This is a genomic window from Ruegeria sp. CDSB117 (assembly GCF_059611005.1).
In genome coordinates this window covers 56,875-112,307 of record NZ_JBXWOS010000001.1, presented here as the reverse complement: position 1 = coordinate 112,307, position 55,433 = coordinate 56,875, and the positions used below count along the sequence as shown (strand labels likewise).

Below are 55,433 nucleotides of genomic sequence, written 5' to 3'. Positions count from 1 at the left end.
CTGAAGGGTCGTTCGCTGATGCTGATCCGCAACGTCGGGCATTTGATGACAAACCCTGCTGTGTTGGATGAACAGGGCAATGAGATCGGCGAAGGGTTGATGGATGCACTCTGCACGACGCTGATTGCCATGCACGATCTTAAGCGAGACGGCGGAAATTCGGTCCAAAGCTCGGTCTATGTGGTGAAACCCAAAATGCACGGCCCGAAAGAAGTCGCGTTCTCTGTCGAGATTTTTGACATGGTCGAAGACATCCTTGGCCTGCCGCGCAATACCGTGAAGCTGGGCATCATGGATGAAGAACGCCGCACGTCGGTCAACCTCAAGGAATGCATCCGCGCTGCGAAATCGCGGGTGGCCTTCATCAACACCGGTTTTCTTGACCGGACTGGGGATGAAATTCACACCTCGATCGAAGCTGGACCAATGCTGCCCAAGGGCGACATCAAGAACACGCCCTGGATCGCGTCTTATGAAGATCGCAACGTAGATATCGGTCTGTCTTGTGGCCTGAAGGGCAAGGCACAGATTGGTAAGGGCATGTGGGCTATGCCCGACCGGATGGGTGATATGCTGGAGCAGAAGATTGGCCACCCGAAATCCGGCGCGACATGCGCCTGGGTGCCTTCGCCGACAGCCGCGACACTGCACGCGACGCACTATCACAAGATCGACGTACTGGCGCGCCAGGATGAACTGGCTGCTGGTGGCGCGCGGGGGACGCTGGGGGACTTGCTGACCATTCCGCTGCTGGGCGGTCGAAGCCTTAGCGAGGACGAGATCGCCCGCGAGATCGAGAACAACGCGCAGGGCATTCTTGGATACGTGGTGCGCTGGGTTGATCAGGGTGTTGGCTGTTCGAAGGTGCCGGATATCAACGATGTCGGTCTGATGGAGGATCGTGCGACCTGCCGGATTTCATCTCAGGCGCTGGCCAACTGGTTGCACCATGAAGTTGTCTCGGAAGGGCAGGTCATGGCTGCGATGCAAAAAATGGCTGCTGTGGTGGATCGCCAGAACGAAAATGACGCAGACTATCGCCCGTTGGCACCCGGTTTCGACGGAATTGCTTTCCAAGCGGCTTGTGATCTGGTCTTCAAGGGGCGTGTGCAACCCTCGGGCTATACCGAGCCGGTCCTGCATGCCCGCCGGTTGGAACTGAAAGCCAGCCTTTAAACCAACAGGAACGATAGGACACGATATGGGAGTTTCCCTCCGCAAAGCCCGCACCATCATCCGAAAGACCCTTGAAAAGGGGCACGAAATGGAGCTGAAACCCCTTTCCGTCGTCGTTCTTGATGCAGGCGGCCACGTAATCGCATTTGAACGCGAAGACGACGCGGCCCCCGGTCGGTTCGCGATTGCGCATGGCAAGGCCTATGGCTCGGTGATGCTTGGCCTGGCTGGCACCGCGCAGATGCAGCGGGCCGAAGCGCAGGCCTATTTTATGGCAGCTGTGAATGGCGTCTATGGCGGGCAGGTCGTGCCAGTTCCGGGTGGTGTGTTGCTGCGCGACAAAAAGGGCGCAGTGATCGGTGCGGTCGGCGTGACCGGCGATACGTCCGACAATGATGCCGCAGCGGCATTGGCCGGGATCGAAACTGCCGGCCTGATTGGCGAGATCTGAACCTGATGACTGGCGGAGAGCCTTTTGGGCTCTCCGACCCAATGCGATGTTCGTGCAAAGCCACAAAAACGGGCAATGTCCAAAGTACCAGACAAAGCGCGATCATTTTCCAACATGTGCACAGTTGAACAAGAGCTTGCGCTGACACGCAGGGCCTGTGCTATTGCGCGCTGTTCTTGCGGTCGATAGTTTTTAGAAAGCAAACAGAAAACGCAGGAACGCAGCATGTCTCGACCCGTCGTCGGTATCATCGGCAACTCGTACTTGATGAATGATCAATATCCGACCCATGCCGGTGGCACGATGAACTCGGACGCGGTTGCCAATGTTTCGGACTGTCTGCCGCTGCTGATCCCAGCCGATCCGCGCTATGTCTCGGTCGATGAGCTGCTTGAGGTCTGCGACGGATTTCTGCTGACCGGCGGGCGCCCGAATGTACATCCCGAGGAATACGGCGAGTCCGCGACCGAGGCCCATGGCGAGTTCGACCGGGCGCGCGATGCCATTACCCTGCCGCTGGTGCGATCCTGTGTGGAGCGTGGGCAGCCCTTCTTTGGCATCTGTCGAGGGTTCCAAGAGGTCAACGTGGCGATGGGCGGGACACTGTACCCGGAAATTCGCGATCTGCCGGGTCGGATGAACCACCGCATGCCGCCCGATGGGACTCTGGAAGAGAAATTTGCCCTGCGACATGTCGTTGCGCTTAACGAAGGCGGTCGATTCCACCGCTTGATGGGCGCGACCGAAGTGATGACGAACACGTTGCACGGACAGGGGATCAAATCGGTTGGGCGTCGGGTTGTGATTGATGGTCAAGCCCCCGATGGAACGCCCGAGGCGATATACATTCAGGACGCGCCCGGATTCACGTTGTCAGTGCAATGGCACCCGGAATGGGATGCTGAAAATGATCCCGTGTCCCGCCCTTTATTCAAGGCATTCGGTGCTGCTGTACATGCATGGGCAACCGGGTCGGATAGGGCGTTGGTCCAACAATCCGCGTAAGTCCTGCGCCGATCCGAGAGAGAGGGTCCGGACCGGCGCAGCGCGATCAAACCAGCAGATTGAACTGATTGATCAAAGGCAGGGTGCGTGCGCGCTCACCCGTCAGGTCAAAAAGGGCATTGCCAAGGGCCGGCATGGACGGGGGTGTCCCCGGTTCGCCAACGCCACCCATGTGGTGGTTGGTTTCCAGAATTTTCACCTGGGTCACCGGAGCATTGTGCATCCGCAGAGCGTCGTAGTCGGGGAAGTTGTATTGTTCGACCTCACCGTCCGAGAATGTGATCTCACCCATCACGGCCGCCGACAGGCCATAGATCATGCCGCCGAACATCTGCGCCTCGACTGTGCCGGGGTCCAGGGCCAGACCGACGTCACAGGCGATCCATGCCTTGGAGATACGGATAGTGCCGTCCTCATCGACGACCTCGATCACCTGAGCGACCGGCGTGCCAAAGCTATAGGTCATCGCCACACCGCGCCCGACACCGTCCGGGGTTTCTCCGGTCCAGCCGGACATCTCTTTCACAGCCTGTAGGCAGCCTGCCGATGGCGCGTGCTCGTCCCTAGCCAATTCCAATCGGAACTCCAGCGGGTCACGACCTGCGGCATGGGCCATCTCGTCCAAGAATGTCTCATGGAAGAATCCATTGTGGCTGTTCCCGACCGAACGCCAGAAGCCGACGGGAATATCCAGATCGGCGATGTGCCCGCTCATGCGATAGTTGGGCACCGCGTAGGGTTGGTTAAAAAACCCTTCGACCAGCACTTTGTCAGGGCCGCCAGCCGGCAAGCCAGTATAGCGCTGAACCGCTTGTTGCGTGCAGGATTGCGCTGCGACCTTGCCGTCAATCAGAACGGCTTGGCCGTCTTTGACTGCGCCCCGCATCCGAGCCATCGCGCCGGGGCGATAGTAGTCGTGGCGCATGTCTTCTTCGCGGCTCCAGGTGGTCTGAACAGGAACGCCGGGCATGGCCATCGCGACCTTTGTGGCGATCTCGCCAAAGTCCAGCTCACCCCGGCGGCCAAACCCTCCACCCAGATAGGTAGTGTGGATTTGAACGGCGTCTTTATCCAGGTTGGCCGTGTTGGCCACGCGTATCTGGACAAGAGTCGGGGCCTGATTGCCGCACCACAATTCCAGCGCCGATCCCGTGAACAGCGCTGTGGCGTTCATCGGCTCCATCGTGGAATGGGCCAGATAGGGCACCGTATATTCGGCCGTGATTTCGGTGGCGCCGTCGGGCAGAGTGTCAACATCCCCGTCATCGCGCATGGTCGAATTGGGGGACGCGTCGAATGCATTGGCAATTTCGGTGAAAATGGCGTCGGTTTCCGGCGGGTAGGGGGCGTCGCCCCAATCTACGTCAATCGCCTCGACGGCCTGAATGGCCAGCCATGTGTTGGTGGCAATAACAGCCACGCCGTTGCCCAGATCAACCACTTTTTCAACGCCCGGCATCTGTTCGGCCGCGCTGGCATCAAAGCCTTTCATCTCGCCGCCCAGCTTGGGATTGATCCGGACCGAGGCGAATTTCAGACCCTCGGGGCGCACATCGATCCCGAACTCAGCCGTTCCGGTGGATTTGCCGACCACATCCACACGCGGCAAGTTCCGCCCCAACAAGCGCCAGTTGGACGGATCGCGCAGCTCGACCTGCGGAGGTTCGATCTGACCCGCGGCTTCCGCTAGTTCGGTGTACGGAATGCGAGTTCCATCAGGCGCAATCACCGCGCCGTTTTCGGTTTTCAGTTCGGAACGATCCACGCCCAGCCGATCGGCTGCCGCCTGCTTCAACGTTTCGCGTGCGGTCGCTCCGGCCTCGCGCATACGCTCGAACCCGTCCTTCATCGAAGTCGACCCGCCAGTGACCTGCAAGCTCAGCGTTCGGCCAAGAACGCCCAGAGCCTCACCGAGATTGTGCTGGAAGTCAGAGATGTCATAGCCCTTGTTCGGCAACCCTTCACCAACAAGTGCCGAGTTATAGTAGGCCGCAGCCGCTGGCCCATGTAGAACGCGGATCTGGTCCAGTTCCACGTCCAACTCTTCGGCGATCAATGCCGCCCACGTGGTCATCACGCCCTGTCCCATCTCGGCGCGTGGTGCGAATAGAGTGACGCCTTGCTGGTCGATTAGAACAAAGGGGCTGAGTGCGGTTTCTCCCTCTGCTGGTTTCAGCGGATTGGCGGCTGGACGGCTGACGTAGTAAGCGCCAAAGGCCACGCCCCCGACAATCGCTGCTGAGCCGATCAAGAAAGTACGACGGAGGATTTTTCCAACGGATGCCATCGTTTATGCCTCCTTCAGCTTGGATGCAGCGTCGTGGATAGCTGCGCGGATGCGGGGGTAGGTGCCACAGCGACACAGGTTGCCTTGCATGGCATCATCGATTTCTGTGTCTGAAGGTGCAGGGTTTTCTGCCAACAGAGCGGCAGCCTGCATGATCTGGCCTGACTGGCAGTAACCACATTGCGCTACCTGATGATCCACCCAGGCCTGTTGAATTGCAGCCATCGCGTCCGGCGTGCCAATCCCTTCAATCGTGGTAACATCCCCCCAGACATCTGACAGCGCAACCTGGCATGACCGAACTGCTTTGCCATCAATGTGCACTGTGCACGCCCCGCAGGCAGCAACGCCGCAGCCGAATTTGGTGCCCGTCAGTCCGACTTCATCACGCAGAACCCAAAGAAGGGGTACGTCATCGGGAAGGTCGATTTGGTGTTGGTTTCCGTTGATCTTCAAGTCGGTCGCCATGGCGCACCTCTCGTAGCTGTGGCTGGTTTCTGACATAATTGGTGAAAAATGTCAGTATGTCAATTGACAAAATGAACAGAAAATGTCACGAGTTTAAGAATGGCAGATGCAGCAGAAGATTCACGGCAGCAGGCGATCCTGAACTCAGCTTTTCAGGCCTTCGCCACCTATGGATTCCGAAAAACCTCAATGGATGACATAGCGCGGGGCGCGAGGATGTCCCGGCCGGCCGTTTATCTGCATTTCAAGAACAAAGAGGCGATCGTCACCAGGCTGACCGAGCATTACTATGCCGAGAAGATCGCCGCCGTCGCTGCGGCGCTGACTGTGTCGGGTTCGGTTTCGGACGTGTTGAAGGATGCCGTTCAAGCCCAAACCGAGGGGATGGCAATGATCCTTGCATCGCCCCACGGGCTTGAAATGCTGGATGCGACCAAATCCATGTCGTCAGATATCATTTCGCAAGGCGAGGCTGAATTGGCCCGCCTGTATTCCGAGTGGTTGACACGCGAACATAAAGCCGGGCGCGTAAGATTACTGGCGGATGCCGGCGAGACGGGCAAAACGATAACCGCTACTCTCAAGGGGCTGAAGGCAAGCGCTATTGGCGCGGAAGAATATGAAACCCGTGTTGCCCAGTTTGCCGCTCTGATAGGAGCTGGGCTAGAAGTCAGGTAACGCGCTGACGCACCTTGAATTCTGGTGCGTCCCACAGGCGGTTCTGCATGATGTCCGCCAAGATTTCGACTGCATTTTCAACATCCTGCTCATCAATGTACAGCGGCGTGAAGCCAAACCGCATGATGTCAGGCGCGCGGAAGTCTCCGATCACACCGTGGGCAATCAGGGCCTGCATGGCGGCATAGCCGTCGGCAAATCGGAAAGACACCTGACTACCGCGCTGGGCAGGATCACGCGGGCTTGCCAGTTGCAAATCGGGGCAGGCGGATTCGACACGTTTGATGAACAACTCGGTCAATTCAATGGATTTGGTCCGTACGTCCTGCATGTCAGCCATATCCCATATGTCCATCGCCGCGGATAGGGCGACCATCTGAAGGATCGGAGGCGTACCGACACGCATTCTTTCGATCCCGTTGCCGGCACGATAGTCCAGATCAAAGGCAAAAGGCGACTCGTGGCCCAACCACCCGGACAAAGCGGGGCGCACCTGTTCCGTCAGGCGCGGGGCGACATAGATGAATGCGGGCGCACCCGGCCCGCCGTTCAGGTATTTGTAGGTACAACCAACCGCGAAATCTGCATTGCATGCCGCCAAATTGACGGGAATCGCGCCAGCTGAATGGGCTAGGTCCCAGACTGTCACTGTACCGTTTGCATGGGCAAGTTCTGTCAAGGCTTTCATGTCGTGGATCCGGCCCGAGCGGTAATCCACCTCGGTCAGCATCAAAACGGCTACATCCTCGGTCACATTTTCAGCTACGTCTTCCGGTGCGACGACGCGCAGTTCATATTCCGGCCCGAGTGAGCGAAGCAGGCCATCCACCATGTAGAGGTCGGAAGGAAAGTTACCGTTGTCCGAAAGCACGACCTTGCGGTCCGGGCACAATTCCAGCGCTGAAGCAACGGCCTGGTAAACCTTGATCGACAGGGTGTCACCGGTGACGATACTACCGGGTTCTGCGCCAATCAGCCGTCCGATGCGATCACCCAAACCGGTCGGCATCGACATCCAGCCTGCCTTGTTCCAGCCGGTGATCAGCATCTGCCCCCATTCCTGAACCATCATGTCATTAACCCGAACTCCGGCCGCTCGGGGAAGCGGTCCAAGCGAGTTGCCGTCCAAATAAACGACGCCTTGGGAAAGGTTGAACATGGCTTTGGTCGCGGCAAAGTCGGTCATCGTTTTCTCATCATTGTGTGGGCAATTGTTGATGCAAAATGGCTATCTGATCCAAAAGCGGCTGTCCATCATCGAAGACCCTCTCTGCAACCATGTCCGGACGCGAGCCGATTGCACGGCTGCGACCAACTGTGATTTTGCTTTTCCCAGCGAAAAGCGGTAGGTCATCGGACAAAAGCGACATTTTGTCCCGCCCGGATATGAAAGACTGCCTGACATGCGAAAAATCGACGTCCCTCCGGTGTGGTTGCTGGGCTTTGCGGTGCTGGCATGGCTGCAGGCGCGGCATATGCCGATGGGGCTGTCGCTCGACAATGGGTTTGTCGATTTGCTCAGCGGTGTTCTGATCGGGGGCGGCATCATCCTGATCGTCTTGGCTGCGGCCGAGTTTCGCCGCCACCGCACCACGATCATCCCGCATGAAATGCCAACATCGCTGGTGCAATCGGGGATATTTAAGCGTAGCCGAAACCCCATATACGTTGGCGATGTGCTGATCTTGTCCGGCCTGATACTAAGGTTTGATGCGGTTGCATCACTGGTTCTGATTCCGATTTTCGTGTGGCTTTTGGAACGTCGATTCATCATGCCCGAAGAGGACCGTTTACGCAGAACTTTTCGCGCCGACTTTGCCCGATATGAGCGCCAAACCCGCCGATGGATATGAAGTGATGTGGTAATGACACAACGTAAACATGCTGCGCTTGCGAAATAATGTTGCGCAGGATACACCTTTGCTTAACAAACAATACCGACCACCCGCTCGGTCAGAGTGAAAATTAGGGGGACTGCCAGTGAAGATAGGCACACCGAGAGAGATTTATGACGGTGAGAACCGTGTTGCGATGACGCCAGAGTCAGCGTTGCAGCTTCAGAAGTTGGGCTATGAATGTCTGATTGAGAAGGGTGCTGGTGCTGCGGCTGGATTTTCGGATGCGTCGTATGAGGCAGCGGGGGTTGAGGTCGTCAAGACGGCTGCGTCGCTGTGGAAGCAGGCCGACATTGTTGCCAAGGTGCGTCAACCGAACGAGGCTGAGCTGAAGCGTCTGACCAAGGGTAAGACGTTGATTTCCTTCTTCAACCCTGCGGGCAACGAAGAGGGGATGGAAGCGGCCAAGGCCAAGGGTGCCAATGTCATCGCCATGGAAATGGTGCCGCGGATCAGCCGCGCGCAGAAGATGGACGCGCTGTCGTCGATGGCCAATATCGCCGGTTACCGCGCGGTGATCGAGGCGGGCAACAACTTTGGCCGTTTTTTCACCGGTCAGGTGACGGCTGCCGGTAAGGTTCCGCCTGCGAAGGTGCTGATCGTTGGGGCCGGTGTGGCTGGCCTGGCGGCCATCGGCACCTCGACCTCGCTGGGCGCGATCACTTACGCGTTCGATGTGCGCCCCGAAGTGGCTGAACAGGTCGAATCGATGGGGGCCGAGTTCGTCTATCTGGATTTCAGTGAGGATCAGCAGGACGGTGCCGCCACCGGCGGTTATGCCAGCGTTCAATCCGAGGAATTCCGCGAGGCGCAGCTTGCCAAGTTCCGCGAGCTGGCACCCGAGATGGACATCGTGATCACCACCGCGCTGATCCCGAACCGCGAAGCGCCCGAGCTTTGGACCAAGGATATGGTCGAGGCGATGAAGCCGGGCTCGGTCATTGTTGACCTTGCGGCGGAAAAGGGCGGCAACTGCAAGCTGACCGTGGCGGATGAGAAGATCGTGACCGACAATGGCGTGACCATCATCGGCTATACCGACTTCCCCAGCCGGATGGCGGCGCAGTCCTCGTCGCTCTATGCGACCAACATCCGTCACATGATGACTGACCTGACGCCTGAAAAGGACGGTCAGATCAACCACGACATGGAAGATGACGTGATCCGCGGTGCGACTGTGACCTTTGAAGGCGACATCACCTTCCCGCCGCCGCCGCCTAAAGTGCAGGCGATCGCGGCCCAGAAGAAACCGGAAGTCAAGGAGCTGACCCCGGAAGAGAAAAAGGCGCAGGAAATTGCGGCCTTCAAGGCGCAGACCAAGCAGCAGTTCACCCTGCTGGGTGTCGGTGGCGCGCTGATGCTGCTGGTGGGGCTGATCGCTCCGGCCAGCTTCATGCAGCACTTCATCGTCTTTGTGCTGGCCATCTTCGTGGGCTTCCAGGTGATCTGGGGCGTCGCGCACAGCCTGCACACACCGCTGATGGCGATCACCAACGCGATCTCGTCGATCATTATCGTTGGGGCTGTGATGCAGATCGGATCGGGGTCGATCCTGGTCATTCTGCTGGCGGCGCTGTCCATCTTCATGGCCGGGATCAACATCTTCGGCGGCTTCCTCGTAACCCGGCGCATGCTCGCCATGTTCCAGAAATCTTAAGGAGGCCGGGCACATGGAATTTGGCTTCACTACTGCCGCCTACGTTGTTGCGGCTGTTCTGTTCATCCTTTCGCTCGGCGGCCTGTCGAACCAGGAAAGCGCCAAGCGCGCGGTCTGGTATGGCATCGTCGGTATGGCGCTGGCGGTCTTCGCCACGCTGGTTGGTCCCGGTTCGGGTCTGTGGCTGCTGTCGCTGCTGCTGATCGCGGGCGGTGGTCTGATCGGTCAGTACGTCGCACAGCGCGTGCAGATGACCGAGATGCCGCAGCTGGTGGCTGCGATGCACTCGCTGGTTGGTCTGGCGGCTGTGTTCGTCGGATACAACGCGCATTTTGAAGTTCTGAACGTCGCCGAGGTGATGGCAGTCTCGGATGCATCGAAAGAAGTTCTGTACACGGGTCTCGGAGGGTTTGCCAAACTGATCGCCAAGAAAACCCCGGCGGAATTGTCGATTCTGCATGTCGAACTGTTTCTGGGCGTCTTCATCGGTGCGATCACCTTTACCGGGTCGGTCGTGGCTTATGGCAAGCTGGCGGGCAAAGTGACGTCTGCGGCAACCAAGCTGCCGGGCGGTCATGCGCTGAACGCGGCGGCGGCAGGTCTCTCGCTGATCTGTCTGATCTGGTACACCGCATCGGGCGGCTTCTTCCCGCTGTTCCTGATGACGCTGGCGGCGCTGTTCATCGGCTATCACCTGATCATGGGTATCGGCGGTGCCGACATGCCGGTGGTTGTGTCGATGCTGAACAGCTACTCGGGCTGGGCGGCTGCGGCGATCGGCTTCAGCCTCGGCAACGACCTACTGATCGTGGTTGGTGCGCTGGTGGGCTCGTCGGGTGCGATCCTGTCCTACATCATGTGTAAGGCGATGAACCGTCATTTTGTCAGCGTTATCCTGGGCGGCTTTGGTGGCCCACAGGGTGAACAGATGGCGGTTGAGGGCGAGCAGATCGCCATCGAAGCCGACGGTGTGGCCGCAGCGCTGAACGATGCTGACAGCGTGGTGATCATCCCCGGCTACGGCATGGCGGTGGCGCAGGCACAGCAATCGGTCAGCGAACTGGTCCGCAAGTTGCGGGCGCAGGGCAAGAATGTGCGCTTTGCGATCCACCCGGTCGCGGGCCGTCTGCCTGGCCACATGAACGTGCTGCTGGCCGAGGCAAAGGTGCCATACGACATCGTGCTGGAAATGGACGAGATCAACGACGACTTCCCCGAAACGGATGTGGCCATCGTCATCGGCTCGAACGACATCGTGAACCCAGCGGCGCAGGAAGACCCCAACAGCCCCATCGCCGGCATGCCGGTTCTGGAATGCTGGAAGGCCAAGCAGGTCTTCGTGTCCAAACGCGGCCAGGGCACCGGGTACTCGGGCATCGAAAACCCGCTTTTCTTCAAAGAAAACACCCGCATGTTCTACGGCGACGCAAAGGCAAGCCTCGACAAACTACTGCCCATGATCGAATAAGCCGGGTCAGTAAAACTATCGTAAAGGCGCCCCAGTGGGCGCCTTTTCTGTTTTTGGTGTATCCTGAATTGAAAAGGAGGTGCCCGATGGAAAAAGTGAACGGCATAGGCGGCGTGTTCTTTCGCGCTCGTGATCCCGAGGCCTTGAGCGCGTGGTATGAAAAGCATCTGGGCGTAAATCACTATATCCCGGAGCCATGGAAACAGCGCGAGGGTTACACAGTCTTCGCCCCCTTTGCGCAGGACACCGCGTACTTCGGAAGATCCGAGCAGCAGTGGATGATCAATTTTCGTGTCGATGATCTGGCCACCATGATTGCGCAGTTTGAAGCCGCAGGGATCAAGGTTGAAACCAACGCAGAGTGGGACAGTGAGGTTGGCCAGTTCGCGCGCATCCATGACCCAGAGGGCAACCCGATCGAGCTGTGGCAGCCAAATCAATGAGATAGCGGGTTTGTATACCGTAGTATCCTTGTAAGTATATGAAATAAAAAGAGAATTGATGAATTTTATAGGTGTCGTATAGTGCCTCGGACGAAACGGAGCCCAAGATGACGCCGATAGATGACCATCCGCTGCGCTATGCGCTGGCCAATGAATTGCACGCCCGTCCGTTTCCGGTGGCGGCAATGCCCTGTACTGTGGTCTTTCTTGCGATCAAGAAATCTGTCGCCGCCGTCGCACGGGACCGCCGCGAGGATCTGGATCACCTCATCGACCTTCTCGACCGCCACGGTGCTCAGCATCCGCAGCCGGACGCCACGCACTATGCCGGGCAAATCGGCCGCCATTGGTTGAAGTGGGAACAACATACCGAGTTCGTGACCTATACGGCCATCGCCCAGAACGTCAGCGAGCGTGCGTTCAACCCGGCTGATTTTGAGGTTTTCCCCCCAGACTGGTTGATGGCTAGCCCCGGTCAGCGGGTCACGTCGGCCATGGTGCGTGTTGTCGAACGCGAAGGCGACGAGGTGATCAAATCCAAGCTGCTGGATTGGTTTGAACCAGAAAGCCTGGCTGTTGCTCGGGTGCTGGATGACGCAGCTGTTTGTGCAAGTGATTTTCGTATAGATCCGGCAGGGCACATGCGGTTTGCACTGTTTGTCGCGAATGGTACCGGGCGGCGCAGGACGGGACGGATCGTCCAGCGTTTGTGTGAGATCGAGACCTACAAGGCAATGTCTATGCTGGGTTTTGCGCGGGTCAAACAGCTGATGCCTCGCATCGGAAAGCTGGATGAAAAGCTGACGCGCCTGATGGGGCAGATGACCGACAATTCTGCCCAACCCGACGAGTTGCTACAGGACTTGCTGTCGACCTCGATCGAACTGGAAACTTTGGCGGCGCAGTGTTCGTTCCGGTTCGGAGCCACGGGTGCCTATGAGGCCATCGTAAATCAGCGGATTGAGGTCCTGCGCGAAGAGCGTTTTGAAGGCGGTCAGAACTTTGCGGACTTTATGATGCGCCGATACGACCCGGCGATCCGTACGGTGAAATCCACGGAACGTCGCCTGCAAGCCCTGTCTGATCGAGCCATCCGTGCGGGGGAGTTGCTGCGAACCCGTGTCGATGTTGAGCGCAGCGCGCAGAACCAGGCCCTGTTGGAAAGCATGGATCGCCGCGCCGATCTGGCCTTGCGCCTGCAGCACACGGTCGAGGGGCTTTCCGTGGTCGCGATTAGCTATTATGCCGTATCGCTGGTCAGCTATTTGCTCTTCCCCCTGACGGGTGCCGGGATCAGTAAAGGGATGTTAAGCGCAGCGGTGACGATTCCGGTTGTCTTGGCGGTATGGTTTGCCGTTCGCAGGATTCGAAAGCGGTTGGAGTAGATCCGTATTTGCCTTTGGACCTGCGAGTTGTACAACAAACGCGTTTGACACTTGGGTCGAGGAATTCTCTGTGATTGGAATCGTGTCGGCGTGGCGGGCCGTGGCCGCCATGTTCATATTGAATGGCGCATTGTTCGGCATCTGGGCATCGCGCATTCCAGCGGTTCGGGACAAACTGGACCTGACGCATGAGACACTGGGATATGGCCTGTTGTTCATGGCGGCGGGCGCAGTGTGTTCATTTCCGATTACAGGCCGGTTGACCGACAGGTTCGGCGCGGTGGTTCTGACGCGGTACATTGCCGTTCTCTATACGGTTTCTTTGGTGCTTCTGGCCCTCGCGGGTAGCTTCTGGTCGCTTGCGGCTTTTTTGTTTGTATTCGGGGCTTTCCACGGCTCGATGGATGTGGCGATGAACGCCTGGGCGGCGGAGGTTGAGCAGGTGTACAAGAAACCCGTGATGTCATCATTCCACGCGATGTGGAGCCTTGGGGCAGGATTGGGTGCCCTCAGCGGATTTGCCGCGGTGCAAGTGGGGCTGACGGTGATCCAACATTTTTTATTGGCGGGCGGGATCGTCGTAGGGCTGGCATTGGCATCGTCATGGGTACGCTGGACATCGCGCCGCGCGGCCGTGTCCAGAGGCAAGGTTTTTGCATTGCCTTCAGGCGCATTGATCCTTGTGGGCTTCACCGCTCTGTGCGGAGCTTTGGGGGAAGGTGCAGTGGCGGACTGGAGTGCGATTTTCCTACGGGACGTGACCGACGCCGCCGAAAGCACTGCGGCCTTGGGCTATGCGGTATTCTCGGTAGCCATGGTTGCCTTTCGCTTGGCAGGCGGGTTTGTCATTGCGCGGTTTGGACCGGTGGCGACAGCGCGATATGGCGGGGCTTGCGCCGCTTTGGGTGTTTTCTGTGTTGTGTCCGCTGCCGAGGCAGGGCTGGCATTGGCAGGTTTTGCGATGATGGGGGTCGGATACGCGGTGATCATGCCGTTGGCGTTCAGCCGGGCGGCAAGTGATCCCAATGTGCCACCGGGGCAGGCGATCGCCAGCGTCGCCACGCTGGGGTACGGAGGCCTGTTGATTGGCCCACCGCTTATTGGGTTTCTCGCAGAGATGCTTACATTGCGCATAGCATTCACGGCGCTGTTGCCGCTGGCCGTATTCATTGTCCTGTTGGCGGGTTCGTTGCGACCTGCCGAAACAGATTGATGTCATCGCGGAGCAGCAGGCCGGAAAACCAACAGTTAGGAGACCAACATGCCGATCAAAAACCGGTTCGCCGAGTTGCAGGGTGAAATCACCGAGTGGCGACGCGATATTCATGAAAACCCGGAAATCCTGTTCGACACCCACCGCACCAGTGCTTTGGTCGCCGACAGGTTGCGGGACTTTGGCTGTGATGAAGTGGTGACAGGTATCGGCCGTACCGGCGTTGTCGGCGTGATCAAGGGCAAGACGGACACAAGCGGCAAGGTGATCGGGTTGCGTGCAGACATGGATGCGCTGCCGATCCACGAAGCGACGGGGTTGGACTATGCCTCAAAAACCGATGGCGCGATGCACGCCTGTGGCCATGACGGGCATACGGCGATGTTGTTGGGGGCCGCGAAATACCTGTCCGAGACGCGCAATTTTGACGGCACTGTGATTGTGATCTTCCAACCCGCCGAAGAAGGCGGCGGCGGTGGGCGCGAGATGTGCGAAGACGGCATGATGGACCGCTGGGGCATTCAAGAGGTCTATGGCATGCATAACTGGCCAGGTCGTCCGGTGGGCAGCTTCGCCATTCGGCCTGGGGCCTTTTTTGCGGCAACAGATCAGTTCGACATCACTTTCGAAGGGAAAGGCGGGCACGCCGCCAAGCCGCATGAAACGGTCGACACCACCGTGATGGCTGCCCAGGCCGTATTGGCGCTGCAAACCATTGCATCGCGCAATGCTGACCCGATTGATCGCCTTGTGGTCTCGGTCACGTCGTTTGAGACGTCGTCAAACGCGTTCAATGTGATCCCCCAATCAGTGAAGATCAAAGGGACCGTGCGTACGATGAGCAAGGAAATGCGCGACTTGGCTGAGAAGCGCGTTCAGGAAATCTGCGCAGGTATCGCCACCACTTTTGGTGGTCAGGCCGATGTGACCTATTACCGAGGTTATCCGGTGATGGTGAACAGCGATGAGCAGACCGATTTTGCCGCAGATGTTGCGCGCTCGGTGTCTGGAAACTGTGACGAAGCGCCGCTGATCATGGGCGGTGAGGATTTTGCATTTATGCTGGAGGAACGGCCTGGGGCGTACATCCTGGTTGGCAATGGCGACACAGCGGCTGTGCATCATCCTGAATACAATTTTAACGACGAAGCTATTCCGGCTGGATGCAGCTGGTGGGCCGGGATCGTAGAACAACGGATGCCTGCGGCCTGATGACGGCGTAAGGAAGCGAGGGGCCAGCCCCTCGCGCTCCCCGGGATGTCTATGGCCAGATGAAGTTGGACCCTTGCTGCGTCAGGTGAGGTTGAGTGTATCGCACAAGGTGTTGATCACATCGTCCAACGCGGATTTCTGGTTGTTTACGCAGGATTTCGCGCCAGCCCGCGCTTTGTCCAGCGCAGTGTTGTCTGACACCCAATTCGCAACGGCATCCGCGAGTTGCGGGGCGGAATTGACCTCGGTCGCGCCGCCGCTTTCGATCAGTGGCGCGAAGGTTTCCGCAAAATTGAAGTACCCAGGACCAGTGATCACAGCGGCACCGGCCTGTGCGGGCTCAAACGGGTTGTGACCGCCGATTTCCTTGAGCGAGCCGCCCAGGAACACGATTGGGCACAATGCGTACCATGTGCCGGTTTCGCCCAGTGTGTCAGCAACGTAAACTTGAGTCTGCGGCGCGATCTTGTCGCCCTTGGTGCGGAAGGCGGCAGACTGCCCGGCGGACTCCAGCAGACTTGCAACCTCTGACCGTCGTTCGGGGTGCCGGGGGATCAGCAGAAGCAGCAGATCGGGCCAGCGTTGCAACAGCTTGGCATGCGCGGCCAGAACCGTTTCCTCCTCACCTGCATGGGTCGAACTGGCGATCCAGACCGGGCGGTCGGCGATCTGAGCACGGATATCGCTCAGCGTGGTCCGATCGACCGGCAGGGGGTCCGACATGGCTTTGAGGTTGGTGCCGGGCTGTACCCGATCGGGGAGTGCACCCATGTCGATAAGATTTCCCGCCGTCTTGTCATTCTGGGTTAGGAACAGTGTGAAATGGTCCAGAATAAATCGCGCGGTTTTGGGTCGCTTCTTCCATCCCTCGACCGAGCGATCCGATAGACGCGCGTTGAGCAGCGCCAGCGGAACCTCGCGCCGAGATGCTTCGACAATCAGGCGTGGCCAGATTTCACTTTCGACGAAGACGCCGGCGTCAGGGCGCCAGTGATCCAAAAACCGCTTCACCGGTCCGGCTGTGTCTAGTGGTGGGTATTGATGGCGTGCGCGCGGTGGCATTCGTTTTTCGATCAGCGCGGCCGAAGTTGGGGTTCCGGAGGTAATCAGAAACTCAGCCTGGGGCAGGCGTTCGCCCAGACGTTTGATGAGGCTGATGACCGACAGAGTTTCGCCAACGCTGGCGGCGTGGAACCAGATCAGCTGCCCATCCGGGCGGGTTTGCGTGGCGTGGCCAAGGCGTTCCTGCTGGCGCGTTTCGGGAACGCCCGCCGCCCGCAGCTTGTTGCGAACCGTGCGCCATGCCAGCGGGGCGGCAACGGAAGTCAGGCCGCAATACAGCTTGTACAGCAGCGTTGGCTGGTCGGGGTTGTTTGGCACTTTAGCCGCCCGTGTGGCTCATGTGGCGGCTCATCTGGCCGTCGACCGCCTGACGGGAATAGTCGAAATCATGCCCTTTGGGCTTGAGGGTGATCGCGGACCTGATTGCCTCTTCCAATGATTTATCACTGTCGGGATGATCGCGCAGCGGCGCGCGCAGGTCGGCCATATCCTCTTGCCCAAGGCACATGTACAGCTCACCGGTGCAGGTCAGGCGCACGCGGTTGCAGCTTTCGCAGAAGTTATGCGACAGCGGTGTGATAAAGCCGATTTTCTGGCCCGTATCCTCAAGCCGTACATAACGCGCAGGTCCACCGGTACGTTCGGCCAGATCCGTCACGGAATAGTGGTTTTCATATTCCTTGCGCACATCTTCGAGAGACCAGTATTGGTCCAGGCGGTCTTCGTTTCCTATATCACCCATGGGCATGACCTCAATCCAGGTCAGATCCATGTCACGCTCGGCACACCATTCGGTGATCTTTGGCAATTCGGGTTCATTGAACCCTTTCAAGGCGACCGCATTGATCTTTACCCGCAGACCCGCTTTCTGCGCGGCGTCGATCCCGTTCAGCACCTGCTTGAGGCGTCCCCAACGGGTGACCTTGGCAAATTTGTCTTCGTCCAGCGTATCCAGCGATACGTTCACGCGACGAACACCGGCAGCGTAGAGATCATCGGCAAATCTGTGCAGTTGCGAGCCATTGGTGGTCAGCGTCAGCTCTTTCAGGGCGCCGCTGTCTAGATGACGGGTCATCGAATTGAAAAACGTCATGATATTGCGGCGCACCAGTGGCTCGCCGCCAGTAATGCGCAGCTTTTCCACGCCCATGTTCACAAAGGTCGAGCACATGCGGTCAAGTTCTTCCAGTGTCAGCAGGTCTTTCTTTGGCAGAAAGGTCATGTCCTCGGACATGCAATAGACACAGCGGAAATCGCAGCGATCCGTAACGGAAACGCGGAGATAGGTGATGGCACGTGCGAACGGGTCGATAAGCGGAGCTGTCATGCGACATAGGTAAAGCTGCAACCGCCCTCCGACAAGGGCGAACTGCGCTTTGCGCTGGAACAGATGCACGCAGGGGGTTAGGTTTGCGTCATGAGATATGCGCTTTTGGCTTTTTGTGTTCTGGTAGCGGGATGTGACACCGTGCGGTCGACCACCGATCGTGTCTTTGGTGGTGACAAGCCCCCTGAAGAGGCAGAACCCGCCGTTGTAGAAGAGGTGGTCGAGCCGCAGCCTGTCGCGGTAGCCGCCACTGGTTGGGTTGGTCCAAAAACCACGATTGCCGGTCTGGGAGACCCCACAACACCCGGCCGTTGGCTGGAAACGTCTTTAGTGGAGACTGAATTCACCGGGCGCGTGGTTGTACCGCGGACGGGCGCGCAGGCCTATATCACGCTGATTCCGGCATCCGGGCCAACCGGGGGCGGCAGCCGCCTTTCGCTGGATGCGATGCGGGCCCTGCTGCTGCCATTTGATGAACTGGTTGAGCTGGAAGTTTATTCCAACTGACCTTTCAAATACTTGCCGGCCTCTTTTCGCGCAAATGGCTTCATCGCGTCGCCGTGTGTTTTCAAAAAGGCGATGACCCGGTCCGGGTCGTGCTTGGACAATTCGCGCAGCCACCAAGCGACGGCTTTTTGGATGAACCAGTCGCGGTCGGGCACATAGCCTGCAGCCCAACCCAGAATGCGGTCTCGGCGTTGCAGGTCTTCCGGTTTGGGGTGGTTCTGTTTGGTCCAGGGCAGGGTCGCCACCAGCGCCGCGCGCCTGGTCCACATGTGGTCCGATTTTGTCCAGCTTTCCACCTGATCCAGCCGCGAAGGGTCGGCTGACAGGCGCTTTTGCATCGCCATGCAGGCGTGATCCGCCACGGCCCAGGCATCAAAATCCGGCAACCAGCTTTGCAGCAGGTCCCAAACGGTATCATCCGGTCGGATGCGCGCCTGTGTCAGCAGTTTTGCGGCGGCAAGACGTCCTTCGTGAATATTGGTTTGCCACAGCGCATCTGCGAGTTCGACGCGCGCTGCCAAATCCAACTCCTGTCGCCAGGTTTTGGTCAGATCATTCAGGATCGGGTTTGCCACGCCCAGATGGGGGCGGTCGGCCTTGTGGTAGGCCGCCATTTGTTCGGCGCGCTCGGGATCGGAATGGGCTTTGATCTGGTCCAGATAGGCTTCAATCATCAATAAACTCAGGGTCGGGTGCGCGTGGGTTTGCCATCAATGGTCTGATGGTTCTTTTCAACCCAGTAGGATTGGATCTGCTCGTCGGACTTGCCATCGACCCATTTCTGCATCGTGTCGCGTTCGGACTGATATTCCATGAACGGCACGGCATAGCCGCACGAAGTCTGGACCACATCGATATCCAGATCATAGATCTGACGCGCACTACGGTGATCGGGGAACAGGCCAGCCAATTCATCCCAGCCCTCATCCCCCACATGCAGCGTGCGCGCGGTGCCATAGGTTCTCAGGATCATGGGGCGGGTCGTGAACGAACACCACATCAGCGTCATGCGGTTCGCTTCAAGCAGATGACCGGCGGTTTCGTTGCCGCTGCCGGTGAGGTTCATCCAGGCAATCCGGTTCGGGCCAAGAACGCGCAGCGAATCCATGCCCTTGGGCGAGATGTTGACCCGTCCGTTGGGTGCCGCAGTGCCGACGAAGAACATGTGCTGTTCTTCGATGAATTTACGCTGCCCGTCGTCCAGTTCCGGAAATTGCTTGGCCATGTCTCACTCCACTGTAACCGATTTTGCCAGGTTGCGCGGCTGGTCTACATCCGTGCCTTTGGCCACCGCCGTGTGATAGGCCAGCAGTTGCGCCGGGACCGAGTAGAGGATCGGCGCCAGGCTGGGGTGGACATGCGGCATCCGGATGATGCTCCAGACGCCATCTTCAGCCTCGGCAATCCCGTCATCGTCCGAGACCAGAATGACCTTGCCCTTGCGCGCCATCACCTCTTGCATGTTCGACACCGTTTTGTCGAACACGGCGTCGCGCGGGGCCATGACCACTACAGGCATATTCTTGTCGATCAGGGCGATGGGGCCGTGCTTCAGCTCACCGGAAGCATAACCTTCGGCGTGGATATAGCTGATTTCCTTTAGCTTCAGCGCCCCCTCCATCGCCAGCGGATACATCAGGCCGCGACCCAGGAACAGAACGTCGCGGGCTTCGGACAGGCGCTGTGCGGACGTCTTGATGGCCGGATTCTGATCCAGCGCTGCATTCATCACCGTTGGCAGGCCGCGTAGCGCAGCATAGTGGTCGGCCAGCTCGTCGTCGGTCAGCGTACCACGATCCGCAGCCGCCTTGAGCGCCATCATCAGCAGAACGCTCAGTTGACACGTGAACGCCTTGGTCGAAGCCACGCCGATCTCAACGCCTGCATGGATGGGCAGGGCGATATCGCTTTCGCGGGCGATCGAACTTTCGGGGACGTTGACGACCGAGACGATCTTGTCCGCCTTGCCTTCGCAATAGCGCAGTGCCGCCAGAGTGTCGGCAGTTTCACCCGACTGACTAACGAACAGCGCCATCGTGCGCCCCGTGATCGGAGGTTCGCGATAGCGGAACTCGCTGGCGATATCGACCTCGACCGGCATTTGCGCCAATTGCTCGAACCAGTACTTCGCCGTCAGACAGGCGTAGAATGCCGTGCCACAGGCCACCATGGTCAACCGATCCAGTTTGGCGAAATCCAGATCGGTGCCAGGCAGCACCACTTGATCGCCGTTACCGGGCAAGTAAGACCGGATCGCGTCGGCAATCACCACGGGCTGTTCGGCGATTTCCTTGGCCATGTAGTGCTTGTGGCCGTTTTTGCCGGTTCGCGTGTGATCCAGCTTGATCCGGCGCGTTTCACGGTTCGCCAATTCACCATCTTCGTTGCGAATCTCCAGAGAGGTCCGGGTCAGTATTGCTCGGTCGCCCTCTTCAAGATAGGTGATACGGTCGGTCAGTGGGGCCAGTGCGATGGCGTCTGAACCCACATACATCTCGCCATCTCCATGCCCGATGGCCAGTGGAGATCCTTTGCGCGCGGCGATAATCAGGTCGTCCTCTCCATCGAAAAGGAACGCCAATGCAAATGCGCCCTCGAGTCGATCGATCGTCTTAAACGCGGCTTGAATGGGTGAGAGGCCGGTCTTCAGATAATGTTCGGTCAATAAAGCGACGGTTTCGGTATCGGTTTCTGTAGTGAAATCGATCCCATGTTCCGCCAGTTCTGCCCGCAGCTCACGATAGTTCTCGACGATACCGTTATGCACCACCGCCACTGGGCCTGCCTTGTGCGGATGCGCATTGGTTACCGATGGTGCGCCATGAGTGGCCCAGCGGGTGTGACCGATACCGGATTTTCCGGGCAGGGGGTCGTGCACCAGCAGATCGCTCAGGTTGACCAGCTTGCCGACCGCACGACGACGTCCAAGCGTGCCACCATTGACCGTTGCAATCCCGGCACTGTCATAGCCACGGTATTCAAGACGTTTTAACGCCTCGACCAAAGTTGGCGCGGCCTCATGCTCACCGAGCACACCTACAATTCCACACATAAATCAGGCTCCTTTGTTTCGGCGCGCTTTCTTCGCCTTCAACATATCAAATAATTTTTTTGCATAACCGGGCTTATTTTCTTGCTCGGCGCGAGCCATAGCCAGCGCGTTAGACTCAACATCTCGCGTTACAACTGTACCGGCGGCAGTCATTGCGCCGTCACCCACCTTCACCGGCGCAACGAACATTGTGTTCGAGCCAACAAATACGTTCTCGCCAATGGTTGTTCGGTGCTTGTTAAAGCCGTCATAGTTGCAGGTGATCGTACCCGCGCCAATATTGGACTTTGTCCCAACTATTGAGTCGCCGATATAGCTTAGGTGGTTGACTTTGGAACCTTCGGCGATTTCTGTGTTCTTCAGCTCGACGAAATTGCCAATGCGCGTGTTCTCGGCCAGTTCCGTGCCCGGGCGCAGGCGCGCAAAGGGCCCCACGATAGCGCCACGGCTGACGTGGCAGCCTTCCAGATGCGAAAACGCGCGGATCGTTGCGCCACTTTCAACTGTAACGCCTGGGCCGAAGACGACGTTGGGTTCGATCACCGTGTTCCGGCCAATTATTGTATCAGCGGACAGGTACACCGTTTCTGGGGCCATCAATGTCACGCCCAATTCTAGCAACTCGTTGCGCGCACGGGTCTGGAATTCGGCATCGGCCGCCGCCAGATCAGCACGAGAGTCCACGCCCAGCGTTTCAGCCTCGTTGCATTTGATCGCCGTTGCCGACAGACCGCGTGCGTTCGCCAGTGCCGCGATTTCAGTCAGGTAGTATTCGCCCGACGCATTTTCATTGCTAACCTCGTCAATCAGTTCGAACAGCAGTTTTGCATTGCAGGCCAACAGTCCGCTGTTGGTAAAGCGAATGGCGCGCTGTTCTTCGGTTGCGTCTTTGTATTCAACGATTTCGACCAGTTTTTCGCCATCCATGATCAACCGGCCATAGCGGGGTTGAACTTCGGCAATATCAAAGCCCAGCATGACCAGATCAAAGTATGCGCGCGCCTCAATCATGCGCTCCAGTGTTCTGGGGTCGATAAAGGGTGTGTCGCCGTAAAGGACGATCACATCGCCATCGAAACCGGCCAGCGCATCCCGCGCCTGCGCGACAGCATGTGCCGTTCCCAGCTGTTCTTCCTGAACAACGATCTGCGCGGTTTCATCTTCGGCCTGGGCGACTTTCCCAACAGCCTCGGAACCGTGACCGATCACGATGACAGTGCGTTCCGGTGCCAGTACTGCACCAGCGCGCATCGCGTGTACCAGCATCGGAGTGTGGGCAATCGGGTGTACTACTTTTGGGGTATCCGAATTCATCCTGGTGCCTTTTCCGGCAGCAAGGATAACAAGGGCGATGGTCATAAAAACGATTTCTCTTTGTGTTTTGTTGCGACCCGTTTTATCCGCTGAGTTCAAAGGCGCAAGCGGTTCGGGCATCAAACAAGATTGCCGTTTGCAACACTTATGGCGAAGACTCGCCGAATTAGGGGGCAATATGCGTACGGTTATCTTCGATCTGGACGGGACCTTGGCCGATACATCGGGCGATTTGCTGGCCGCAGCCAACCACTGTTTTCGGCATATGGGGCATGGGGATGTGTTGGTTCACGGCGAAGATGCGGGCGTTGCCTTGCGCGGAGGCCGAATGATGCTGACCCATGGGTTGAAACGGGTGGGCGCCTATGACGATGTAACGGTTCAAGACTACTACCCGATGCTGCTTGAAGCGTATTCCGAAGATATCGACTCGCATACCCATTTCTACCCTGGCGCGCTGGACGCGGTGGAAGTGTTGAAGTCCGCAGGTTACGGGGTTGGCATCTGTACCAACAAACCCGAGGCATTGGCCCATCAGTTGCTCACGCAGATGGGGGTGCGCGATCTGTTTGCCTCTTTGGTTGGGGCCGACACGTTGCCGGTGCGCAAGCCTGACCCTGAGCCGCTGCGCGAAGCTGCGCGCCGGGCGGGAGGTCATCCTGATTTATGTGTTCTGATTGGGGATTCCGACACTGACCGAAACACGGCCCGTGCCGCAGGTGTGCCGTCGGTTTTGGTTACCTTCGGCCCGTCCGGCGATGATATGGCCGCGCTGGAACCCGAAGCCTTGCTGCACCATTTCCATGATTTGCCAGATTTGGTTGCAGAGTTGATTGGCGTGGCCGCGTAATCCCTTGACCCGAACGTTTTGCAGGACCAGAACACTTTTATGACCGAGATATTCACTGGCAGTTTCACCCAGCAGGAACCCATCCCCGAAGAGGCGGTCGAGGCCGCCCTGGCCGTACTGCGCCACGGGCGTCTGCATCGTTATAACGTCGTACCTGACGAATTGGGCGAAACCGCCCTGCTGGAACAGGAATTTGCCGCCCAGACAGGTGCCAAATACTGTCTGGCCGTGTCCTCGGGCGGCTATGCGATGGCAACGGCACTGCGGGCCGTGGGGGTCAACCCGGGGGACCCGGTGCTGACGAACACGTTCACTCTGGCACCTGTGCCCGGATCTATTGCTTCGGTCAGTGCGCGCCCCGTTTTTGTGGGTGTGACCGAAGACCTTACGATTGATCTGGGCGATCTCGAAACCAAGCTGGATCAGGCCCGCGTTTTGATGCTGAGCCATATGCGTGGTCATCTGTGTGACATGGATCGGCTGATGCAGATGTGCGATGCCGCAGGTGTCACGGTGATCGAGGATTGCGCCCACACAATGGGCGCTGCGTGGCATGGGCAGGTTTCGGGCCGACAAGGCGCGATTGGCTGCTATTCCTGCCAGACCTACAAACACGTCAATTCGGGCGAGGGCGGCTTGCTTATCACCGATGATGAGGAACTGGCGGCAAAGGCAACGATGCTGTCGGGGTCCTACATGCTGTACGAACGCCACCTTGCGGCACCGGGGCCAGAGGTGTTTGAGCGGATCAAGTATCATACCCCCAATGTCTCGGGGCGAATGGATAATCTGCGGGCCGCAATCCTGCGCCCGCAATTGCGCGATCTGGATCGGCAGATCGAACGCTGGAACGAACGCTATTTCGAAATCGAAAAAGGCCTGCGCGAGACGCCAGGTCTGAGCGTTGTCGACCGGCCAGAGGCCGAGACATTTGTCGGTTCCTCGATCCAGTTCCTGTTGCTCGATTGGTCGGCGGAGCGGGTAAACGAGGTTATCCAGCGCTGCGCGGCCCGGGGGGTCGAGCTTAAGTGGTTCGGCGGGGCCGAGCCGAACGGCTTTACATCGCGCTATGACAGCTGGCGATATGCCGACAGCGCGCCGATGCCAAAAAGTGATCGAATCCTCGCCGGGATCGTCGACATGCGCGTTCCCTTAACCTTTTCGCTTGATGATTGCGCGCTGATCGCACGGATCATTCGGGCAGAGGTGAGCGCAGTGTATCAGTCGTAATCCAATCGAGTGCGCGTGACGCGCACGCTTTATTTGTATGAAACTGCCGCCCCGATCAGGGCGGCGGTTTGTTTTTGGGATGCCGTCGTTGACCCAATTCAGATTCGCTGCTATTTATTGAACAACTGTTCATTAATGCGAAAGAGGAGATCGCTTATGTTCACGGCGGCCATGCAATTTGATCTGGGCGAGGACGTGAATGCCCTGCGTGAAATGGTACACCGGTGGGCGCAGGAGCGGGTCAAGCCGATGGCGGGTGAAATCGATGCCTCGAACGCATTTCCAAACGAGCTTTGGAAAGAGATGGGCGATCTGGGTTTGCTCGGCATCACTGTATCCGAGGAATACGGTGGGGCAGGGATGTCCTATTTGGCCCACACTGTAGCTGTGGAAGAGGTTGCGCGGGCATCGGCCTCGGTCTCTCTGTCTTATGGCGCGCATTCGAACCTGTGCGTCAATCAGATCAAGCTGAACGGTAATGACGAGCAAAAGGCGAAATACCTGCCGCGCCTGATCTCGGGCGAACATGTTGGTGCGTTGGCCATGTCCGAGGCTTCCGCCGGATCCGATGTTGTGTCGATGAAGTTGCGTGCGGAAAAACGCAATGATCACTACCGGCTGAACGGCAACAAATACTGGATCACCAACGGGCCGGACGCGGATACGCTGGTCGTATATGCCAAGACCAACCCGGAGGCCGGATCGAAGGGCATCACCGCGTTTCTGATTGAGAAAGAGATGAAGGGCTTCTCGACCTCGCCCCATTTCGACAAGCTGGGGATGCGCGGGTCGAACACGGCCGAGCTGATCTTTGAAGATGTCGAGGTGCCGTTCGAAAACGTTTTGGGCGAAGAGGGCAAAGGCGTTGCGGTTTTGATGTCCGGGCTGGACTACGAACGTGTGGTTCTGGCCGGGATCGGGACCGGCATCATGGCGGCCTGTCTGGATGAGATCATGCCCTACCTGGCCGAGCGTAAGCAGTTCGGCAAACCGATCGGCAGCTTTCAACTGATGCAGGGCAAGATCGCCGATATGTACACCGCGATGAACTCGGCGCGGGCCTATGTCTATGAGGTTGCCAAGGCTTGTGACCGGGGGGATGTAACCCGTCAGGATGCGGCGGCGTGCTGTCTTTATGCTTCAGAACAGGGCATGTCGCAGGCGCACCAGGCCGTTCAGGCGATGGGCGGGGCGGGCTTTCTGTACGACTCGGCGGTCAGCCGAATCTTCCGCGACGCAAAGCTGATGGAGATTGGCGCGGGCACCAGCGAAATCCGCCGTATGTTGATCGGGCGTGAACTGATGAACGAGATGCGCTGAGAGAAGAAAACGCTTCGCAGACGAGGGAACTGCGAAGCGCTTTCCTTGTAAGGATCAGAACTTATGAACGTAGGATACGCCGACAAGGAAGGGATCGATATCGGCTTTGCCGATCTTGGTTCCGTTCAGTTTGACGTCCGTGTCGATATCAAACCAACGTACGTTCAGACGGACAGCACCGTTGTCCGAGACCATGTAGTCCAGACCGGCCTGCAGCGAGACACCGAAAGAGTCATCAACCTTCAGATCGCCCAGTCCGGATTTCTCGTCGAAGAAGATGGTGTAGTTCAGACCGGCGCCGACATAGGGCTTCCATGCGCTGTTGGTCGGGAAGTGATAGTTCAGCGACAAGGTGGGCGGCAGGTGCTTGACGGTTCCGGCCTCGGTGCTTCCGCCCAAGGTTACGGTGTGCTTGAACGGTGTCGCGGCCAGCAGTTCGATGCCCAGATTGTCACGGATGAAATACTCGGCGGTGAAGATCGGGCGGGTGTCCGAGTCGATCTCGGCCTTTTGTCCGGCCAACGTGCCATTGTCGGATTTGGGGTTGAGGTAACCGACACCGACACCGACGGTCCAATCCCCCTGCGATTGGGCAAAGGCGGGGGCGGCAAGCGCCACCAGCGCGGTGGAAAGTGTCAAAGCGGCGAGTTTGTTGGTCATGGTCTTGCCTTTGGTTCAGTTGATGAGATCGAATTGACAGCCGCGCGGTCCGCGCACTCTGATCTGCATCAAGTTTGTGTGACGGGGTCATCGGAGGATTCCCCGGTAAGGCCCTTGAAAATAAGAGAATTGCAGCGTGCCAGAAGCTAATCGCATACCGGGTTTGCGTTCAGCGGGGGGCTGGGACGTGCCATCTCGTTTGAACATGGCGCGCCAGTGTCTTGATCACGCAACGGATCAGGTTGCAGTGATCGACTTGACCGGAATCGAAGAGCGGCGCGTCACCTACGGGCAGCTTGCTGAAATGACAGACGGCATCGCGCGCGCACTGTCGAAGAAAGTGCAGCCGGGGGATCGCGTGGGCGTGCTGCTCAGCCAGTCACCGTGGTGTGCGGCGGCGCATCTGGCGATCTGGAAGATCGGCGCCATCTCGGTTCCCTTGTTCAAACTGTTCAAGCAGGATGCTTTGCGATCCCGAGTGGGTGATGCCGGGGCGCAGGTTGTGCTGACCGACCCGGACGGCGCGACGCTGTTAAGCGACTTGGCAGAACCGCTCATGGCGGACCAGATTGGTGAAGACGGGGGCGTTGTGCCTTTTGCCGACACCGGGCCAGAGGATCCGGCGGTGTTGATCTACACGTCCGGGACCACGGGCAGCCCGAAAGGCGCGTTGCATGGCCACCGGGTGCTGACCGGCCACCTGCCGGGGGTTTCGATCAGCCATAACAACCTGCAAGAGGGCGACTGCCTCTGGACACCGGCCGATTGGGCCTGGATCGGTGGGTTGTTCGATGTGCTGATGCCTGGTCTTGCGCTGGGCGTTCCGGTTGTGGCGGCCCGGCTGGACAAGTTCACCCCCGAAGCCTGCACCAATGTGATCGCGCGCGGCAGTGTGCGGAACGTGTTCTTTCCCCCAACGGCCCTTCGGATGCTCAAGGCCTCAGATCAGGCGATTTCCGGGCTACGCTCTGTAGCGTCGGGAGGGGAGCCGCTGGGGGCCGAGATGTTAGCCTGGGGGCAACAGGCGTTTGGTCTAACGATCAACGAATTCTACGGCCAGACCGAATGCAACATGGTTGTCTCTTCCTGCTCAGATGACTTCCCAGTGCGGCCCGGCTGCATTGGCAAACCGGTCCCGGGGCACGAAATTGCGGTGATCGACGAGGACGGTAACCCGACCGCTGATGAGGGTGACGTGGCCATCCGGCGAGGCTCGGCCTCAATGCTATTGGAATATTGGAACCGACCCGATGCGACGGCTGAGAAGTTTCGTGGCGACTGGCTGATCACCGGCGACCGCGGTGTGTGGGAGGGTGAATATTTGCGTTTCGTTGGGCGCGACGATGATGTCATCACCTCGTCCGGTTATCGTATCGGCCCGGCAGAGATCGAGGATTGCCTGCTGACCCACCCGGCGGTGGCGACGGTCGGTGTGGTCGGAAAACCTGACAAGCTGCGGACCGAGATCGTCAAGGCATATGTGGTGTTGAAACCGAATGCTGAGGCTGAGGAACGAGAGTTGCAAGACTGGGTTAAATCCCGCCTTGCGCATTATTCTTACCCTCGTGAAGTGGCTTTTGTGCAAGAGTTGCCTTTGACCGTGACCGGAAAAGTAATCCGAAAGGAATTGAAACGTCGCGCGTCTGAGGAGGAATGTCATGCCGGATAAATCCAGCGTCAGAACGGGAATTGAATTTAGCGCCACCGCAATTGCGGTCATTGGCGCTGTATGGGCAGGCAAGGCGTATTTCGAAAACTGGATGCAGGACACGATCAATAAGGCGGTCGAAAACAAGGTTGTCATACTTGAGCAACTGCAACTGGCTGACCTTCTGGTTTATTATGGCTATCCGGACGAGGCCATCTCGGAACTCAAGCTGATCAGCGAAAGAATTTCCGGTCTTGAAGGCGGCAACAAACGCAAAATTGCATTTTACGACAACTATTTGGACGCGGTTGCGCAGTCAGATAACACCTTGAAATACGAACCGGAAATCCGGTTGCTTAAAGATGTATTCAGTACCGAAATGCAGACCGACGGTTGGCATGATGAATACCTCGCATACGTCTCGATGTTCCTGCCGGAGGCCCGCGGAGACGATGCATTCTTTGATGCCCAGGTCATCGGGCGGCTTAATCTCGCGGTGCATCAGTACGAAGTCGAGAGTGATTTTGAGGGGCTGGAAAGTGCGTTCCATACTCTTGCGCTTGCCTATTTGTGTCGCGGTGACCAGGCAAGTGCGCAACCCTCTATTGAACGTGCGGCCGAGATGCTGCCGTTCGACTATTACCTGATTTACCCGCTGATGGGCGTTGACACGATTTCAGAGGATCCAGAGATCGAAAAGCTGAACGCTGTCTGCCCTCAAAACGTATCCCGAGGCTATGGCGAGCTTTTGCAGGAACTTGGCTCGGGTGAGAATCCATTTCGCGACTTGATAAGAGAGTACTCTGAATGAAGCTGCAATCTGCTGCTCTGCCTTCGTCTCAAGGTTTTCAACAAAACCGTGCGGCTCATCTGGACGCGTTGGCGCAAATCGCCGACGCAGCCGACGTCGCACGCATGGGCGGAGGCGAGAAATCCCGTGCACGGCATGAATCGCGGGGCAAGATGCTACCGCGTCGTAGGGTGGCGAACTTGCTGGACCCGGGGTCGCCGTTCCTTGAGATCGGCGCGACGGCGGCGCACGGGATGTATGGCGACGCTGCGCCCTGTGCCGGGGTCATTGCAGGGATTGGCCGGGTGCAGGGGCAAGAGGTCATGGTGGTGTGCAACGATGCCACCGTGAAGGGCGGCACCTATTATCCGATGTCAGTCAAAAAGCATCTGCGCGCGCAAGAGATTGCTGAAGAAAACCAACTGCCGTGCATTTATCTGGTCGACAGTGGCGGCGCGAACCTGCCCAATCAGGATGAGGTGTTCCCCGATCGCGATCACTTTGGCCGCATCTTCTATAATCAGGCGCGGATGAGCGCGAAGGGCATCCCGCAAATCGCTGTGGTGATGGGGTCGTGTACGGCAGGTGGAGCTTATGTGCCCGCGATGTCGGATGTAACGATAATTGTCCGGGAACAGGGCACCATCTTTCTGGCCGGACCACCTTTGGTTAAGGCCGCGACCGGTGAGGTGGTCAGCGCCGAAGACTTGGGTGGCGGTGATGTGCATACCCGCCTGTCCGGGGTGGCGGATTATCTGGCCGAGGATGACGCCCACGCACTGGCTTTGGCGCGGCGGGCTGTCGGATCGCTGAACCGGCGCAAGCCACAGACGGTGGATTGGGCCAACCCCGAGGATCCGGCCTATGACCCCGAAGAAATTCTGGGCGTCGTCCCTGCCGATCTGCGCACGCCCTATGACATCCGAGAGGTGATCGCGCGGTTGGTCGATGGCTCGCGCTTTGACGAATTCAAGCCGCGCTTTGGTGAAACGCTGGTGACCGGTTTCGCTCATGTCAAAGGCTGCCCGGTCGGGATCATCGCCAATAACGGCGTGCTGTTTTCCGAGGCGGCACAGAAGGGCGCGCATTTCGTCGAACTGTGCTCGCAGCGCAAAATCCCGTTAGTATTCCTACAGAACATCACCGGCTTCATGGTTGGCCGCAAATACGAAAACGAAGGTATTGCGCGGCACGGGGCCAAGATGGTGACTGCGGTCGCGACGACCAATGTGCCCAAAATCACGATGCTGGTGGGTGGCTCGTTCGGAGCGGGGAATTACGGCATGTCAGGCCGGGCCTACCAACCGCGGTTCCTTTGGACATGGCCAAACTCGCGCATTTCCGTGATGGGTGGAGAGCAGGCGGCAGGTGTTCTGGCCACTGTAAAACGCGACGGGATTGAACGTCAGGGCGGAACTTGGTCGGCGGAAGAAGAGGCCGAATTCAAGCGCCCCACGCTGGAGATGTTCGAAGAACAATCCCACCCGCTCTATGCCTCGGCTCGACTGTGGGACGACGGAATTATCGACCCGCGCAAAAGCCGGGACGTGCTGGCCTTGTCGTTGAACGCGGCACTGAATGCGCCGATTGAGGAGACACGCTTTGGCGTGTTCAGGATGTAAGATGAGCACCGACCTGGAAATAATAAAAGCGCGTTATCCCGATGCACAGACGTTCAAATTCGGCGACAGTGCAATCCTGAGTGCCGAGCTTTTAGCGCTGGTTCGGGCAGGGCAAAAAACGGCAACCTGCGGCGCTCTGCGCGATTATCCCGAAGGCAGCCTTGATACCCCGGTTGTTGGGCGGCGCGATATTGCCCTTGAATGGGATGATCGCCCAGCATTGGTGATTGAGACGGTCGAGGTTTCGATCTGCCGCTATTGTGACATGACCGAAGACTTCGCTTTGGCCGAAGGTGAAAACGAAACGTTAGACGGATGGCGCGCGGATCACCGGCGTTACTTTGAGCGTAACGGCGGGTTTGATCCCGAGATGGAATTGCTTTGCGAACGGTTCCGCCTGATCGAAGACCTGGTGGATAAGGGCTAAACTATGTTCAATAAAATCCTGATTGCCAACAGGGGCGAGATTGCTTGCCGAGTGATGGAAACCGCTCAGAAAATGGGCGTAACTTGCGTGGCTGTGTATTCAGATGCCGATGCGTCGGCCAAGCATGTGCAGATGGCGGACGAGGCGGTTCATATCGGTGGTTCGGCGCCGGCTGAGAGCTACCTCAAGGGCGACGTGATTATTCAAGCCGCGCTCGATACGGGGGCGCAGGCGATCCATCCGGGTTATGGATTTCTCTCGGAAAACCCCGATTTCGTGGATGCGGTCGCGGCGGCTGGCCTGACCTTCATTGGCCCTTCGGCGGATGCGATCCGCAAGATGGGTCTCAAAGACGCGGCCAAGGTATTGATGGAGCAGGCGGGCGTGCCGGTTGTTCCGGGGTATCACGGCGACAATCAGGACCCCGAGCATCTGGCGGTTGCGGCCGACACGATTGGCTACCCGGTCCTGATCAAGGCCGTCGCGGGTGGCGGTGGCAAAGGCATGCGGCTGGTCGAGCGGCCCGCAGATTTTACCGAGGCATTGGACAGCGCCCGGGGTGAGGCCCGCACCGCCTTTGGCAATGATGCTGTTCTGGTCGAAAAATTTGTCTCCAAGCCCCGCCATATCGAGGTTCAGGTATTCGGCGATGGCACTCATGCCGTGCATCTGTTTGAACGCGACTGTTCCCTGCAACGGCGACATCAGAAGGTAATCGAAGAAGCTCCGGCTCCGGGCATGACCGTTGAGATGCGCGAAGCGATGGGGCAGGCGGGCGTACGTGCCGCCGAGGCCATCGGTTACAAAGGCGCGGGGACGGTTGAATTCATCGTGGATGCCTCGGACGGGCTGCGCCCGGACCGGTTCTGGTTCATGGAGATGAATACCCGGCTGCAGGTCGAGCACCCGGTGACCGAGGCGATCACAGGCGTCGACCTCGTTGAATGGCAGTTGCGTGTTGCAGCTGGCGAGAGCCTACCGAAGAAGCAGAGTGACCTGTCGATCCTGGGCCACGCGTTCGAGGCGCGGCTTTATGCCGAGGACGTGCCAAAAGGGTTTTTGCCTGCGACCGGCACACTGACCCATCTGCGCTTCCCCGCGGCGTGCCGCGCAGATAGCGGCGTGCGCGCGGGTGATACGATCAGCCCCTGGTACGATCCGATGATCGCGAAGGTGATCGTGCATGGGCCTACCCGTGATATAGCGCTGGCGCGGCTGGATCAGGCCCTAAAAAACACGCAGGTCGCGGGCACCGTGACCAATTTGGCGTTTCTGGGCGCACTGACCCGCCATGAGGGGTTTGCGACGGGTGACGTCGATACCGGGTTGATCGGGCGCGATTTGGACAGACTGATGCAGCCGCCCGCACCGGAAACCCGGCACAAGGTAGCGGCGGCGATGGTGGCGCTGGGATTGCACAAGGCTGACGACATGACGGGCTTTTCCCTTTGGGCACCACTGCATCGGGCTGTGCAATTGCGCTGGCAGGATGAGGTGATCGACATTGATGTGCAGGTCGAAAGCCCCACCCGGCAACTTTGGCAGATCGTGGACGACGTTGCCACGGTCGAGCTTAGCGAACAGCGCTCGACTGTGAACAGCCGTTCCTTAGCGGACGTGGCCATCGCCGGGCCGGTTGTCACTGTGTTTGACCATTACGGTCTGAGTTTTGAACTTGTCGATCCGCTGGATCGTAACGCCAGCGCAGGTGGCGACACCAATGTGATTGAGGCCCCGATGCCCGGTCTGGTCAAAGCTGTTTTTGCGCAGGTAGGTCAGGCCGTGCAGGAAGGCGACCGGTTGGCGATCCTTGAGGCCATGAAAATGGAACATTCCCTGCTGGCCGCGCGGGACGGGATCGTTGCCGAAGTGCTGGCGGATGCCGGGGCGCAGGTCGAGGCCGGGGCCGCGCTGGTCCGGCTGGAGGAGGAATGAACTGTCCCCTTCTCGAACAACGTGGCACAGTCGGATCGAATGCGGCAATCAGAGAAGGACACAGCAATGGGTGAACGGGTCGAAATCTTCGAGGTGGGTCCGCGCGACGGTCTGCAAAACGAAAAGCGCGAAATTGCCGTGGCGGAAAAGGTGGCGCTGGTCGATTGCCTGAGCAAGACCGGTTTCAACCGCATCGAAGTGGCCAGTTTTGTCTCGCCCAAATGGGTGCCGCAAATGGCAGGCAGCGCGGAGGTGTTGGCCGGGATCACACGGGCCGACGGCGTCCGGTATGGCGCGCTGACGCCGAATATGCAGGGATACGAAGACGCTTTAGCTGCAAAGGCGGATGAGATCGCGGTATTCGCTTCGGCTTCGGAAGGGTTCTCAAAAGCCAATATCAACGCGACTATCGAAGAATCCATCGACCGCTTTGCCCCGATCCTTGAAGCTGCGCGACACATCGACCTGCCTGTACGTGGATATGTGTCCTGCGTGACTGATTGCCCCTTTGACGGACCAACACCGCCCGAGAAAGTGGCTGAAGTTGCGGACCGGCTGTTCTCGTTGGGATGTTACGAAGTATCGCTGGGGGACACGATCGGGCAGGGCACGCCGGACACTATCGCCCATATGTTGCTGGCCGTGCGCGAACGCGTTCCGATGACGCGGCTGGCGGGGCATTTCCACGACACCAACGGACGGGCCATCGACAATATCGACGCTGCGCTGGCGCTGGGCGTTCGGGTGTTCGACAGCGCCGTTGGAGGTTTGGGTGGGTGTCCTTACGCGCCGGGCGCTGCCGGAAACGTCGCCACCGAAGCTGTTGTGGCTCATCTGGAGCGGCTTGGATATCAGACCGGCCTCGACCTTGCGGTCATCGAAGAGGCCGCTCAGATGGCAAGCGCCATGCGATCCAAGTAAGGAGCGGACATGTTTGAAACGATTGCGGTGACCACGGACGCGCGTGGTGTGGCCACTCTGACCCTGAACCGTGCCGACAAGCACAATGCCATGTCGGCGCAGATGATCACCGATCTTACGCAAGCCGCGCACCAGCTTGGAACCGACGACGCCGTGCGTGTTGTTGTACTGACCGGTGCGGGCAAAAGCTTTTGTGCTGGCGGTGATCTGGGTTGGATGCAATCCCAGATGGCGGCAGAATCCGAGACCCGGTTTGTCGAGGCGCGTAAGCTGGCCGAAATGTTGCAGGCGCTGAACACGTTGCCCAAACCGCTAATCGGCGCGATCCACGGTAATGCCTTTGGCGGCGGTGTGGGCTTGGCGTCGGTTTGTGACGTAGCGATCGGAGTGGACACGGTCAAAATGGGGCTGACAGAGACCAAGCTGGGGCTGATCCCGGCCACGATTGGCCCCTATGTCATCGCCCGCATGGGCGAAGCCCGCGCGCGGCGCGTGCTCATGTCGGCCCGGGTCTTCGAAGCCGCAGAAGCTGTGGAGCTGGGCCTGCTGGCCAGAATTGTACCCGCTGCCGACCTGAATGATGCGGTTGAGTCCGAAGTCCTGCCCTATCTTGCCTGTGCACCCGGCGCGGTGGCATCGGCCAAGCAATTGGTTCGCCAGCTGGGGCCGCGCATTGACGATGCCGTGATCGACCACACGATCCGCGAGCTAGTTGACAGGTGGGAAACCGAAGAGGCCAAGGAGGGAATCGGCGCATTCTTTGAAAAAAGAAAACCTGCATGGATTAGTAAGGTTTAGGCGCCACTTGTGATGTGGCCGCGATTGTGTGGGTGACCTTCTGGGACAGAGCTTCGATAAGTCGAATATTAACCCCCTGTGCGTTTGTGTTCGGTTGACCCTCTGACCCCGCAGGGATAGAGAATGTCCAGTCAACACGCCAATTGACGGCGCTCCCTTTCAGGGTATGCGCAGGAAAGGAGCTGTACGTGGAAGACCTATTGCGGGAGTATCTCCCGATTCTGGTGTTTCTGGCCGTAGCTGTGGGCCTTGGAATCGTTTTGATTCTGGCGGCAGTCATTCTGGCGGTCCGCAATCCCGACCCCGAGAAAGTCAGCGCATATGAATGTGGTTTCAACGCGTTCGATGATGCGCGGATGAAGTTTGATGTCCGGTTCTATCTGGTCGCGATTCTCTTCATCATATTCGACCTGGAAATCGCGTTTCTGTTCCCCTGGGCTGTCGGCTTCAAGGACATCAGCGATGTTGGCTTCTGGTCCATGATCGTGTTCCTGGGTGTTCTGACCATCGGCTTTGCCTATGAATGGAAGAAGGGGGCCCTGGAATGGGAGTGATGACGGGTGCAAACACCGCCGGCGTCGACAAAGAAGTCGCCACCCAGGCCCTGAATGCCGAGCTGCAGGACAAAGGGTTTCTGCTGACGTCGACCGAGGACATCATCAACTGGGCCCGCACCGGATCGTTGCACTGGATGACTTTTGGTCTGGCCTGTTGCGCGGTTGAGATGATGCACACCTCGATGCCCCGTTACGACGCGGAACGGTTTGGCATCGCGCCCCGTGCTTCCCCCCGTCAGTCAGATGTGATGATCGTGGCAGGCACCCTGACCAACAAAATGGCACCGGCACTGCGCAAGGTCTATGACCAGATGCCCGAGCCGCGCTACGTGATCTCAATGGGCTCCTGCGCCAATGGCGGCGGCTATTACCACTACTCCTATTCAGTCGTGCGTGGCTGCGACCGCATCGTTCCAGTGGACATCTACGTCCCCGGCTGTCCCCCGACCGCTGAGGCGCTGTTGTACGGTCTGATGCAGTTGCAACGCAAAATCCGCCGTACCGGCACCATCGTGCGCTGAGGAGAGAGTTGATGAGCGAAGCACTCAAAGAACTCGGCACCCAGCTGGAATTGAAGCGAACTGACTGTGTTCTGTCCTGGGACGTAACCCATGGTGAGTTGAACGTAGATGTGGCGCTGTCGAACGTTGTGGAGTTCATTGAATTCCTGAAGTCTGACCGCAGCTGCCAGTTTTCCACGCTCGTCGATATCACCGGCGTCGACTACCCGGAACGGGCCAAGCGTTTTGACGTGGTTTATCACTTCCTGTCGATGTATCAGAACCAGCGCATCCGCCTGCGGGTCTCGATCCGCGAAGAGGACATGGTGCCCTCAATCGTGGACGTACATCCATCGGCCAACTGGTTTGAGCGCGAAGTGTTCGACATGTTCGGCATCTTGTTCTCAGGCCACCCGGATCTGCGGCGCATCCTGACCGACTATGGTTTCCGCGGCTATCCGCTGCGTAAGGATTTCCCGACCACAGGTTACACCGAAGTTCGATATGACGAGGCGCAGAAGCGCGTTGTGTACGAGCCGGTTTCGCTGGTTCAGGAATACCGTCAGTTCGATTTCATGTCCCCGTGGGAGGGCGCGAACTACATACTACCGGGTGATGAAAAGCAGGAGGCTGAATAATGGGTGGCATCTGGTGGCTGATCCTGTCTGCGCTGACCATCATTCCGATGGTGAAGATATTGCCGTTTTTCGGGATCAACAAATTCTGGTGCCTTCTCTGTCTGGTTCCCTTTGGCACGATCGTGTTGCTGTGGTGGGTCGGGCTGAAACTGCAAGAGCTGGAGCGCCGATAAGATGCTGATGCTGCTGGGGGAACTGATCGCTTTGGGTGCGCTGGGGGTCTTGCTGGCAGGGGCTGCGGCCAAGGCTGCCGAGGCGGAAAAGGTCCGGGTTCGGGCTGATGCTAAAAAGAAACGGGGGCGTTGATGGACGGCTCAAGATACGATGACGGCAGCACGGACGCGCTGAGCGGAGAACAGAAGATCCGCAACTTCAACATCAACTTTGGCCCGCAACACCCTGCGGCACATGGGGTTCTGCGTCTTGTGCTCGAGCTGGACGGCGAGATCGTCGAACGCTGCGACCCGCATATCGGCCTGCTGCACCGTGGTACCGAAAAGCTGATGGAAAGCCGGACGTATCTGCAGAACCTGCCCTATTTCGACCGTCTGGATTACGTGGCACCGATGAATCAGGAACATGCTTGGTGCCTGGCCATTGAAAAGCTGACTGGCGTCGAGGTTCCCCGACGCGGCTCGCTTATCCGTGTTCTCTATTCCGAAGTTGGCCGCATTCTGAACCACCTGCTGAACGTGACCACACAGGCGATGGACGTTGGCGCGTTGACTCCGCCGCTTTGGGGCTTTGAAGAACGCGAAAAGCTGATGGTGTTCTATGAGCGTGCCTGTGGTGCCCGCCTGCACGCGGCTTATTTCCGTCCCGGTGGTGTGCATCAGGACCTTCCGCCGGAGCTGCTGGACGATATCGAGGCATGGAGCCATGAGTTCCCTGCCGTTCTCGATGACATCGACGGTCTGCTGACCGAAAACCGCATCTTCAAACAGCGTAATGCCGATATCGGTGTGGTGACCGAGGAAGATATCCAGAAATACGGCTTCTCGGGCGTGATGGTGCGTGGATCGGGTCTGGCATGGGACCTGCGACGAGCGCAGCCCTATGAATGCTATGACGAGTTCGAGTTTCAGATCCCCGTCGGCAAAAACGGTGACTGCTATGACCGTTACCTGGTCCGAATGGAAGAGATGCGTCAATCGCTGTCGATCATCCAGCAGGCCATTGTCAAAATCCGTGACTGCCCCGGTGACGTCCTGGCGCGCGGCAAGATCACTCCGCCGAAACGTTCGGACATGAAAACCTCGATGGAAAGCCTGATCCATCACTTCAAGCTTTACACCGAAGGCTTCCACGTCCCTGCAGGTGAGGTTTATGCCGCCGTCGAAGCCCCAAAGGGTGAGTTCGGAGTCTATCTGGTTGCAGACGGCACCAACAAACCCTACCGCGCCAAGCTGCGCGCGCCAGGCTTCTTGCACCTGCAAGCCATGGACCATATTGCCGGGGGGCACCAACTGGCCGACGTCGCCGCGATCATCGGCACCATGGATGTCGTGTTCGGAGAGATTGACCGGTGAGACGCCTTGTTTTGATCCTGGCCCTTGCAGCCGCCACACCGTTGCAGGCCGCCTCGACCCATCCGACGGCAAAAGTGCTTGAGGTGATGCGCGAAAACGGCTGTCGGCTGGATGTATCGCGCGCCGAGGAAGCCTTTTCTACCCATGACTTGCGACCAGAAGATGTCAGCGCTGTGATAAACTCCTGGGCTGAACAGGGGTTGGCCGGGCTGGATGGTTCTGTATTCGAGGTCGCGCCTGCGATTTGCGGTGCGCACGGGCTGGCTCCCGAGGATGCGGCGGGCCGTGCCGATGCGCTTTATGATTTTGTACGTCTGAACGGGTGCCGCATGGTAGAAGAAGAGGCCCAGATCAAATTGCGCCCCGCTGGTTTCACACAGGCCGAAACGTCTGACCTGATTGTCCGCCTTGTCGATCAAGGTCGCGCGCATCAGGAAGACCCCTATATTATCGTTATCGGAGATGCCTGCTAATGCTGCGCCGTCTGCACCCCGAACAACCTGAAAGCTTTGCCTTCACCGCAGCCAACCAGCAGTGGGCCACAGCACAGATCACTAAATACCCCGATGGCCGTCAGGCCAGCGCGGTCATTCCGCTTTTGTGGCGCGCGCAGGAACAAGAGGGCTGGCTTAGCCGTCCGGCGATTGAATCCGTTGCCGACATGCTGGGCATGGCCTACATCCGGGTGCTCGAGGTTGCGTCGTTCTACTTCATGTTCCAGTTGCAACCGGTTGGATCTGTCGCGCATATTCAGGTCTGCGGAACGACCTCCTGCATGATCTGCGGGTCCGAAGACCTGATCGCGGTCTGCAAGGAAAAGATCGCCGCCAAATCGCATGAGTTGTCCGCCGATGGTAAGCTGAGCTGGGAAGAGGTTGAATGCCTTGGTTCATGCACCAATGCGCCGATGGCGCAGATCGGTAAGGACTATTACGAAGATCTGACTGCCGAGAGCTTTGGCAAGATCATCGACGATCTGGCCGCCGGTAAAGTACCGACGCCGGGCCCGCAGAATGGCAGATACGCGGCAGAACCGCTGAGCGGTCTGACCAGCCTCACAGACTACGATGCCGGGAAACCGCAGTACAATGCCAGTGTTGAACTGGCCGAAGATCTTGGTGATACGGTCAAACGCATCGATGGGACCGAGGTTCCGATCCTGACGCCATGGCTGGGCAAAGACGGCAAGGCTGAGGCGACCAAGGCCGTGCCAAAGCCACCAAAGGCGTCGGCAGCGGCCAAACCCGCCGTTAAGCAGGCGGAAGAGGCAAAGAAGGCCCTGATCAAAGAGGATCAGCCCGAAACTTTGACCGCCGCGCGGGATGGCAAAGCGGACGACCTCAAGATGCTGAAAGGTGTGGGCCCCAAGCTTGAACAGACGCTGAACGAACTTGGCTTTTTCCACTTTGACCAGATCGCTGCATGGACGCAGGAACAGGTGGCCTGGGTAGATGCGCGGCTGAAGTTCAAGGGCCGGATCGAGCGGGACGGTTGGATCGAACAAGCAGCCCAACTGGCGACAGGCGAAGAAACCGAGTTTGCAAAACGTGCCAAAGAAGACGGCACCTACGAAGACTGAATAGGACGGTGGCCATTTGGGGCATCAAGGTGAGATGGACAAAGAAAAAGAACAGGCCATGGCCCGCAAGGGCCGACATATCGGGGTGGTCATCGCGGTGACCATGCTGTTGTGGCTTGCGATATCGTTGTTCATCGGCCCAGCACTGGGATTGCCCGGGCGCTATGCGCTGCTGTTTGATTTTGCCGCTTTGGCAGGGTTCATCTATGCGGGCGTGAACATTTTTCAACTCTGGCGCATGCGTCAGGACAGCTGAAGGTAAGACACGATGCTGAAGGATCAGGACAGGATCTTTACCAACATCTACGGGATGCATGAGCGCACTTTGAAAGGCGCGCAGGCCCGCGGGCATTGGGACGGCACCGCTGGCCTGATCGGAAACGGGCGCGACTGGATCATCCAGACGATGAAGGACTCTGGCTTGCGCGGACGCGGCGGCGCCGGCTTCCCGACTGGCCTGAAATGGTCGTTCATGCCGAAGGAAAGCGACGGACGTCCGGCCTATCTGGTTGTAAATGCGGACGAATCCGAGCCCGGCACCTGCAAAGACCGTGAGATTATGCGCCACGATCCGCACACCTTGATCGAAGGCTGCTTGATCGCGTCTTTCGCGATGAATGCGCATACCTGCTATATCTACCTGCGTGGTGAGTACATCCGCGAGCGCGAGGCGTTGCAGGCCGCGATTGATGAGGCCTATAACGCCGGATTGCTGGGCAAAAACGCCGCCGGTTCGGGTTGGGATTTCGACCTGTTCCTGCATCACGGGGCCGGCGCCTATATCTGCGGTGAAGAAACCGCGCTGATCGAAAGCCTTGAGGGCAAAAAGGGCATGCCGCGCATGAAACCTCCGTTCCCGGCTGGGGCGGGGCTTTACGGCTGCCCGACCACGGTGAACAACGTGGAATCTATCGCCGTTGTGCCAACGATCCTGCGCCGTGGTGCGGATTGGTTTGCTGGATTTGGTCGCCAGAACAATGCAGGCACCAAGCTGTTTGCCATCTCGGGCCATGTAAACAACCCCTGTGTTGTCGAAGAGGCGATGTCGATCCCGTTTGAACAGCTGATCGAAACCCATTGTGGCGGCATTCGCGGCGGATGGGACAACCTGCTGGCGGTGATCCCCGGTGGTTCATCGGTGCCTTGTGTGCGCGGTGAAGACATGCGCGACGCCATCATGGATTTCGACCATTTGCGCAATGATCTGGGGTCCGGTCTGGGGACGGCGGCGGTGATCGTGATGGACAAATCCACGGACATCATCAAGGCGATCTGGCGGCTGTCGAAGTTCTACAAACATGAAAGCTGCGGTCAGTGTACGCCCTGCCGCGAAGGCACCGGCTGGATGATGCGCGTGATGGACCGTCTGGTGCGGGGTGAGGCCGAACTGGAAGAGATCGACATGTTGTTTGACGTGACCAAGCAGGTCGAAGGCCACACGATCTGTGCTTTGGGCGATGCTGCCGCCTGGCCGATCCAGGGCCTGATCCGCAATTTCCGTGAGGAAATCGAGGATCGCATCAAGGCCCAGAAATCGGGCCGTATGGGCGCGATGGCGGCGGAGTGATCAAGTTGCAGGATATCGGATCAAACCCAAACCAAGTTGCGATTAGGGAGTTGAACTAATGGAATCTTTTGCTGAGTATTCACATGCAATCGCATCCCTCGTGGTCTTTACGCTGATCATTCTGGCGCTTGCGCCGTTTTCCGCGCTGGCCAAACAGGGCAAGGGCTTGGCCCCCGGGGCAACGCCGGAACAGGACTATTCCGACAAGGCGTATCGCCTGAACCGGGCTTATCTGAACGGGACCGAGACGCTGCCGGCCTATATCGCTGTCACGGTCGCGGCCATGTTGCTTGGGGTCAGCCCGTTCTGGGTGAACCTATTGGCATCGGTCGCTCTGATTGCGCGCATCGTCATGCTGGTTATTCACATGCGTGGTATTGGACAACCGCACAGCGGCGTTCGGTCCGTATCCTACGTTGTCGGATGGGCCTGTATGGTTGTGATGGGCTTCATGGCATTGGTGGCGGCGTTCTAATGGAAAAGAAAGGTACTTATTCGTTGACTGGATCAAAATTCAGGATGGGACGCGTGGTACTGACCGCCGCCTTGGGTGCTGCAGTTTTTGTCTCGGCTTGCGGTACGTCGTCCAGTGACCGAATCCTCTTTGATGGCAAAGCCTTCCGGGCCAAAGCGAAGGCCGTCGACAAAAGGAACGCTCCGACGGATTTTACGGTTGTGGTGAACGGCGTGTCCGCGTCTTTGGATGGAGCGCGCGAAGCGGGACGGCACGAGGGAACCAAATTCTGTATCGACGCCTTTGGGACTTCTAAAATCAACTGGAAAGTCGGACCCGACACCGAACCGCAGAATTTGCGCATCACCGACAATAAATTGACCTTTGCAGGAACCTGCCAGCGACCATGATGCGGTTTTTTGCATATCAGCCCATGACGCAGGACGTGTTATTGAATAGCACTCCGGCACCGGATCGTTTTGGCCTGTCCAAAACAAAAGGATTTGTCATGTCTGGTGTGAAACTGCTTATTGCGTTGTCTGTTCTGACGTTCCCTGTCGCGGTCGAGGCCAAACCGCCCTTGCGCGAAGTCAAAGAGATTGACGACGAACTCTATTACATCGCTATCGCAAACGAGATTTCGGATTACTGCCCGTCGATCAGCGGGCGCAGGTTGAAGGCGATTGGCGTGATGTGGGGGCTCAAGTCCAAAGCGAACAGTCTGGGGTATTCGGACGGCGAAATCCGCGCTTACGTGGAATCGGATGCCGAAAAGGACCGGATGCGTGCCAAAGGCGAGACGTATCTGGCCGCGAACGGTGTGTCTTATGACAATCCCAAATCTTTCTGCACGCTGGGGCAGTCAGAGATTGAAAGAAACAGCGCCATTGGCGTGTATTTGAGGGCGAACTAGACCATGTCTGACCTCCGCAAAGTGAATATCGACGGGCAGGAAATCGAAGTCGATGGTGCGATGACGCTGATCCAGGCCTGTGAACAGGCCGGGGTCGAGGTGCCGCGCTTTTGCTATCACGAGCGTCTGTCGATTGCCGGGAATTGCCGGATGTGTCTGGTCGAAGTTGTCGGCGGCCCGCCCAAACCTGCAGCGTCGTGTGCGATGCAGGTACGCGATCTACGCCCAGGGCCGGAAGGACAGGCGCCCGAGGTCAAGACGAACTCGCCCATGGTCAAGAAAGCCCGTGAAGGGGTGATGGAGTTCCTGCTAATCAACCACCCGCTAGACTGCCCGATCTGCGATCAGGGTGGCGAGTGCGATCTGCAGGATCAGGCGATGGCGTATGGTGTGTCGGGTTCGCGCTTCAAGGAAGCCAAGCGCGCCGTAGACGATCTGGATCTGGGGCCGCTGGTCGGAACCGCGATGACCCGCTGCATCAGCTGCACCCGTTGCGTGCGCTTTACGACCGAGGTCGCCGGGATCACACAGATGGGTCAGACCGGGCGCGGGGAAGATGCCGAGATCACTTCTTACCTGAACCAGACGCTGGATTCGAACCTGCAGGGCAACATAATTGACCTGTGCCCAGTTGGAGCTCTGACCTCGAAGCCGTATGCGTTCACAGCGCGCCCTTGGGAGCTGACCAAGACCGAGAGCATCGATGTCATGGATGCCCTGGGCTCGAACGTTCGTGTCGATACCAAAGGGCGCGAAGTCATGCGCTTTCTTCCGCGCAACCATGACGGCGTGAACGAGGAATGGATCAGCGACAAGACCAGGTTTGTCTGGGATGGCCTGCGTCGCCAGCGTTTGGACAAACCTTATGTGCGTGAAAACGGCAAGCTGCGCCCGGCCTCGTGGCCCGAGGCGTTGACCAAGGCGGCCGAGGCGTTGAAAGGGGCTGAAAAGCCGGCCGGTCTTATCGGTGATCTGGCGCCGGTCGAGGCTGCTTTTGCGCTGAAGCAGGTGATCGAAGGGCAAGGCGGTGTTGTTGAATGCCGGACTGATGGGGCCAAACTGCCTGCGGGCAATCGTGGGGCCTATGCCGGAACGTCAACGATCGAGGATATCGACACAGCCGAGCGTATTCTGCTGATCGGAACGAACCCGCGCGACGAAGCTCCGGTTTTGAACGCGCGTATCCGCAAAGCCTGGGCACATGGGACCGAGGTGGCCTTGGTTGGGCCGGCGGCCGATCTGACCTACGCGTATCACCATTTGGGCGACGACCGCGCGGCGTTGCAAAAGGTCGTCGATATGGGCGGCGATGTTGAGATCAAGGGCAAAGCCTCGCTGGTCATCGTCGGGCAGGGTGCGTTGCTAGAAGCTGACGGCGCAGCTGTGCTGGCCGCTGCGCAAACGATTGCAGCCAATACCGAAAGTGGATTGCTGATCCTGCACAGCGCTGCGTCTCGCGTGGGTGCGATGGATGTGGATGCCACCAACGAAAATGGCATGGATGCCGTAAGTGCGGCTGACGTGATCTACAATCTCGGCGCGGATGAGATCGAAATCGGCGAAGGGGCCTTTGTGATCTATCAGGGCAGCCACGGCGATCGCGGCGCGCATCGTGCCGACGTGATCTTGCCGGGTGCCGCATACACCGAGGAAAACGGGCTGTTCGTGAATACCGAAGGCCGACCACAACTGGCGATGCGGGCTGGATTTGCCCCCGCTGAGGCTAAGGAAAACTGGGCCATCCTGCGGGCTTTGTCAGCGGAATTGGGCGCAACACTGCCCTTCGACTCGCTTGCGCAACTGCGTGCCGCTTTGATCGAAGCCGTTCCACATCTGGCCCAGATCGACCAAGTGATTGAGAATGAGGTCCAGCCACTGGATGCCGGTCCTCTGGGTCAGGCTACGTTCCGCACTGCGGTTAGAGACTTCTACCTGACCAACCCGATTGCACGGGCGTCGCAACTGATGGCCGAGCTGTCCGCTCAGGCGCAGGCACGGAACGCCGGGAAGATCGCGGCGGAATGAATACAGCACGTTTCATATCGCTTTCAGAAGCCAACACCGCCGCCTGCGGTGTGGGGATCAGGGAATTGCGCATGAAACGCGATGAAAAAGGTAGCGCGAAGGCTGTAGATGCTATTTACACCTACGCGCCGACCAAACCGCAATATGCGCAGGCACTTGGCCTGAACATCACGCGCGGAAAACGGAATACCCACGGTGTGAGGACCAATGGCTGATTTCTTTAACACCCCAGGCGGAATAGCCATCACCATTCTGGCGCAAGTGATTGCCGTTGTTGCCTTTGTGATGATCTCGCTGTTGTTCCTTGTCTACGGCGACCGCAAGATCTGGGCGGCTGTTCAGATGCGCCGCGGCCCCAACGTGGTTGGTGTCTATGGCCTGCTGCAATCTGTGGCCGACGCTCTGAAATACGTGGTCAAGGAGGTGGTCATTCCCGCCGGGGCCGACCGCACAGTGTTCATACTTGCTCCGCTGACCTCATTCGTATTGGCAATGATCGCCTGGGCGGTGATCCCGTTCAACGATGGTTGGGTGCTGTCGGATATCAACGTCGCCATCCTGTACGTCTTCGCCGTATCCTCGTTGGAAGTTTATGGCGTAATTATGGGTGGTTGGGCATCGAACTCAAAGTACCCGTTCCTCGGATCACTGCGCTCTGCCGCGCAGATGATTTCTTATGAAGTCTCCATCGGTTTGATCATTATCGGCGTAATCATCTCGACCGGTTCGATGAATTTCGGCCACATTGTCGAGGCGCAGGACGGTCGGTTCGGTTTCTTCAGCTGGTACTGGCTGCCGCATTTCCCGATGGTCTTTCTGTTCTTCATCTCGGCGCTGGCCGAAACCAACCGGCCACCTTTCGACCTGCCCGAAGCGGAATCGGAACTGGTCGCCGGTTACCAGGTCGAGTACTCGGCGACACCCTTCCTGCTGTTCATGGCGGGTGAATACATCGCTATCTTCCTGATGTGTGCCCTGACCACGCTGCTGTTCTTTGGCGGCTGGCTGTCCCCGATCCCAGGTCTACCGGACGGCGTGCTGTGGATGGTAGCCAAAATGGCGTTCTTCTTCTTCCTCTTCGCGATGGTCAAGGCGATCACGCCCCGCTACCGCTATGATCAACTGATGCGTCTGGGCTGGAAAGTCTTCCTGCCGTTCTCGCTGGCCTGGGTGGTCTTCGTGGCCTTTGCGGCGAAATTCGACTGGTTCTGGGGCGCGTTCGCCCGTTGGAGCGTAGGGGGATGAGGATAAGTCTTCTAAATCTGTTGGTGGCTTGCACGGTGGCTGCTGGAAGCGGTCCTGTCGCGGCTGATAAAGCTGAGCCATTGGAGCTGCGGAACATGCTTGATTTGGCACGCGGGTTCTGTGGATCTGAAATTGACGCTGTATCCGCTATCGACGATAAGGTTCTAGGCATTCTCGCAAATAACACAGGTGGGTTGGACCCGAGGGTTGATGTGGACCAGCATTCTGCCTTCGATAAGTTTGCCATTGGTGCCCTTGTTAACGCGATCCAGGTTGGCGACATGGCGGTTTATCGGAGCCACCTAGCCAATGGTGATCCGATTTCAGAGGGGATGCACAACAAATCTATCGCTTTGTTGGGTCTGGTTGATTGCCTTTGGATCACACAGGAAGACCGTGCTCACTTGGAAGAGTTCGTCAATTGGGGAATCGAAAACGGTGAGTTTCCGAGCGATATGAAGGTGGATCAGTTGCTGAGCGCGACAAATATGTCGGAATGCACGCGTATGAGAGAGTTTGACCGTCGCACATTAGCGCTCGATCCTGATACGCCAGATATCGTGGATCAGATGTCGGCGATTGCAGAAGACACAATTGGACGCTGCGAGAAGGATTCCTAAGCCATGACCCAAATCGATTACACTCGTGCCGCCAAATACTTCCTTCTGCAAGACTTCTGGGTCGGCATGAAACTGGGGTTGAAGTATTTCTTCGCCCCAAAGGCCACCATCAATTACCCGCACGAAAAAGGCCCTCTCTCCCCACGCTTTCGTGGTGAGCATGCCCTGAGACGTTACCCGAACGGCGAGGAACGCTGCATCGCCTGCAAGCTGTGTGAAGCGATTTGCCCGGCACAAGCCATCACCATCGACGCCGAACCGCGCGAAGACGGCAGCCGCCGTACCACGCGGTATGACATCGACATGACCAAGTGCATCTATTGCGGTTTTTGCCAGGAGGCCTGTCCGGTCGATGCCATCGTCGAAGGTCCGAACTTTGAATTCGCGACAGAAACCCGCGAAGAGCTGTTCTACGACAAGGAAAAACTGCTCGATAACGGCGAACGCTGGGAAGCTGAGATTGCCCGCAATCTGGAAATGGACGCGCCGTACAGATGAGTGACACGCCCCAAAATCCGTTCGACCTGATGATGAAGCAGGCGCAGGACATGGCCAAGGCGATGAACCCGGCGATGGAGAATTTCTCGCCCAAGGGGTTCGAGGCGCTGTGGCCGACCATGCCCAAAGAGGTCATGGAAATGATGTTCGGCAATACCGTCAACAAAGACGGGCTGGATGCCAAAACCCGCCTGCTGCTGACGTTGGCCGGGCTGACCTGTCAGGGTGCGCAAGCGGACGCGGCAGTGCGCCAGACCGTGCGCCACGCGCTGGAAGCGGGTGCCAAGAAACAAGAGATCGTGGAAACGATCGGTCAGATGTCGGTCTTTGCCGGCATCCCGGCCATGACACGCGCGTTGGAACTGGCGCAAGAGGTCATGGGCGACAACGAGGATGAGGATCAATGACCGTCTTTGCCTTCTACCTGTTTGCCATCAGCGCCATCACCGGCGGGCTGTTCACGGTGATCAGCCGCCAACCGGTGCACTCGGTGCTGTGGCTGATCCTGTCCTTCCTGTCCTCGGCGGGGCTGTTCGTGCTGCTGGGGGCCGAGTTCGTGGCGATGCTGCTGATCATCGTCTATGTGGGCGCGGTTGCGGTGCTGTTCCTGTTCGTGGTGATGATGCTGGACGTTGACTTTGCCGAGCTCAAGGCCGAGATGGCGCGCTATATGCCGCTGGCTCTGCTGATTGGCCTGGTCATTCTGATGCAGTTCGTCATGGCCTTTGGCGCATGGGACAGCGCGCAGGGAGCTACCGCCAATCTTGCGCAACCGATCCCGGTGGAGCGCCACAACACCGAGGCGCTGGGTGTCATCCTTTACGATCAATATTTCCTTTTGTTCCAACTGGCGGGCCTGATCCTGCTGGTGGCCATGATCGGAGCCATCGTTCTGACTCTGCGCCACCGCAAGGACATCAAGCGTCAGGACATCGTCGGCCAGATGATGCGCGACCCGGCCAAGGCGATGGAGTTGAAGGACGTGAAACCGGGGCAGGGGCTTTAAGACGATGATCGGACTTGAACACTATCTTACGGTCGCGGCGACGCTGTTCGTCATCGGCATCTTCGGTCTCTTTCTGAACCGCAAGAACGTCATCATCCTGCTGATGAGCATCGAACTGATGCTGCTGGCCGTGAATATCAACCTCGTGGCGTTTTCCAGCTTTCTCGGCGATCTGGTCGGGCAGGTGTTTACGCTGTTCGTGCTGACCGTGGCGGCGGCCGAGGCCGCGATCGGGCTGGCCATTCTGGTCTGCTTCTTCCGCAACCGTGGCACCATCGCGGTTGAAGACGTCAATATGATGAAGGGGTAAGAGAACATGGAAACCACCATCCTCTTTGCCCCGCTGGTGGGCGCGCTGCTCTGCGGGTTCGGCTGGAAGTTCATTGGCGAGAAAGCCGCCATGTGGACCGCAACTGGCCTGCTGTTTCTGGCCTGTCTGCTGTCCTGGATCGTGTTCTTTTCGTTCGACGGTGTGACCCAGCAGATCGAGATCATGCGCTGGATCGAAAGCGGTTCGCTGTCGACAAGCTGGGCCGTTCGACTGGACCGGCTGACCGCGATCATGCTGATCGTGGTGACGACGGTTTCGGCGCTCGTGCACCTCTATTCCTTTGGCTATATGGATCACGATCCGCAATGGCGCGAGGGCGAGAGCTATAAGCCGCGCTTCTTTGCCTATCTGTCGTTCTTCACCTTCGCCATGCTGATGCTGGTGACAGCCGACAATCTGGTTCAGATGTTCTTTGGCTGGGAAGGTGTGGGTGTAGCCTCGTACCTGCTGATCGGGTTCTATTATCGCAAGCCCACGGCCAATGCGGCGGCGATGAAAGCATTCATCGTGAACCGGGTTGGCGACTTTGGCTTTGCTCTGGGCATCTTCGCGTTGTTCTTCCTGACGGACAGCATCAATTTCTCAGACATTTTCTCTTCGGCCCCTGCGCTGGCCGAAGAGAAGCTGCATTTCCTTTGGGGTGAGTGGAGCGCAATCGAGGTGATCTGCGTCCTGCTGTTCATCGGCGCAATGGGTAAATCGGCACAGCTGATCCTGCACACCTGGTTGCCGGACGCGATGGAAGGCCCGACGCCTGTGTCGGCGTTGATCCACGCTGCAACCATGGTGACGGCGGGTGTGTTCCTGATCTGCCGGATGTCGCCATTGATGGAATTTGCGCCGGGTGCCACCGGGTTCATCACCTTCCTTGGGGCCTCGACCGCGTTTTTCGCCGCGACCGTTGGCCTGGTTCAGACCGACATCAAGCGCGTCATTGCCTATTCGACCTGTTCTCAGTTGGGCTACATGTTCGTGGCCGCGGGTGTTGGTATGTATTCGGCAGCGATGTTCCACTTGCTGACCCATGCTTTCTTCAAGGCGCTGTTGTTCCTTGGCGCAGGTTCGGTGATCCACGCGATGCATCACGAGCAGGAGATGACCGAATACGGCGGCCTGCGGAAGAAGATCCCCTATACATTCTGGGCGATGATGATCGGCACCCTTGCGATTACAGGCGTCGGCATCCCGCTGACCCAAATCGGGTTCGCCGGGTTCCTGTCCAAGGATGCCATCATCGAAAGCGCTTTTGCCGGCGGCACCGGATATGCCTTCTGGATGCTGGTGATCGCGGCGGCGTTCACGTCATTCTACAGCTGGCGTCTGATTTTCCTGACCTTTTATGGCGAAGAGCGTGGCGACAAGCATACGCATGAGCACGCGCATGAAAGTCCGATGACCATGCTGGTGCCGCTGGGTGTTCTGTCCTTGGGCGCGGTGTTTGCCGGGATGATCTGGTATGGCAACTTCTTTGGTCACACAGACAAGGTCGGCAAGTTCTACGGTATACCGGTGGCTGAGGCGTCCGAGCATGCAGAGGCCAGTGATCACGGTGTAACCGATACAACCCATGGTGACGATACGCATGCGGATGAGGCGCACGCGGATGAAAGCCATGGTGATGACGCCGGACACGAAGAAAAAGCGGCGCACGGCGACGACCACCATTACGTCTTCGCGGGTGAGCCGGGCGAGGGCGCGATTTACATCGCGCCGGATAACCATGTTCTGGACGATGCGCATGCTGCCCCCAAGTGGGTCAAGGTTTCGCCCTTTGTTGCTATGGCTTTGGGCTTTATCGTGGCCTATTGGTTCTACATCGTGAACACGTCGCTGCCGGCGCGTTTGGCGCGGAACCAACGTCCTCTGTACCTGTTCCTTCTGAACAAGTGGTACTTTGACGAAATCTACGATGCGGTCTTCGTCAAACCCACCATCGCCCTGGGCCGGTTCCTGTGGAAACGGGGTGACGGAAACACCATTGACGGTTTCCTCAACGGCGTGGCCATGGGTGTTGTACCCTTCTTTACCCGCCTCGCTGGCAAGGCGCAGACGGGCTACATCTTCACTTACGCCTTCTGGATGGTTTTGGGTATCGCTGCCCTTGTCACCTGGATTTCGATCGGCGGAGGCGCACACTAATGGATAATATCCTCTCCATCGTCACCTTCATCCCCGCTGTGGCAGCAGGCATTCTGGCCCTGTTCTTGCATGGCGAGGACGTGGCCGCACAGCGCAATGCCAAATGGGTCGCACTGGTGGCAACCACGGTGACGTTCTTGGTCTCGATCGGCATCTATACGGGGTTTGATCCGTCCAACACCGGCTTTCAGATGGTGGAAGAAGGCGAATGGCTGCTGGGTCTGAAATACAAGATGGGTGTGGACGGTATCAGCGTTCTGTTTGTCTTGTTGACCACCTTCATCATGCCCCTGACCATTCTGGCCAGCTGGCACGTCACGGACCGCGTCAAGGAATACATGATCGCCTTCCTGCTTCTGGAGACGCTGATGCTGGGCGTGTTCATGGCGCTGGATCTGGTGCTGTTCTACCTGTTCTTCGAGGCAGGTCTGATCCCGATGTTCCTGATCATCGGCATCTGGGGCGGCAAAGAACGCATCTACGCCAGCTTCAAGTTCTTCCTCTATACCTTCCTTGGATCAGTGCTGATGCTGGTGGCGATGGTCGCGATGTATGCGGACGCGGGCACTACCGATATCGAAGCACTGATGAGCCATCACTTCTCGTCCGAAGGGTTCAGCGTGCTGGGCGTCTATGTTGTCGGCGGTATGCAGACACTGATGTTCCTGGCGTTCTTTGCATCCTTCGCGGTGAAGATGCCAATGTGGCCGGTACACACCTGGCTGCCGGATGCGCACGTTCAGGCGCCGACCGCCGGGTCGGTCGTTCTTGCGGCGATCCTGTTGAAGATGGGCGGCTATGGCTTCTTGCGGTTCAGCCTGCCGATGTTCCCGGTGGGTTCGGCAGTAATGACCGATCTGGTGTTGTGGATGTCAGCGATTGCCGTTGTCTACACCTCGCTGGTGGCGCTGGTGCAGGAAGATATGAAAAAGCTGATCGCGTATTCCTCGGTCGCGCATATGGGCTTTGTGACCATGGGCATCTTTGCTGCGAACCAGCAGGGCATTGACGGCGCGATCTTCCAGATGCTTAGCCACGGGTTCATCTCAGCCGCGCTCTTCCTGTGTGTTGGCGTGATCTATGACCGGATGCATACTCGCGACATCGAGGCTTACGGTGGGTTGGTCATTCGCATGCCAGCCTATGCGCTGGTCTTCATGTTGTTCACCATGGCCAATGTAGGTCTGCCGGGCACCAGTGGATTCATCGGAGAATTCCTGACACTGATGGGCACCTTCCAGGTCAACACATGGGTGACGGCTGTGGCGGCTTCTGGCGTGATCTTCTCGGCAGCTTATGCGCTATGGCTGTATCGCCGAGTGGTCTTTGGCGATTTGATCAAGGAAAGCCTCAAGGCGATGACGGATATGAGCTCGCGCGAGCGGCTGATCTTTGCGCCGCTGATCGTGATGACCATCCTGCTGGGCGTCTACCCGTCGCTGGTGACCGATGTGATCGGCAACTCGACCGCCGCGCTGATTTCGAACTATGACATGGCTCTGGCCGCGGCTGAGGCCGCGACCCAGTCAGCCGCATCGCATTAAGGGGGCTTTGGAGACATGATCCAGGCTGATCTGACGATAATCCTGCCAGAGATTGTTCTGGCCGTATATGCGATGGCGGCGCTGTTGGCGGCTGTCTACACGACGAAAGACGGGCTGGCACCTTTGCTGGTCTGGACAACCGCTGGGTTGATGGGACTACTGGCGATTTGGATCGCGACCAACGGCGATGGCACCAATGTCGCGTTCAACGGCATGTTTGTAGATGACGGGTTTGCAAGGTTCTCGAAAGTGGCGATCCTGCTATCAGCAGCTGCCATTCTGGTGATGAGTCAGGAATATATGGCGCGTCGGGATCTGCTGCGGTTCGAATTCCCTCTGTTGGTCGCGCTGGCCGCTGTCGGTATGATGATGATGGTCAGCGCGGGCGATCTGATGTCGCTTTATATGGGGCTGGAACTGCAGTCACTGTCGCTTTACGTCGTGGCCGCGCTGCGCCGGGATAGTGCCAAATCGACCGAGGCCGGTTTGAAGTACTTCGTGCTTGGTGCGCTGAGCTCGGGCTTGCTGCTGTACGGTGCCTCGCTGGTTTATGGGTTTACAGGCACCACGCTGTTCTCGGGTATCATCCAAACGGTTCAGCATGGTGAGATTTCGGTTGGCCTGCTGTTTGGTCTGGTGTTCCTGATCTCGGGACTGGCGTTCAAAGTGTCCGCCGTGCCATTCCACATGTGGACGCCGGATGTGTACGAAGGCTCGCCCACGCCTATCACCGCTTTCTTTGCCACAGCGCCGAAAGTGGCTGCCATGGCCCTGTTCGCACGCGTGATGCACGACGCTTTTGGAGGCGTGATCAAGGACTGGCAACAGGTGATTGTCCTGCTTTCTGTTCTGTCGATGCTGCTGGGTGCGGTCGCAGCGATTGGCCAGCGTGACATCAAGCGGCTGATGGCGTTCTCGTCGATTGCCCATATGGGCTATGCGCTGATCGGACTGGCTGCGGGAACCGAGTTGGGCATCAAGGCTATGCTGATGTATCTGGCCATCTATGTGACGATGAATATCGGCACTTTCGCTTTCATTCTGATGATGGAGCGGGACGGTAAACCGGTCACGGACATCGACGCCCTGCGCCAATATTCCAAACGCGAACCGGGCAAGGCGCTGGCGGTGCTGATCCTGATGTTCAGCCTGGCGGGCGTCCCACCAATGCTGGGCTTTTTCGCCAAATTCGGTGTCTGGCAGGCCGGCGTAAGCGCGGGCCTGACCGGGCTGGTGATCGCCTCAGCCATCGCGTCTGTTATTGGTGCCTTTTACTATCTGCGGATCGTGTTCTACATGTATTTCGGAGCTGAAAACGACGACCCGATCGAAACGCATTCTTCGCCGGTTCTGTGGGTTGCTCTAATGGGCTCGGCCGCGTTGATGCTGGTGGGTGTGTTCTATCAGTTCGGTATTGAAGGCGCGGCGGCAGCTGCGGCGGCCACTCTTGTCAATTGATCAGCGTAACACAGCAAACTTGGGGGCTCGGTCAGCGGACCGGGCCTTTTTGACATGACAGACTGGCCACAGGGATACGGCCTGCACGTGCTGCAAGAGGTCGACAGCACATTGAACGAGGCCACCCGCATGGCTCCGACCACGACCGGTCCGGTTTGGATCATGGCGCATCACCAGACGGCGGCGCGTGGGCGACGGGGTCGGGCGTGGGCCAATCCCAAGGGAAATCTGGCCGCGACCCTTTTGATGCGGCCACAGGGAAATCCGGAACAGGCCGCACTGCGCAGCTTTGTGGCTGCGCTGGCGCTGTTTGACGCCTGCGTTGCAGTGACCGGACTGGCGACGGGCTTGTCGCTCAAATGGCCCAACGATGTATTGCTGAACGGCGGCAAACTGGCGGGTATCCTGTTGGAAAGTACAGGGCAGGGGCGCGGCGTCTCGCACTTGTCCATAGGCATCGGCGTGAACCTGTCAGAGGCACCCGGAGCAGATCAAGTAGAACCCGGCGCCGTCCGACCGGTTTCCCTATTGTCCGAAGCTGGAGGCAACGTAACGCCCGAGGATTTCCTGACAGAACTTGCTGTCGCCTATGCCAGATACGAGAACCAATTCGTGACTTACGGGTTTGAACCGATCCGGACCGCGTGGTTGGCCCGGGCTGCCAAGTTGGGTGAGGTCATCACCGCCCGTACCGCAGCGTCGGAAACGGTTGGAACCTTTGAAACGGTGGACGCAGGGGGCAACCTTGTCCTAAACACCGCCAAAGGCCGCGTCAGTATTCCGGCGGCGGATGTGTTTTTCTGAAGGAGGCTCAGATGCTTCTGGCAATTGATTGCGGCAACACGAACACTGTGTTCTCGATCTGGGACGGTGAAAAGTTTCTGTGCACCCTGCGCACATCGACCCACCATGCGCGCACGGCCGATGCTTACTTCACGTGGTATTCGACGCTGGTAAAACACTATGGGATCGAGGCTGAAATTACTGATGTGATCATCGCCTCGACCGTGCCGCGCGTTGTGTTCAACCTGCGGGTCTTTGCTGATCGGTTCTTTGGGTGTCGGCCGCTTGTCGTGGGCAAACCCGATTGCCTGTTGCCGATGAATCCGCGTGTTGACGAGGGTACAGTGCCCGGCCCGGATCGTCTGGCCAACGCGGTCGCTGCGTTTGACCGGCATGGCGGCAATGTGGTTGTCGTGGATTTTGGCACGGCGACGAACTTTGATGTTGTTGCGGCGGATGGGGCCTATGTCGGCGGGATCATTGCGCCGGGCGTGAACCTCAGCCTCGAGGCACTGCATCAGGGCGCGGCTGCCCTGCCGCATATCGATATCACCCGCCCTGAAAATGTGATTGGCACGAATACGGTTGGCTGTATCCAATCCGGCGTGTATTGGGGCTATTCCGGATTGATCGAGGGGCTGATTTCCCGGATCAAGGCGGAATATGGAATGCCGATGAAAGTCGTTGGAACCGGTGGGCTCGCGCCGCTGTTCGATCAGGCGGACGTGGGGTTTGACGCAATCGAAGATGATCTGACGATGCACGGCCTGACCGTGATTCATCGCTATAACAAGGACAATGGCTCGACATGAGCAGCGAAAGATTGATCTACCTACCGCTGGGTGGTGCCGGCGAAATTGGCATGAATGCCTATGTCTACGGCTATGGCAAACCCGGACAGGAACGGCTGATCCTTGTGGATCTGGGCGTGACATTTCCCGACATGGACACCACTCCGGGCGTTGACCTGATCCACGCGGACATCTCGTGGCTGCGCGAACGTGCCGACCGGCTGGAGGCCGTGTTCGTAACCCACGCACACGAGGACCACGTGGGCGCTGTGGCGCATTGCTATGAGGCGCTGGGTGCGCCTGTCTACGCACGGGCCTTCACTGCCAACATCTCGCGCCGCAAGATGGAAGAGCACGGACACCCCGAGGATGCCGTGCATACTGCATCGGCCTGGCCCGAACAGATTTCCGTTGGTCCGTTCAAGGTGGGTTTCCTGCCGGTCTCGCATTCGATC

Annotated in this window: 59 protein-coding genes (2 of these 59 only partly in view); 49 read left to right on the top strand and 10 right to left on the bottom strand. The window is 58.3% G+C overall.

What is annotated here, in order from left to right:
* The 3 genes from AC2FJC_RS00570 to AC2FJC_RS00560 all read left to right on the top strand — a co-directional run.
* Positions 1–1,176, top strand: partial view of a malate synthase G gene (locus tag AC2FJC_RS00570; protein WP_496738022.1) — the 3' portion only. 957 nt of this gene lie to the left of the window's left edge; only the last 1,176 of its 2,133 coding nucleotides appear in the window; its start codon lies beyond the left edge, outside the window; the stop codon is at positions 1,174–1,176.
* A gap of 25 nt (positions 1,177–1,201) precedes the next feature.
* Complete coding sequence (locus tag AC2FJC_RS00565) at positions 1,202–1,627, top strand: GlcG/HbpS family heme-binding protein (protein WP_282151591.1); 426 nt, start codon at positions 1,202–1,204, stop codon at positions 1,625–1,627.
* A gap of 225 nt (positions 1,628–1,852) precedes the next feature.
* Positions 1,853–2,632, top strand: a complete 780-nt coding sequence (locus tag AC2FJC_RS00560; RefSeq protein WP_496738021.1) for a gamma-glutamyl-gamma-aminobutyrate hydrolase family protein — start codon at positions 1,853–1,855, stop codon at positions 2,630–2,632.
* A gap of 46 nt (positions 2,633–2,678) precedes the next feature.
* On the opposite strand, the gene AC2FJC_RS00555 is transcribed toward AC2FJC_RS00560, so the two are convergent.
* Together AC2FJC_RS00555 and AC2FJC_RS00550 are read right to left on the bottom strand one after the other, a co-directional pair.
* Positions 2,679–4,919, bottom strand: a complete 2,241-nt coding sequence (locus AC2FJC_RS00555) for a xanthine dehydrogenase family protein molybdopterin-binding subunit (protein WP_496738020.1) — start codon at positions 4,917–4,919, stop codon at positions 2,679–2,681.
* Between the two features lie 3 nt (positions 4,920–4,922).
* Entirely contained in the window at positions 4,923–5,387 is a 465-nt protein-coding gene (locus tag AC2FJC_RS00550; RefSeq protein ID WP_496738019.1) for a (2Fe-2S)-binding protein, read from the bottom strand.
* Between the two features lie 99 nt (positions 5,388–5,486).
* On the opposite strand from AC2FJC_RS00550, the gene AC2FJC_RS00545 reads away from it, so the two are divergent.
* Positions 5,487–6,065, top strand: coding sequence for a TetR/AcrR family transcriptional regulator (locus tag AC2FJC_RS00545; protein ID WP_496738018.1), 579 nt, complete (start codon positions 5,487–5,489; stop codon positions 6,063–6,065).
* Here AC2FJC_RS00545 and kynU read toward each other — a convergent pair.
* A complete protein-coding gene (gene kynU / locus AC2FJC_RS00540; protein ID WP_496738017.1) occupies positions 6,058–7,251 on the bottom strand; it encodes a kynureninase in 1,194 nt (397 codons plus the stop codon). The two genes, AC2FJC_RS00545 and kynU, sit on opposite strands and share 8 nt — an antisense overlap.
* A 217-nt stretch (positions 7,252–7,468) precedes the next feature.
* Between kynU and AC2FJC_RS00535 the strand changes: the two genes are divergently transcribed.
* The 7 genes from AC2FJC_RS00535 to AC2FJC_RS00505 all read left to right on the top strand — a co-directional run bounded on the left by AC2FJC_RS00535 (position 7,469) and on the right by AC2FJC_RS00505 (position 15,338).
* A complete protein-coding gene (locus AC2FJC_RS00535; RefSeq protein ID WP_496738016.1) occupies positions 7,469–7,918 on the top strand; it encodes a methyltransferase family protein in 450 nt (149 codons plus the stop codon).
* Positions 7,919–8,045: 127 nt separating this feature from the next.
* Positions 8,046–9,617 (top strand): Re/Si-specific NAD(P)(+) transhydrogenase subunit alpha, encoded by a 1,572-nt coding sequence (locus tag AC2FJC_RS00530; RefSeq protein WP_496738015.1) that lies wholly within the window; start codon positions 8,046–8,048, stop codon positions 9,615–9,617.
* 13 nt (positions 9,618–9,630) lie between these two features.
* A complete protein-coding gene (locus tag AC2FJC_RS00525; RefSeq protein ID WP_108862192.1) occupies positions 9,631–11,085 on the top strand; it encodes an NAD(P)(+) transhydrogenase (Re/Si-specific) subunit beta in 1,455 nt (484 codons plus the stop codon).
* Positions 11,086–11,171: 86 nt separating this feature from the next.
* Positions 11,172–11,528 carry a VOC family protein gene (locus tag AC2FJC_RS00520; protein ID WP_496724442.1) on the top strand — a complete coding sequence of 119 codons (357 nt, stop codon included), beginning with the start codon at positions 11,172–11,174 and terminating at the stop codon, positions 11,526–11,528.
* A gap of 107 nt (positions 11,529–11,635) precedes the next feature.
* Positions 11,636–12,913 (top strand): DUF3422 family protein, encoded by a 1,278-nt coding sequence (locus AC2FJC_RS00515; protein ID WP_496738014.1) that lies wholly within the window; start codon positions 11,636–11,638, stop codon positions 12,911–12,913.
* Between the two features lie 70 nt (positions 12,914–12,983).
* Positions 12,984–14,126 (top strand): MFS transporter, encoded by a 1,143-nt coding sequence (locus AC2FJC_RS00510; protein ID WP_496738013.1) that lies wholly within the window; start codon positions 12,984–12,986, stop codon positions 14,124–14,126.
* A 48-nt stretch (positions 14,127–14,174) separates the two neighbouring features.
* Positions 14,175–15,338: a M20 aminoacylase family protein gene (locus AC2FJC_RS00505; protein WP_496738012.1), complete on the top strand. Its 1,164-nt coding sequence runs from the start codon at positions 14,175–14,177 to the stop codon at positions 15,336–15,338.
* Between the two features lie 81 nt (positions 15,339–15,419).
* On the opposite strand, the gene AC2FJC_RS00500 is transcribed toward AC2FJC_RS00505, so the two are convergent.
* On the bottom strand, positions 15,420–16,718 hold the full coding sequence (locus tag AC2FJC_RS00500; RefSeq protein WP_496738011.1) for a 3-deoxy-D-manno-octulosonic acid transferase: 1,299 nt from the start codon (positions 16,716–16,718) through the stop codon (positions 15,420–15,422).
* A 1-nt stretch (position 16,719) separates the two neighbouring features.
* Positions 16,720–17,727: a GTP 3',8-cyclase MoaA gene (moaA, locus tag AC2FJC_RS00495; protein ID WP_109310462.1), complete on the bottom strand. Its 1,008-nt coding sequence runs from the start codon at positions 17,725–17,727 to the stop codon at positions 16,720–16,722.
* 90 nt (positions 17,728–17,817) lie between these two features.
* On the opposite strand from moaA, the gene AC2FJC_RS00490 reads away from it, so the two are divergent.
* Complete coding sequence (locus tag AC2FJC_RS00490; protein ID WP_496738010.1) at positions 17,818–18,234, top strand: hypothetical protein; 417 nt, start codon at positions 17,818–17,820, stop codon at positions 18,232–18,234.
* On the opposite strand, the gene AC2FJC_RS00485 is transcribed toward AC2FJC_RS00490, so the two are convergent.
* The 4 genes from AC2FJC_RS00485 to glmU are packed head-to-tail and all read right to left on the bottom strand — an operon-like array spanning position 18,222 to position 22,645.
* Positions 18,222–18,908 carry a DNA alkylation repair protein gene (locus AC2FJC_RS00485; RefSeq protein ID WP_496738009.1) on the bottom strand — a complete coding sequence of 229 codons (687 nt, stop codon included), beginning with the start codon at positions 18,906–18,908 and terminating at the stop codon, positions 18,222–18,224. The genes AC2FJC_RS00490 and AC2FJC_RS00485 overlap by 13 nt on opposite strands.
* 8 nt (positions 18,909–18,916) lie before the next feature.
* The gene (locus AC2FJC_RS00480; RefSeq protein WP_496724457.1) at positions 18,917–19,459 is read right to left on the bottom strand and encodes a pyridoxamine 5'-phosphate oxidase family protein; all 543 of its coding nucleotides are present in this window, start codon (positions 19,457–19,459) and stop codon (positions 18,917–18,919) included.
* A 3-nt stretch (positions 19,460–19,462) separates the two neighbouring features.
* Entirely contained in the window at positions 19,463–21,286 is a 1,824-nt protein-coding gene (glmS, locus tag AC2FJC_RS00475) for a glutamine--fructose-6-phosphate transaminase (isomerizing) (protein ID WP_496738008.1), read from the bottom strand.
* Between the two features lie 3 nt (positions 21,287–21,289).
* Positions 21,290–22,645, bottom strand: coding sequence for a bifunctional UDP-N-acetylglucosamine diphosphorylase/glucosamine-1-phosphate N-acetyltransferase GlmU (glmU, locus tag AC2FJC_RS00470; protein ID WP_496738007.1), 1,356 nt, complete (start codon positions 22,643–22,645; stop codon positions 21,290–21,292).
* A 133-nt stretch (positions 22,646–22,778) separates the two neighbouring features.
* On the opposite strand from glmU, the gene AC2FJC_RS00465 reads away from it, so the two are divergent.
* The 3 genes from AC2FJC_RS00465 (at position 22,779) to AC2FJC_RS00455 (ending at position 26,000) form a co-directional block, all read left to right on the top strand.
* The gene (locus AC2FJC_RS00465) at positions 22,779–23,450 is read left to right on the top strand and encodes an HAD-IA family hydrolase (RefSeq protein ID WP_496738006.1); all 672 of its coding nucleotides are present in this window, start codon (positions 22,779–22,781) and stop codon (positions 23,448–23,450) included.
* Positions 23,451–23,489: 39 nt separating this feature from the next.
* The gene (locus tag AC2FJC_RS00460; RefSeq protein ID WP_496738005.1) at positions 23,490–24,680 is read left to right on the top strand and encodes a DegT/DnrJ/EryC1/StrS family aminotransferase; all 1,191 of its coding nucleotides are present in this window, start codon (positions 23,490–23,492) and stop codon (positions 24,678–24,680) included.
* A 156-nt stretch (positions 24,681–24,836) separates the two neighbouring features.
* Positions 24,837–26,000 (top strand): isovaleryl-CoA dehydrogenase, encoded by a 1,164-nt coding sequence (locus AC2FJC_RS00455; protein WP_496738004.1) that lies wholly within the window; start codon positions 24,837–24,839, stop codon positions 25,998–26,000.
* A gap of 54 nt (positions 26,001–26,054) precedes the next feature.
* Here AC2FJC_RS00455 and AC2FJC_RS00450 read toward each other — a convergent pair whose 3' ends face one another.
* Positions 26,055–26,660 carry an OmpW/AlkL family protein gene (locus AC2FJC_RS00450; protein WP_496738003.1) on the bottom strand — a complete coding sequence of 202 codons (606 nt, stop codon included), beginning with the start codon at positions 26,658–26,660 and terminating at the stop codon, positions 26,055–26,057.
* Between the two features lie 205 nt (positions 26,661–26,865).
* On the opposite strand from AC2FJC_RS00450, the gene AC2FJC_RS00445 reads away from it, so the two are divergent.
* From AC2FJC_RS00445 to AC2FJC_RS00280, 34 genes are all read left to right on the top strand, one after another.
* Positions 26,866–28,329 (top strand): AMP-binding protein, encoded by a 1,464-nt coding sequence (locus AC2FJC_RS00445; RefSeq protein ID WP_496738325.1) that lies wholly within the window; start codon positions 26,866–26,868, stop codon positions 28,327–28,329.
* Positions 28,319–29,119, top strand: a complete 801-nt coding sequence (locus AC2FJC_RS00440; protein WP_496738002.1) for a hypothetical protein — start codon at positions 28,319–28,321, stop codon at positions 29,117–29,119. Before AC2FJC_RS00445 ends, AC2FJC_RS00440 begins: the two co-directional genes overlap by 11 nt.
* Positions 29,116–30,720: a carboxyl transferase domain-containing protein gene (locus AC2FJC_RS00435; protein ID WP_496738001.1), complete on the top strand. Its 1,605-nt coding sequence runs from the start codon at positions 29,116–29,118 to the stop codon at positions 30,718–30,720. Before AC2FJC_RS00440 ends, AC2FJC_RS00435 begins: the two co-directional genes overlap by 4 nt.
* Before the next feature lies 1 nt (position 30,721).
* On the top strand, positions 30,722–31,147 hold the full coding sequence (locus tag AC2FJC_RS00430) for an ASCH domain-containing protein (RefSeq protein WP_496738000.1): 426 nt from the start codon (positions 30,722–30,724) through the stop codon (positions 31,145–31,147).
* Between the two features lie 3 nt (positions 31,148–31,150).
* Positions 31,151–33,082 carry an acetyl/propionyl/methylcrotonyl-CoA carboxylase subunit alpha gene (locus AC2FJC_RS00425; RefSeq protein WP_496737999.1) on the top strand — a complete coding sequence of 644 codons (1,932 nt, stop codon included), beginning with the start codon at positions 31,151–31,153 and terminating at the stop codon, positions 33,080–33,082.
* Between the two features lie 66 nt (positions 33,083–33,148).
* Positions 33,149–34,003: a hydroxymethylglutaryl-CoA lyase gene (locus tag AC2FJC_RS00420; RefSeq protein ID WP_496737998.1), complete on the top strand. Its 855-nt coding sequence runs from the start codon at positions 33,149–33,151 to the stop codon at positions 34,001–34,003.
* 9 nt (positions 34,004–34,012) lie between these two features.
* Positions 34,013–34,801 carry a crotonase/enoyl-CoA hydratase family protein gene (locus tag AC2FJC_RS00415; RefSeq protein ID WP_496737997.1) on the top strand — a complete coding sequence of 263 codons (789 nt, stop codon included), beginning with the start codon at positions 34,013–34,015 and terminating at the stop codon, positions 34,799–34,801.
* 188 nt (positions 34,802–34,989) lie between these two features.
* A complete protein-coding gene (locus tag AC2FJC_RS00410; RefSeq protein WP_037307878.1) occupies positions 34,990–35,355 on the top strand; it encodes an NADH-quinone oxidoreductase subunit A in 366 nt (121 codons plus the stop codon).
* Positions 35,346–35,879 carry a NuoB/complex I 20 kDa subunit family protein gene (locus tag AC2FJC_RS00405; RefSeq protein WP_037307875.1) on the top strand — a complete coding sequence of 178 codons (534 nt, stop codon included), beginning with the start codon at positions 35,346–35,348 and terminating at the stop codon, positions 35,877–35,879. Before AC2FJC_RS00410 ends, AC2FJC_RS00405 begins: the two co-directional genes overlap by 10 nt.
* Positions 35,880–35,890: 11 nt before the next feature.
* Entirely contained in the window at positions 35,891–36,496 is a 606-nt protein-coding gene (locus AC2FJC_RS00400; RefSeq protein WP_113788460.1) for an NADH-quinone oxidoreductase subunit C, read from the top strand.
* The gene (locus AC2FJC_RS00395) at positions 36,496–36,669 is read left to right on the top strand and encodes a hypothetical protein (protein ID WP_496736409.1); all 174 of its coding nucleotides are present in this window, start codon (positions 36,496–36,498) and stop codon (positions 36,667–36,669) included. The genes AC2FJC_RS00400 and AC2FJC_RS00395 overlap by 1 nt, the downstream gene beginning before the upstream one ends.
* Before the next feature lies 1 nt (position 36,670).
* Positions 36,671–36,802 (top strand): hypothetical protein, encoded by a 132-nt coding sequence (locus AC2FJC_RS00390; protein ID WP_267885496.1) that lies wholly within the window; start codon positions 36,671–36,673, stop codon positions 36,800–36,802.
* The gene (locus tag AC2FJC_RS00385) at positions 36,802–38,025 is read left to right on the top strand and encodes an NADH-quinone oxidoreductase subunit D (RefSeq protein ID WP_496737996.1); all 1,224 of its coding nucleotides are present in this window, start codon (positions 36,802–36,804) and stop codon (positions 38,023–38,025) included. Before AC2FJC_RS00390 ends, AC2FJC_RS00385 begins: the two co-directional genes overlap by 1 nt.
* Positions 38,022–38,498: a hypothetical protein gene (locus AC2FJC_RS00380; protein ID WP_496737994.1), complete on the top strand. Its 477-nt coding sequence runs from the start codon at positions 38,022–38,024 to the stop codon at positions 38,496–38,498. Before AC2FJC_RS00385 ends, AC2FJC_RS00380 begins: the two co-directional genes overlap by 4 nt.
* The gene (gene nuoE / locus AC2FJC_RS00375) at positions 38,498–39,604 is read left to right on the top strand and encodes an NADH-quinone oxidoreductase subunit NuoE (RefSeq protein WP_496737993.1); all 1,107 of its coding nucleotides are present in this window, start codon (positions 38,498–38,500) and stop codon (positions 39,602–39,604) included. Before AC2FJC_RS00380 ends, nuoE begins: the two co-directional genes overlap by 1 nt.
* Positions 39,605–39,638: 34 nt before the next feature.
* Positions 39,639–39,860, top strand: a complete 222-nt coding sequence (locus tag AC2FJC_RS00370; RefSeq protein WP_058274396.1) for a DUF5337 domain-containing protein — start codon at positions 39,639–39,641, stop codon at positions 39,858–39,860.
* 12 nt (positions 39,861–39,872) lie between these two features.
* Positions 39,873–41,171 carry an NADH-quinone oxidoreductase subunit NuoF gene (nuoF, locus tag AC2FJC_RS00365; RefSeq protein ID WP_496737992.1) on the top strand — a complete coding sequence of 433 codons (1,299 nt, stop codon included), beginning with the start codon at positions 39,873–39,875 and terminating at the stop codon, positions 41,169–41,171.
* A gap of 58 nt (positions 41,172–41,229) precedes the next feature.
* Positions 41,230–41,646, top strand: a complete 417-nt coding sequence (locus tag AC2FJC_RS00360) for an MAPEG family protein (protein ID WP_282168782.1) — start codon at positions 41,230–41,232, stop codon at positions 41,644–41,646.
* Between the two features lie 44 nt (positions 41,647–41,690).
* A complete protein-coding gene (locus AC2FJC_RS00355; protein WP_472724657.1) occupies positions 41,691–42,035 on the top strand; it encodes a hypothetical protein in 345 nt (114 codons plus the stop codon).
* A gap of 98 nt (positions 42,036–42,133) precedes the next feature.
* A complete protein-coding gene (locus tag AC2FJC_RS00350) occupies positions 42,134–42,538 on the top strand; it encodes a DUF5333 domain-containing protein (protein ID WP_496738324.1) in 405 nt (134 codons plus the stop codon).
* Between the two features lie 3 nt (positions 42,539–42,541).
* Positions 42,542–44,563 carry an NADH-quinone oxidoreductase subunit NuoG gene (gene nuoG, locus AC2FJC_RS00345; protein ID WP_496737991.1) on the top strand — a complete coding sequence of 674 codons (2,022 nt, stop codon included), beginning with the start codon at positions 42,542–42,544 and terminating at the stop codon, positions 44,561–44,563.
* Positions 44,564–44,634: 71 nt separating this feature from the next.
* Positions 44,635–44,778, top strand: coding sequence for a hypothetical protein (locus AC2FJC_RS00340; protein WP_496737990.1), 144 nt, complete (start codon positions 44,635–44,637; stop codon positions 44,776–44,778).
* Positions 44,771–45,808: an NADH-quinone oxidoreductase subunit NuoH gene (gene nuoH, locus AC2FJC_RS00335; RefSeq protein WP_170409246.1), complete on the top strand. Its 1,038-nt coding sequence runs from the start codon at positions 44,771–44,773 to the stop codon at positions 45,806–45,808. The genes AC2FJC_RS00340 and nuoH overlap by 8 nt, the downstream gene beginning before the upstream one ends.
* A 95-nt stretch (positions 45,809–45,903) precedes the next feature.
* Positions 45,904–46,428 carry a hypothetical protein gene (locus AC2FJC_RS00330; RefSeq protein WP_496737989.1) on the top strand — a complete coding sequence of 175 codons (525 nt, stop codon included), beginning with the start codon at positions 45,904–45,906 and terminating at the stop codon, positions 46,426–46,428.
* Between the two features lie 3 nt (positions 46,429–46,431).
* Positions 46,432–46,926: an NADH-quinone oxidoreductase subunit NuoI gene (nuoI, locus tag AC2FJC_RS00325; protein ID WP_050602762.1), complete on the top strand. Its 495-nt coding sequence runs from the start codon at positions 46,432–46,434 to the stop codon at positions 46,924–46,926.
* Positions 46,923–47,333: a carboxymuconolactone decarboxylase family protein gene (locus AC2FJC_RS00320; RefSeq protein ID WP_496737988.1), complete on the top strand. Its 411-nt coding sequence runs from the start codon at positions 46,923–46,925 to the stop codon at positions 47,331–47,333. Before nuoI ends, AC2FJC_RS00320 begins: the two co-directional genes overlap by 4 nt.
* The gene (locus tag AC2FJC_RS00315; RefSeq protein ID WP_496737987.1) at positions 47,330–47,932 is read left to right on the top strand and encodes an NADH-quinone oxidoreductase subunit J; all 603 of its coding nucleotides are present in this window, start codon (positions 47,330–47,332) and stop codon (positions 47,930–47,932) included. Before AC2FJC_RS00320 ends, AC2FJC_RS00315 begins: the two co-directional genes overlap by 4 nt.
* A gap of 4 nt (positions 47,933–47,936) precedes the next feature.
* Positions 47,937–48,242, top strand: a complete 306-nt coding sequence (gene nuoK, locus AC2FJC_RS00310) for an NADH-quinone oxidoreductase subunit NuoK (protein ID WP_005984024.1) — start codon at positions 47,937–47,939, stop codon at positions 48,240–48,242.
* A 6-nt stretch (positions 48,243–48,248) separates the two neighbouring features.
* Entirely contained in the window at positions 48,249–50,402 is a 2,154-nt protein-coding gene (gene nuoL / locus AC2FJC_RS00305; RefSeq protein ID WP_496737986.1) for an NADH-quinone oxidoreductase subunit L, read from the top strand.
* Complete coding sequence (locus AC2FJC_RS00300) at positions 50,402–51,946, top strand: NADH-quinone oxidoreductase subunit M (protein ID WP_496737985.1); 1,545 nt, start codon at positions 50,402–50,404, stop codon at positions 51,944–51,946. Before nuoL ends, AC2FJC_RS00300 begins: the two co-directional genes overlap by 1 nt.
* Positions 51,947–51,961: 15 nt before the next feature.
* The gene (gene nuoN, locus AC2FJC_RS00295) at positions 51,962–53,404 is read left to right on the top strand and encodes an NADH-quinone oxidoreductase subunit NuoN (RefSeq protein ID WP_496737984.1); all 1,443 of its coding nucleotides are present in this window, start codon (positions 51,962–51,964) and stop codon (positions 53,402–53,404) included.
* Positions 53,405–53,458: 54 nt separating this feature from the next.
* Positions 53,459–54,208 carry a biotin--[acetyl-CoA-carboxylase] ligase gene (locus tag AC2FJC_RS00290; protein WP_496737983.1) on the top strand — a complete coding sequence of 250 codons (750 nt, stop codon included), beginning with the start codon at positions 53,459–53,461 and terminating at the stop codon, positions 54,206–54,208.
* 11 nt (positions 54,209–54,219) lie between these two features.
* Positions 54,220–54,999: a type III pantothenate kinase gene (locus AC2FJC_RS00285; protein WP_496736426.1), complete on the top strand. Its 780-nt coding sequence runs from the start codon at positions 54,220–54,222 to the stop codon at positions 54,997–54,999.
* A protein-coding gene (locus AC2FJC_RS00280; RefSeq protein ID WP_496737982.1) for a ribonuclease J crosses the window boundary here: on the top strand, positions 54,996–55,433 show its start. Its footprint extends 1,230 nt past the window's final position; the window shows 438 of its 1,668 coding nt (coding positions 1–438); it begins with the start codon at positions 54,996–54,998; its stop codon lies beyond the right edge, outside the window. Before AC2FJC_RS00285 ends, AC2FJC_RS00280 begins: the two co-directional genes overlap by 4 nt.

What these genes read in the sequence shown, in the direction of transcription:
- AC2FJC_RS00545 (WP_496738018.1), top strand. Translation starts at nt 5,487, where the DNA reads ATGGCAGATGCAGCAGAAGATTCACGGCAGCAGGCGATCCTGAACTCA.
- AC2FJC_RS00415 (WP_496737997.1), top strand. Translation starts at nt 34,013, where the DNA reads ATGTTTGAAACGATTGCGGTGACCACGGACGCGCGTGGTGTGGCCACT.
- AC2FJC_RS00370 (WP_058274396.1), top strand. Translation starts at nt 39,639, where the DNA reads ATGGACAAAGAAAAAGAACAGGCCATGGCCCGCAAGGGCCGACATATC.
- AC2FJC_RS00525 (WP_108862192.1), top strand. Translation starts at nt 9,631, where the DNA reads ATGGAATTTGGCTTCACTACTGCCGCCTACGTTGTTGCGGCTGTTCTG.
- AC2FJC_RS00420 (WP_496737998.1), top strand. Translation starts at nt 33,149, where the DNA reads ATGGGTGAACGGGTCGAAATCTTCGAGGTGGGTCCGCGCGACGGTCTG.
- AC2FJC_RS00480 (WP_496724457.1), bottom strand. Translation starts at nt 19,459, where the DNA reads ATGGCCAAGCAATTTCCGGAACTGGACGACGGGCAGCGTAAATTCATC.
- AC2FJC_RS00285 (WP_496736426.1), top strand. Translation starts at nt 54,220, where the DNA reads ATGCTTCTGGCAATTGATTGCGGCAACACGAACACTGTGTTCTCGATC.
- AC2FJC_RS00360 (WP_282168782.1), top strand. Translation starts at nt 41,230, where the DNA reads ATGGAATCTTTTGCTGAGTATTCACATGCAATCGCATCCCTCGTGGTC.
- nuoG (WP_496737991.1), top strand. Translation starts at nt 42,542, where the DNA reads ATGTCTGACCTCCGCAAAGTGAATATCGACGGGCAGGAAATCGAAGTC.
- AC2FJC_RS00485 (WP_496738009.1), bottom strand. Translation starts at nt 18,908, where the DNA reads ATGATTGAAGCCTATCTGGACCAGATCAAAGCCCATTCCGATCCCGAG.
- AC2FJC_RS00390 (WP_267885496.1), top strand. Translation starts at nt 36,671, where the DNA reads ATGCTGATGCTGCTGGGGGAACTGATCGCTTTGGGTGCGCTGGGGGTC.
- AC2FJC_RS00400 (WP_113788460.1), top strand. Translation starts at nt 35,891, where the DNA reads ATGAGCGAAGCACTCAAAGAACTCGGCACCCAGCTGGAATTGAAGCGA.
- AC2FJC_RS00350 (WP_496738324.1), top strand. Translation starts at nt 42,134, where the DNA reads ATGTCTGGTGTGAAACTGCTTATTGCGTTGTCTGTTCTGACGTTCCCT.
- nuoL (WP_496737986.1), top strand. Translation starts at nt 48,249, where the DNA reads ATGGAAACCACCATCCTCTTTGCCCCGCTGGTGGGCGCGCTGCTCTGC.
- AC2FJC_RS00520 (WP_496724442.1), top strand. Translation starts at nt 11,172, where the DNA reads ATGGAAAAAGTGAACGGCATAGGCGGCGTGTTCTTTCGCGCTCGTGAT.
- AC2FJC_RS00290 (WP_496737983.1), top strand. Translation starts at nt 53,459, where the DNA reads ATGACAGACTGGCCACAGGGATACGGCCTGCACGTGCTGCAAGAGGTC.
- AC2FJC_RS00300 (WP_496737985.1), top strand. Translation starts at nt 50,402, where the DNA reads ATGGATAATATCCTCTCCATCGTCACCTTCATCCCCGCTGTGGCAGCA.
- AC2FJC_RS00435 (WP_496738001.1), top strand. Translation starts at nt 29,116, where the DNA reads ATGAAGCTGCAATCTGCTGCTCTGCCTTCGTCTCAAGGTTTTCAACAA.
- AC2FJC_RS00460 (WP_496738005.1), top strand. Translation starts at nt 23,490, where the DNA reads ATGACCGAGATATTCACTGGCAGTTTCACCCAGCAGGAACCCATCCCC.
- AC2FJC_RS00505 (WP_496738012.1), top strand. Translation starts at nt 14,175, where the DNA reads ATGCCGATCAAAAACCGGTTCGCCGAGTTGCAGGGTGAAATCACCGAG.
- AC2FJC_RS00465 (WP_496738006.1), top strand. Translation starts at nt 22,779, where the DNA reads ATGCGTACGGTTATCTTCGATCTGGACGGGACCTTGGCCGATACATCG.
- AC2FJC_RS00560 (WP_496738021.1), top strand. Translation starts at nt 1,853, where the DNA reads ATGTCTCGACCCGTCGTCGGTATCATCGGCAACTCGTACTTGATGAAT.
- AC2FJC_RS00455 (WP_496738004.1), top strand. Translation starts at nt 24,837, where the DNA reads ATGTTCACGGCGGCCATGCAATTTGATCTGGGCGAGGACGTGAATGCC.
- AC2FJC_RS00490 (WP_496738010.1), top strand. Translation starts at nt 17,818, where the DNA reads ATGAGATATGCGCTTTTGGCTTTTTGTGTTCTGGTAGCGGGATGTGAC.
- AC2FJC_RS00440 (WP_496738002.1), top strand. Translation starts at nt 28,319, where the DNA reads ATGCCGGATAAATCCAGCGTCAGAACGGGAATTGAATTTAGCGCCACC.
- nuoF (WP_496737992.1), top strand. Translation starts at nt 39,873, where the DNA reads ATGCTGAAGGATCAGGACAGGATCTTTACCAACATCTACGGGATGCAT.
- glmS (WP_496738008.1), bottom strand. Translation starts at nt 21,286, where the DNA reads ATGTGTGGAATTGTAGGTGTGCTCGGTGAGCATGAGGCCGCGCCAACT.
- AC2FJC_RS00550 (WP_496738019.1), bottom strand. Translation starts at nt 5,387, where the DNA reads ATGGCGACCGACTTGAAGATCAACGGAAACCAACACCAAATCGACCTT.
- AC2FJC_RS00450 (WP_496738003.1), bottom strand. Translation starts at nt 26,660, where the DNA reads ATGACCAACAAACTCGCCGCTTTGACACTTTCCACCGCGCTGGTGGCG.
- AC2FJC_RS00315 (WP_496737987.1), top strand. Translation starts at nt 47,330, where the DNA reads ATGACCGTCTTTGCCTTCTACCTGTTTGCCATCAGCGCCATCACCGGC.
- AC2FJC_RS00445 (WP_496738325.1), top strand. Translation starts at nt 26,866, where the DNA reads ATGGCGCGCCAGTGTCTTGATCACGCAACGGATCAGGTTGCAGTGATC.
- AC2FJC_RS00425 (WP_496737999.1), top strand. Translation starts at nt 31,151, where the DNA reads ATGTTCAATAAAATCCTGATTGCCAACAGGGGCGAGATTGCTTGCCGA.
- nuoN (WP_496737984.1), top strand. Translation starts at nt 51,962, where the DNA reads ATGATCCAGGCTGATCTGACGATAATCCTGCCAGAGATTGTTCTGGCC.
- glmU (WP_496738007.1), bottom strand. Translation starts at nt 22,645, where the DNA reads ATGACCATCGCCCTTGTTATCCTTGCTGCCGGAAAAGGCACCAGGATG.
- nuoH (WP_170409246.1), top strand. Translation starts at nt 44,771, where the DNA reads ATGGCTGATTTCTTTAACACCCCAGGCGGAATAGCCATCACCATTCTG.
- AC2FJC_RS00430 (WP_496738000.1), top strand. Translation starts at nt 30,722, where the DNA reads ATGAGCACCGACCTGGAAATAATAAAAGCGCGTTATCCCGATGCACAG.
- moaA (WP_109310462.1), bottom strand. Translation starts at nt 17,727, where the DNA reads ATGACAGCTCCGCTTATCGACCCGTTCGCACGTGCCATCACCTATCTC.
- AC2FJC_RS00320 (WP_496737988.1), top strand. Translation starts at nt 46,923, where the DNA reads ATGAGTGACACGCCCCAAAATCCGTTCGACCTGATGATGAAGCAGGCG.
- AC2FJC_RS00330 (WP_496737989.1), top strand. Translation starts at nt 45,904, where the DNA reads ATGCTTGATTTGGCACGCGGGTTCTGTGGATCTGAAATTGACGCTGTA.
- AC2FJC_RS00535 (WP_496738016.1), top strand. Translation starts at nt 7,469, where the DNA reads ATGCGAAAAATCGACGTCCCTCCGGTGTGGTTGCTGGGCTTTGCGGTG.
- AC2FJC_RS00555 (WP_496738020.1), bottom strand. Translation starts at nt 4,919, where the DNA reads ATGGCATCCGTTGGAAAAATCCTCCGTCGTACTTTCTTGATCGGCTCA.
- nuoI (WP_050602762.1), top strand. Translation starts at nt 46,432, where the DNA reads ATGACCCAAATCGATTACACTCGTGCCGCCAAATACTTCCTTCTGCAA.
- AC2FJC_RS00405 (WP_037307875.1), top strand. Translation starts at nt 35,346, where the DNA reads ATGGGAGTGATGACGGGTGCAAACACCGCCGGCGTCGACAAAGAAGTC.
- AC2FJC_RS00515 (WP_496738014.1), top strand. Translation starts at nt 11,636, where the DNA reads ATGACGCCGATAGATGACCATCCGCTGCGCTATGCGCTGGCCAATGAA.
- nuoK (WP_005984024.1), top strand. Translation starts at nt 47,937, where the DNA reads ATGATCGGACTTGAACACTATCTTACGGTCGCGGCGACGCTGTTCGTC.
- AC2FJC_RS00340 (WP_496737990.1), top strand. Translation starts at nt 44,635, where the DNA reads ATGAAACGCGATGAAAAAGGTAGCGCGAAGGCTGTAGATGCTATTTAC.
- AC2FJC_RS00355 (WP_472724657.1), top strand. Translation starts at nt 41,691, where the DNA reads ATGGGACGCGTGGTACTGACCGCCGCCTTGGGTGCTGCAGTTTTTGTC.
- nuoE (WP_496737993.1), top strand. Translation starts at nt 38,498, where the DNA reads ATGCTGCGCCGTCTGCACCCCGAACAACCTGAAAGCTTTGCCTTCACC.
- AC2FJC_RS00565 (WP_282151591.1), top strand. Translation starts at nt 1,202, where the DNA reads ATGGGAGTTTCCCTCCGCAAAGCCCGCACCATCATCCGAAAGACCCTT.
- kynU (WP_496738017.1), bottom strand. Translation starts at nt 7,251, where the DNA reads ATGACCGACTTTGCCGCGACCAAAGCCATGTTCAACCTTTCCCAAGGC.
- AC2FJC_RS00385 (WP_496737996.1), top strand. Translation starts at nt 36,802, where the DNA reads ATGGACGGCTCAAGATACGATGACGGCAGCACGGACGCGCTGAGCGGA.
- AC2FJC_RS00395 (WP_496736409.1), top strand. Translation starts at nt 36,496, where the DNA reads ATGGGTGGCATCTGGTGGCTGATCCTGTCTGCGCTGACCATCATTCCG.